The organism is Hymenobacter persicinus (assembly GCF_004167665.1).
Classification (GTDB): Bacteria; Bacteroidota; Bacteroidia; order Cytophagales; family Hymenobacteraceae; genus Hymenobacter; species Hymenobacter persicinus.
In genome coordinates, this window is record NZ_SEWE01000007.1 from 1 (window position 1) to 57,671 (window position 57,671).

General features: G+C 62.3%; 48 protein-coding genes (1 of these 48 running past the window's edge). 31 read left to right on the plus strand and 17 right to left on the minus strand.

The features are described from left to right. Positions 1–212 precede the first annotated feature (212 nt). Both EWM57_RS04750 and EWM57_RS04755 read right to left on the minus strand, forming a co-directional pair. Positions 213–1,346 carry a PepSY-associated TM helix domain-containing protein gene (locus tag EWM57_RS04750; protein WP_129919993.1) on the minus strand — a complete coding sequence of 378 codons (1,134 nt, stop codon included), beginning with the start codon at positions 1,344–1,346 and terminating at the stop codon, positions 213–215. Positions 1,347–1,427: 81 nt separating this feature from the next. Further along, positions 1,428–3,917, minus strand: a complete 2,490-nt coding sequence (locus EWM57_RS04755) for a TonB-dependent receptor (protein WP_242509981.1) — start codon at positions 3,915–3,917, stop codon at positions 1,428–1,430. Between the two features lie 219 nt (positions 3,918–4,136). Here EWM57_RS04755 and EWM57_RS04760 point away from each other — a divergent pair, with 219 nt between their 5' ends. Beyond that, positions 4,137–4,463, plus strand: coding sequence for a hypothetical protein (locus EWM57_RS04760; RefSeq protein ID WP_129919994.1), 327 nt, complete (start codon positions 4,137–4,139; stop codon positions 4,461–4,463). Between the two features lie 78 nt (positions 4,464–4,541). On the opposite strand, the gene sppA is transcribed toward EWM57_RS04760, so the two are convergent. Further along, complete coding sequence (gene sppA, locus EWM57_RS04765; protein ID WP_129919995.1) at positions 4,542–6,302, minus strand: signal peptide peptidase SppA; 1,761 nt, start codon at positions 6,300–6,302, stop codon at positions 4,542–4,544. 807 nt (positions 6,303–7,109) lie between these two features. Next, positions 7,110–8,447, minus strand: coding sequence for a replication-associated recombination protein A (locus tag EWM57_RS04770; protein ID WP_129919996.1), 1,338 nt, complete (start codon positions 8,445–8,447; stop codon positions 7,110–7,112). A 121-nt stretch (positions 8,448–8,568) separates the two neighbouring features. On the opposite strand from EWM57_RS04770, the gene EWM57_RS04775 reads away from it, so the two are divergent. Continuing rightward, on the plus strand, positions 8,569–9,501 hold the full coding sequence (locus EWM57_RS04775; RefSeq protein ID WP_129919997.1) for a DMT family transporter: 933 nt from the start codon (positions 8,569–8,571) through the stop codon (positions 9,499–9,501). Positions 9,502–9,583: 82 nt separating this feature from the next. After that, the gene (locus EWM57_RS04780) at positions 9,584–10,270 is read left to right on the plus strand and encodes a hypothetical protein (protein ID WP_129919998.1); all 687 of its coding nucleotides are present in this window, start codon (positions 9,584–9,586) and stop codon (positions 10,268–10,270) included. Between the two features lie 64 nt (positions 10,271–10,334). Here EWM57_RS04780 and lpdA read toward each other — a convergent pair whose 3' ends face one another. Further along, positions 10,335–11,729, minus strand: coding sequence for a dihydrolipoyl dehydrogenase (gene lpdA / locus EWM57_RS04785; protein WP_129919999.1), 1,395 nt, complete (start codon positions 11,727–11,729; stop codon positions 10,335–10,337). Between the two features lie 237 nt (positions 11,730–11,966). Here lpdA and EWM57_RS04790 point away from each other — a divergent pair, with 237 nt between their 5' ends. Both EWM57_RS04790 and EWM57_RS04795 read left to right on the plus strand, forming a co-directional pair. Then, positions 11,967–12,626 (plus strand): tetratricopeptide repeat protein, encoded by a 660-nt coding sequence (locus EWM57_RS04790; RefSeq protein ID WP_129920000.1) that lies wholly within the window; start codon positions 11,967–11,969, stop codon positions 12,624–12,626. 157 nt (positions 12,627–12,783) lie between these two features. Further along, entirely contained in the window at positions 12,784–13,545 is a 762-nt protein-coding gene (locus EWM57_RS04795) for a tetratricopeptide repeat protein (RefSeq protein ID WP_129920001.1), read from the plus strand. A 113-nt stretch (positions 13,546–13,658) separates the two neighbouring features. Here EWM57_RS04795 and EWM57_RS04800 read toward each other — a convergent pair whose 3' ends face one another. Then, positions 13,659–14,903: an NAD(P)/FAD-dependent oxidoreductase gene (locus tag EWM57_RS04800; protein WP_129920002.1), complete on the minus strand. Its 1,245-nt coding sequence runs from the start codon at positions 14,901–14,903 to the stop codon at positions 13,659–13,661. Positions 14,904–15,155: 252 nt separating this feature from the next. On the opposite strand from EWM57_RS04800, the gene fabG reads away from it, so the two are divergent. The 16 genes from fabG to EWM57_RS04880 all read left to right on the plus strand — a co-directional run bounded on the left by fabG (position 15,156) and on the right by EWM57_RS04880 (position 35,530). After that, the gene (gene fabG / locus EWM57_RS04805; protein ID WP_129920003.1) at positions 15,156–15,905 is read left to right on the plus strand and encodes a 3-oxoacyl-[acyl-carrier-protein] reductase; all 750 of its coding nucleotides are present in this window, start codon (positions 15,156–15,158) and stop codon (positions 15,903–15,905) included. 361 nt (positions 15,906–16,266) lie between these two features. Next, complete coding sequence (locus EWM57_RS04810) at positions 16,267–16,920, plus strand: HlyD family efflux transporter periplasmic adaptor subunit (protein ID WP_129920004.1); 654 nt, start codon at positions 16,267–16,269, stop codon at positions 16,918–16,920. Between the two features lie 193 nt (positions 16,921–17,113). Beyond that, positions 17,114–19,162: a VWA domain-containing protein gene (locus tag EWM57_RS04815; RefSeq protein ID WP_242509982.1), complete on the plus strand. Its 2,049-nt coding sequence runs from the start codon at positions 17,114–17,116 to the stop codon at positions 19,160–19,162. 104 nt (positions 19,163–19,266) lie between these two features. Then, entirely contained in the window at positions 19,267–19,647 is a 381-nt protein-coding gene (locus tag EWM57_RS04820) for a hypothetical protein (protein ID WP_129920005.1), read from the plus strand. 90 nt (positions 19,648–19,737) lie between these two features. Then, positions 19,738–20,646, plus strand: a complete 909-nt coding sequence (locus EWM57_RS21755) for a pseudouridine synthase (RefSeq protein ID WP_129920006.1) — start codon at positions 19,738–19,740, stop codon at positions 20,644–20,646. Further along, positions 20,643–21,593 carry an alpha/beta hydrolase gene (locus EWM57_RS04830; RefSeq protein ID WP_129920007.1) on the plus strand — a complete coding sequence of 317 codons (951 nt, stop codon included), beginning with the start codon at positions 20,643–20,645 and terminating at the stop codon, positions 21,591–21,593. Before EWM57_RS21755 ends, EWM57_RS04830 begins: the two co-directional genes overlap by 4 nt. Before the next feature lie 395 nt (positions 21,594–21,988). Beyond that, the gene (locus EWM57_RS04835; protein WP_129920008.1) at positions 21,989–23,461 is read left to right on the plus strand and encodes a CoA-acylating methylmalonate-semialdehyde dehydrogenase; all 1,473 of its coding nucleotides are present in this window, start codon (positions 21,989–21,991) and stop codon (positions 23,459–23,461) included. Positions 23,462–23,622: 161 nt separating this feature from the next. Continuing rightward, positions 23,623–24,975: an aminotransferase class III-fold pyridoxal phosphate-dependent enzyme gene (locus tag EWM57_RS04840; RefSeq protein WP_129920009.1), complete on the plus strand. Its 1,353-nt coding sequence runs from the start codon at positions 23,623–23,625 to the stop codon at positions 24,973–24,975. A 275-nt stretch (positions 24,976–25,250) separates the two neighbouring features. Then, on the plus strand, positions 25,251–26,627 hold the full coding sequence (hydA, locus tag EWM57_RS04845; protein WP_129920010.1) for a dihydropyrimidinase: 1,377 nt from the start codon (positions 25,251–25,253) through the stop codon (positions 26,625–26,627). A 213-nt stretch (positions 26,628–26,840) separates the two neighbouring features. Beyond that, positions 26,841–27,698, plus strand: coding sequence for a nitrilase-related carbon-nitrogen hydrolase (locus tag EWM57_RS04850; protein ID WP_242509984.1), 858 nt, complete (start codon positions 26,841–26,843; stop codon positions 27,696–27,698). Positions 27,699–27,864: 166 nt separating this feature from the next. After that, positions 27,865–29,193, plus strand: a complete 1,329-nt coding sequence (locus tag EWM57_RS04855) for an FAD-dependent oxidoreductase (RefSeq protein WP_165370415.1) — start codon at positions 27,865–27,867, stop codon at positions 29,191–29,193. 3 nt (positions 29,194–29,196) lie between these two features. Next, positions 29,197–30,588: an NAD-dependent dihydropyrimidine dehydrogenase subunit PreA gene (gene preA / locus EWM57_RS04860; protein WP_129920012.1), complete on the plus strand. Its 1,392-nt coding sequence runs from the start codon at positions 29,197–29,199 to the stop codon at positions 30,586–30,588. A 581-nt stretch (positions 30,589–31,169) separates the two neighbouring features. After that, positions 31,170–31,532, plus strand: a complete 363-nt coding sequence (locus tag EWM57_RS04865) for a hypothetical protein (protein ID WP_129920013.1) — start codon at positions 31,170–31,172, stop codon at positions 31,530–31,532. Positions 31,533–31,779: 247 nt separating this feature from the next. Next, the gene (dnaK, locus tag EWM57_RS04870; protein ID WP_129920014.1) at positions 31,780–33,720 is read left to right on the plus strand and encodes a molecular chaperone DnaK; all 1,941 of its coding nucleotides are present in this window, start codon (positions 31,780–31,782) and stop codon (positions 33,718–33,720) included. Between the two features lie 91 nt (positions 33,721–33,811). Beyond that, on the plus strand, positions 33,812–34,321 hold the full coding sequence (locus tag EWM57_RS04875) for a hypothetical protein (RefSeq protein ID WP_129920015.1): 510 nt from the start codon (positions 33,812–33,814) through the stop codon (positions 34,319–34,321). Positions 34,322–34,387: 66 nt separating this feature from the next. Then, positions 34,388–35,530 (plus strand): FAD-dependent monooxygenase, encoded by a 1,143-nt coding sequence (locus EWM57_RS04880; RefSeq protein ID WP_129920016.1) that lies wholly within the window; start codon positions 34,388–34,390, stop codon positions 35,528–35,530. A gap of 89 nt (positions 35,531–35,619) precedes the next feature. On the opposite strand, the gene EWM57_RS04885 is transcribed toward EWM57_RS04880, so the two are convergent. Both EWM57_RS04885 and purE read right to left on the minus strand, forming a co-directional pair. Continuing rightward, positions 35,620–36,783 carry an endonuclease/exonuclease/phosphatase family protein gene (locus EWM57_RS04885; protein WP_207218268.1) on the minus strand — a complete coding sequence of 388 codons (1,164 nt, stop codon included), beginning with the start codon at positions 36,781–36,783 and terminating at the stop codon, positions 35,620–35,622. Positions 36,784–36,898: 115 nt separating this feature from the next. Next, complete coding sequence (purE, locus tag EWM57_RS04890; RefSeq protein ID WP_129920017.1) at positions 36,899–37,453, minus strand: 5-(carboxyamino)imidazole ribonucleotide mutase; 555 nt, start codon at positions 37,451–37,453, stop codon at positions 36,899–36,901. A 153-nt stretch (positions 37,454–37,606) separates the two neighbouring features. Between purE and EWM57_RS04895 the strand changes: the two genes are divergently transcribed. Both EWM57_RS04895 and hemE read left to right on the plus strand, forming a co-directional pair. After that, positions 37,607–38,224 carry a MarC family protein gene (locus EWM57_RS04895; RefSeq protein ID WP_129920018.1) on the plus strand — a complete coding sequence of 206 codons (618 nt, stop codon included), beginning with the start codon at positions 37,607–37,609 and terminating at the stop codon, positions 38,222–38,224. Positions 38,225–38,344: 120 nt separating this feature from the next. Further along, positions 38,345–39,391: a uroporphyrinogen decarboxylase gene (hemE, locus tag EWM57_RS04900; RefSeq protein WP_129920019.1), complete on the plus strand. Its 1,047-nt coding sequence runs from the start codon at positions 38,345–38,347 to the stop codon at positions 39,389–39,391. Between the two features lie 104 nt (positions 39,392–39,495). On the opposite strand, the gene EWM57_RS04905 is transcribed toward hemE, so the two are convergent. The 6 genes from EWM57_RS04905 to EWM57_RS04930 form a co-directional block, all read right to left on the minus strand. Further along, the gene (locus EWM57_RS04905; RefSeq protein WP_129920020.1) at positions 39,496–40,515 is read right to left on the minus strand and encodes a bifunctional heptose 7-phosphate kinase/heptose 1-phosphate adenyltransferase; all 1,020 of its coding nucleotides are present in this window, start codon (positions 40,513–40,515) and stop codon (positions 39,496–39,498) included. A gap of 195 nt (positions 40,516–40,710) precedes the next feature. Then, positions 40,711–41,934: a pyridoxal phosphate-dependent aminotransferase gene (locus tag EWM57_RS04910; RefSeq protein WP_129920021.1), complete on the minus strand. Its 1,224-nt coding sequence runs from the start codon at positions 41,932–41,934 to the stop codon at positions 40,711–40,713. Positions 41,935–42,072: 138 nt separating this feature from the next. Continuing rightward, positions 42,073–44,043 (minus strand): glycosyltransferase family 2 protein, encoded by a 1,971-nt coding sequence (locus EWM57_RS04915; RefSeq protein WP_129920022.1) that lies wholly within the window; start codon positions 44,041–44,043, stop codon positions 42,073–42,075. Positions 44,044–44,104: 61 nt separating this feature from the next. After that, a complete protein-coding gene (locus tag EWM57_RS04920) occupies positions 44,105–44,422 on the minus strand; it encodes a hypothetical protein (RefSeq protein ID WP_129920023.1) in 318 nt (105 codons plus the stop codon). Between the two features lie 77 nt (positions 44,423–44,499). Continuing rightward, positions 44,500–45,108, minus strand: coding sequence for a recombination mediator RecR (recR, locus tag EWM57_RS04925; protein WP_129920024.1), 609 nt, complete (start codon positions 45,106–45,108; stop codon positions 44,500–44,502). 90 nt (positions 45,109–45,198) lie between these two features. Further along, positions 45,199–45,480, minus strand: a complete 282-nt coding sequence (locus EWM57_RS04930) for an ATP-dependent Clp protease adaptor ClpS (RefSeq protein WP_129920025.1) — start codon at positions 45,478–45,480, stop codon at positions 45,199–45,201. 219 nt (positions 45,481–45,699) lie between these two features. Between EWM57_RS04930 and EWM57_RS04935 the strand changes: the two genes are divergently transcribed. Both EWM57_RS04935 and EWM57_RS04940 read left to right on the plus strand, forming a co-directional pair. Then, positions 45,700–47,865, plus strand: coding sequence for a S9 family peptidase (locus tag EWM57_RS04935; protein WP_129920026.1), 2,166 nt, complete (start codon positions 45,700–45,702; stop codon positions 47,863–47,865). Positions 47,866–47,961: 96 nt separating this feature from the next. Continuing rightward, on the plus strand, positions 47,962–48,519 hold the full coding sequence (locus EWM57_RS04940) for a hypothetical protein (protein WP_129920027.1): 558 nt from the start codon (positions 47,962–47,964) through the stop codon (positions 48,517–48,519). Positions 48,520–48,630: 111 nt separating this feature from the next. Here EWM57_RS04940 and EWM57_RS04945 read toward each other — a convergent pair whose 3' ends face one another. Together EWM57_RS04945 and EWM57_RS04950 are read right to left on the minus strand one after the other, a co-directional pair. Then, positions 48,631–49,284 carry a YceI family protein gene (locus tag EWM57_RS04945; protein WP_129920028.1) on the minus strand — a complete coding sequence of 218 codons (654 nt, stop codon included), beginning with the start codon at positions 49,282–49,284 and terminating at the stop codon, positions 48,631–48,633. A gap of 49 nt (positions 49,285–49,333) precedes the next feature. Next, positions 49,334–49,789, minus strand: coding sequence for a MarR family winged helix-turn-helix transcriptional regulator (locus tag EWM57_RS04950; protein WP_317128161.1), 456 nt, complete (start codon positions 49,787–49,789; stop codon positions 49,334–49,336). 151 nt (positions 49,790–49,940) lie between these two features. Here EWM57_RS04950 and EWM57_RS04955 point away from each other — a divergent pair, with 151 nt between their 5' ends. Next, the gene (locus tag EWM57_RS04955; protein ID WP_129920029.1) at positions 49,941–50,531 is read left to right on the plus strand and encodes a DUF6799 domain-containing protein; all 591 of its coding nucleotides are present in this window, start codon (positions 49,941–49,943) and stop codon (positions 50,529–50,531) included. A gap of 60 nt (positions 50,532–50,591) precedes the next feature. Here EWM57_RS04955 and EWM57_RS04960 read toward each other — a convergent pair whose 3' ends face one another. Then, entirely contained in the window at positions 50,592–51,632 is a 1,041-nt protein-coding gene (locus tag EWM57_RS04960) for a dipeptide epimerase (protein ID WP_129920030.1), read from the minus strand. Positions 51,633–51,791: 159 nt separating this feature from the next. Here EWM57_RS04960 and EWM57_RS04965 point away from each other — a divergent pair, with 159 nt between their 5' ends. The 5 genes from EWM57_RS04965 to EWM57_RS21760 form a co-directional block, all read left to right on the plus strand. Beyond that, positions 51,792–53,204, plus strand: a complete 1,413-nt coding sequence (locus EWM57_RS04965) for a dicarboxylate/amino acid:cation symporter (protein WP_129920031.1) — start codon at positions 51,792–51,794, stop codon at positions 53,202–53,204. A gap of 140 nt (positions 53,205–53,344) precedes the next feature. Further along, the gene (locus tag EWM57_RS04970; protein ID WP_129920032.1) at positions 53,345–53,968 is read left to right on the plus strand and encodes a hypothetical protein; all 624 of its coding nucleotides are present in this window, start codon (positions 53,345–53,347) and stop codon (positions 53,966–53,968) included. Positions 53,969–54,085: 117 nt separating this feature from the next. Further along, positions 54,086–55,468: a M16 family metallopeptidase gene (locus tag EWM57_RS04975; RefSeq protein WP_129920033.1), complete on the plus strand. Its 1,383-nt coding sequence runs from the start codon at positions 54,086–54,088 to the stop codon at positions 55,466–55,468. Positions 55,469–55,538: 70 nt separating this feature from the next. Continuing rightward, a complete protein-coding gene (locus EWM57_RS04980) occupies positions 55,539–57,095 on the plus strand; it encodes a M16 family metallopeptidase (protein WP_129920034.1) in 1,557 nt (518 codons plus the stop codon). 142 nt (positions 57,096–57,237) lie between these two features. After that, a protein-coding gene (locus tag EWM57_RS21760; protein ID WP_129920035.1) for a T9SS type A sorting domain-containing protein crosses the window boundary here: on the plus strand, positions 57,238–57,671 show its 5' portion. The gene runs 415 nt beyond the window's last position; the window shows 434 of its 849 coding nt (coding positions 1–434); it begins with the start codon at positions 57,238–57,240; its stop codon lies off the right edge, out of view.

Genomic DNA, 57,671 nt, shown 5'->3' on the forward strand with positions numbered 1-57,671 from the left:
TGCCGGCGTAGGGCAGCGTAAACTGCACATCGATATCCTGGACCAGGTCCCCGAGGCCGGTGCCGAGGATGATGCCGAATTCGGGCTGGAAGTCGCCGATCTGCTGGCGGATGTGGGCGGTGGCTTCGTGAAAATCTTGCATAGAAAGCTAGGTTGGGGCGGCAAGGTACGGGTTCGGGCCGGGCAGCGCCAGCCCCAAGCGGCTATCAGCCCTACGCCCCGGCCGGGTACGCCGTCCGCCGCGGCTTTTCGGGTTTGTTGCGCTTGCCCCACCACACCACGAAGCCCGTCAGAGGCAGGCTGGCCGACAGCAGGCTACCCAGAAAAGCCACGATTTTGCCCCCTAGCCCCAGAACCAGGCCCGTGTGCAGGTCGTAGTTCATGTCCACGAGCTTGGCACCGTTGCTTTTGCTGCCGTGGGGCAGGCGGCGGAGCAGCTCCCCCGATACGGGGTGAAAATAGTAGTCGTCGCGGTGGTAGAAGCGCAGGGCGCGCTGGTAGGCGATGCCGAATACGGGTTGCTTCGTGGAAGTTGGCGCGGCCAAAAACAACATGGCGTAGCCCGGTGAGAGACGGCGCATCTGCTCGAAATACCGGTCGATAACCGGCTGCTTCGGTTCCGAAACCACCTGCAGGGTATCGAGAACGGGCGGAGTGGTTTCGGCAGGGTGAGTCTGGCCGCCGTTGCTGACGAACGTGGCCGCCGTACGCAGCCATTCGTAGCTCATCATCAGTCCGGTCAGGGCAATCAGCAAAGCCACGGCGGCCACGTAGAAGCCCAGCACGCTGTGCAGATCGTAGTTGACGCGCCGCCACCGGGCGCCCCACTTAATGGTGAAGCTGCGGTGCCGGTCAGTTTTGCGCTTGGGCCACCACAGCATAAGGCCGGTAGCCAGCATTACCACGAAAATCAGCACCGCGGGGCCCACTACCCACTCCCCCACCGCGGGCGGCAGCAGCAGGTACATGTGCAGGTACTGCACGAGGGTAAAAAAGTCGCGGCGCAGGTCCTGGAAGTGCAGCTCCCGGCCGGTGTAGGGGTCCACGTAGGCCACGAAGCTGCCGCCGGCTTTGTCGGCCAGATACACCGCCGCGGCCCGGCCGGGCCCGAAGTACATCAGGTAGCTGACCGTGTTTGCCGGGTGGTGGCGCAGGGCCGTGGCCTGCAGGCGCGAGGGCGGCAGCTCCGGCCCCTGCCCGTCTACGAGCCGCCAGGGCTCCACGGCGTCGCGCACCTCGTCCTGAAACGTGAACACGGCCCCGCTCAAGCTCACCACGAACACCACCAGGCCCGAGGCCAGCCCCAGCCAGAGGTGCAAGGTCAGAACTGCTTTTTTAAACGTCATCGGCAGTCAATGTTAGTCTTTCGAGCGGGCTTAGCGCCGCCGCGGCCCCACCACACCCGCTCGAAACAGTGCGGCAACCCGTTAAAACTTGTAGGCTACGCTGCCCACCACGCTGCGCAGCTTCTGCGGACTCATGGTGGTGTAGCCAATCCAGTAGCGCTGGTTCGTGAGGTTGTCGACCTTGGCCGACAGCCGGTACCGGGGCTGGTCGAAGAACACCGAAGCGTTGAGGACCATGTAGGCCGGCAGCGTAAACGTGCCCATGCTCACGCTGTTCACGATTTTATTGTCGCTGGCGTAGTTGCCCCCGGCACCGGTGCCCAGGCCCCGCAGCTTGCCCTCGGGCAGGCGGTAGCTCAGCCACAGGTTGGCCAGGTAGGGTGAGGAGGCCGTGCCCGGCCGGCGGTTATTCACGTCGTCGGTGCTGCGGGTCAACGCCGAGCGGTTGTAGCTGAAGCCGCCCACCACGTTCAGGCCCGGCAGCGGGTTAGCAATGACGCTCAGCTCCACGCCCTTGCTGAGTTGGGTGCCGTTCTGGGTTTTGGCCTGGGGGTTGGTCAGCGTGGGCGTGTCGCGCAGGATGTTTTTCACCCGCACGTCGTAGTAGCTCACCGTGGCGCTGACCTTGCCGCTGGCGGCGTCCAGCTTCACGCCGGCTTCCACTTGGTTGGCCTGCTCGGGCTTGGCAATCCGGGGTGCGTCGGTGGGCTGCTGCTCGGTACCCAAATAAGCGCCGCGGTTGATGAAGCTGTTCTGGTAGTTGGCAAACAAGGCCACGCGGTCCAGTACCGGCTGAAATACCGCCCCAAACTTGGGCGACAACGTGGTCTGGGAGTAGGCCTGCACCGGCACGTACAGCAGTCCGCCCTTGTTGTCGTAGTGGTCGAGGCGCAGGGCGGCCAGCACGCTGAGCTGGTCGGTCAGGTTGAGCACATCCGAGGCGAAGGCGCTGTACGTGTTGGCTTTGGTCGTGACTGGATACGTGCTTTTCTGGGTTAGCGTGGCGTAGAAGCTCGTCAGCGCGCCGCCGTTGAAGGTACGGCCGTAGTCGTAGCCCGGCACGCCGAGCGGCACTACGTCGCCGGCCCCGCCGAAGAACTCAATATCGGAATCCACCCGCAGAAAGTCCAGGCCCAGCACCGCGCGGTGGCGCAGACCGCCCAGGCGGAAGTCGCCATTAAACAGCTGCTGCACCTCAAACACCTGGTTGCGGCTGTTGTTGGTCGACTGGTCGGCACGGGCCAGGTGGTGGGTGCCGGGGCCGGCGGTGGAGTCCAGGGCCACGTCGGGCAGGAAGTAGAAGTAGGGCCCGAAGCCGTTGGAGTAGCTGTGGCTGGAGGTCAAGTTGGTCGAGGACGTGAAGCCCGGCGCAATGCGGTAGTTGACCTGCCCGAAGAAGTTGGCACTGCGCGAGGTCTGGGTCAGCCCCCCGCCGGTGTAGGAGTTGCGGTAATCCACGGGCGCCTTATCGGCCCGGTCGAAGCCGAGCTGGGCGGTGGGGTAGTAGAAGAAAATCAGCTGCTTGCCCACGTTGCGGCTCTGATACAGCTCGGCGTCCACGTTGATGGTCAGCCGGTCGGTGGGCCGGTAGGTAAGGCTGGGCGCCACGGCCAGGTTTTTGGCGAAGCCCTGGCTCTGGAAGTTGTCTTCGTAGGTGTAGGCCGTGTTCAGGCGAAAAGCCAGGGCTTTGGGCTGGACAGCGGGCGCGTTGGCGTCCACCAAATTCACGTCGGCACTGACGCGGTGAAAGCCGTAGCTGCCGGCCGCCATACTCACCTCGCCCCCAAATGAGTCGGTGGGGCGCTTGGTCACGCGGTTGATGAGTCCGCCGTAGGAAGTCAGGGCGCTGCCGAAGAGCGTCGCCGAAGGGCCTTTAATCACTTCGAGCTTCTCCAGGTTCACCGCGTCGATGTCACTGGTCACGTTGCCGGCAATGCCGTTGCGCAGCTGGCTCTGCACCACGAAGCCGCGGCTGTTGTAGAAGCTGCCGCCGTCGCCGGCCCGGCCCGTGGCCTCCCACATCTTCTGCACGCCCGGGGCGTTGCGCATGGCCTCATCCACGGAAAAAACCAGTTGTTCGCTGAGCAGTTCCTTGCCGATGGTGCTGTACACCTGCGGGTTTTCCAGGTTCTTGAGCGGCATCTTGGCCACGTATTCCGACTGTTTGCGGGCAAACTTATTGGCCTGTTTGCCTTCCACTACCACTTCGCTGAGCTGCTCGGTGCTTTCACTGAGCATAAAGTTTTGGGCGGCCGTTTCACCCGCGCTTACCCGGACGCGGTGCTCCTGGCTCGTGAACCCCACCAGCCGCGCGCCCAGGGTATAGGTGCCGGGCGTGAGGCCCTCAATGCGGTAGTCGCCTTTCTCGTCGGTGCTGGCCCCCAGCGTGGTGCCTTTCACGCCCACGGCCACACCCGCCAGCGGCTGCCCGCTGCCGGCACTGATGTGGCCCTGGGCACCCGAGGTCGGGGTCTGGACTTGGGCCTGGGCAAAGAAAGAACAGGAAATCAGCAATGCCATCAGCAGCGTGGTGAGCGCAGTTTGCTGCCGGCGGGTAATACTCCCGTGCATGGTACAGTTCAGTTAGGTGTGGGGCAAAAGTAGAACTGTTTAGATTAATTCTAAATATTATTTAAAATCATTCTAAATAGTTCTTGCCAACCTGCGTTGCCCTTCTACCTTTGGGCCGCTGGACTACCCGGCGGTTTTGCGGCCCCAGCGGCTGAAGCCCCAACCGCTCCCGACCGCCTCTTCTTCTTCATTCCACCACAGCTCACGCTTGTACTTCTTATGCGCCAGTACCTGCACCACAACGACTTCGGCTGCATTTCGCGCTGCCCCACGGGCTGCTGCCTGCACCTGTACTTTGGCAACGTGGCCCTGTGCCTGAAGCGGGCCGAAGTCACCGATTGGTCGGCTGTTACGGCCCGGCTCTACGAGCGGCACGCGGCCGTGCTGCCGGATCCGGCTACCCGCTGCATTACGCTGCCGGGGCCGGTGGCGTGCCAGGCGTTTGTGTTCAATCTGGAGGAAATATTCATGCTCCACGACCTGCTCAAGGGCGCCTCCCTCCTGCTCGAAGCCGAAGCCCTGCTGGCCGGCGACGCCATCAGCTAGGTGCTTTTCTGCCGGCCCTACGGCACAAAAAAGGCCCGCGCTGGGTGCGCGGGCCTTTTTATTCCTGGGTAAGGCAACTTACCGAATCGTCATTTCGAAGGGCAGCCGGGCCTGCACACCCTGCATGGTCGAGAGGGTTTTGTACTGCTCGTAGAGCGGGTAGAGCGGCCCCATTTCCTGCTTTACCAGCTGCTGCCGGGCTTCGGCGCTGAAGCCGTTGAATAAGCTTTCCAGCATGCTTTTCTGCCGGGGCAGGCGCTGGATGCGGTAGTCGTCCGGCTTTAGGTTGGCCCGGCGGGCGGCAATGCGCATGGCGTCGTCGAACGAGCCGAGCACGTCGACCAGGCCGCGCTGCTTGGCTTCGGTGCCCGACCACACCCGGCCCGAGGCAAAGCGGCGCAGGCGTTCCACCGGCATGTGCCGGCCCGCGGCGGCCTTGGTGGTGAAGTCGGCGTAGATGCGGTTGACCTCGTTTTGAAACTGCTGCTTCTCAAACGCCGACAGCGGGCGGGTGATGGTCGGGAAGTCCGAGAACTTGCCCGTCGTTACGCGGTCGGTGGTGATGCCGAGCTTGTCGCGCAGCAGGGGCTGAATATTGGGCAGCACGCCAAACACGCCGATGCTGCCGGTGATGGTGCTGGGCTGGGCCACGATGGTGTCGCAGGCCATGGCAATCATGTAGCCGCCCGAGGCCGCCACATCCGACATCGAGCAGATGATGGGCTTCACCTTCTTGGTCAGGGCCACTTCGCGGTAGATGATGTCGGAGGCCAGGGACGAGCCCCCGGGCGAGTTCACGCGCAGCACCACGGCCTTTACCTTGTCGTCGAGGCGGGCCTGGCGGATGGCCTCGGCAAAGCGGGTGCTGCCGATGCTGCTGCTGCCGCCCTTGCCGGTCACGATGTCGCCCTCGGCGTAGATGACGGCAATGCGGTTGCCGCTGGTGCTGCCCTCGTCGTCCTTATCGGCCTTGTCGTAGTCGTCGAGGGTAATCAGGCTGAGCTTTTTGTCCTTGGCCACGCCCACTTTGCCCTTCATGTAGTCGAGGGCCTGGTCGTAGTAGCCCAGGTCCGTGACGAGGCCGTAGCGCTTGGCATCCTGCGCATTATGAACGAGCGTGGAGTCGTTGATAACCTTGAGGCGGGCCGGCGCGATTTTGCGCGACTCGGCCACGTGGGCCAGCATAAAGTCGTTGAGCGAGTTCAGAAACGAGGTGGTCTGCAGCCGGGCCGAGTCCGACATACTGTCGCGGAAAAACGGCTCCACGGCGCTCTTAAACGAGCCCACCCGGAAAATCTGGGCGTCGATGCCGGCCTTCTCGAACAGGCCTTTGTAGTACATCGTCTCGGAGCTGGCCCCGTTGAATTCGAGCGTGCCCTGGGGGTTGAGGTAGATTTTGTCGGCCACCGAGGCCAGGTAGTAGCTGCCCTCCGACTGGGCGTCGGCATAGCTCACGACAAACTTGCCCGACTTCTTGAAGTCGAGCAGGGCCGTGCGGATTTCCTCGAGCGAGGCGCGGCCGGCCTGCACTAGCTCCACGTTCAGGAAGAGCCCCTTGATGTCGGAGTCGGTTTTGGCCCGCTTGATGGTGGCTTTGATGTTTTCCAGCCCGATGTTGTCGGCCTGGCTGCTGAACAGCGCGCCCAGCGACTCCCGGCTTTCCCGCTCGGCCACGGGCTTGTCGAGCTTGATTTCGAGCACTGAGTCCTTGGCGACCGTAGCCGAGTTGTCGGAGCTGACGGCCGCGGCGGCCAGGCCCAGCAAGACGAGCACCGAGAGGAGGCCGAATACCAGCAGGCCCACGATGGTGGCCAGCACGTATTTAAAAAACTGTCTCATAAAAAGGATAAAGTGGAATCAGGAAAGGTGCCGGTAAAGGTAAACGGCTTTGGGCACTCTTACAGAAGCGCAACAGCGGCCGAAGGTTGCCTCTACTCAGGCTGACGAATGAGAAAGCCGCGTATTGCAGGCGAGTCGTTTTTTCCGGCGGGTTCCGCTCCGACTTGCTGAGGCCTATGGAAAAACTTCGAGTGACCTTCGAAAGCTTTCGGAGGTTACTCTAGAAACTTCGGAGCGTATTCTAAACCCTTCGAATGCCCTCGTAGAAAGTTAGACGGGCATTCCACAGCTGTGGAATACCGTCCTAGAAACTTAGGGCGACCTTTGCAAGCTTTCGGAGGTCGGCGTAGAAAGTTAGGTCGACCTTCGCAAGGTTTCGGAAGTCGACGTAGAAAGTTAGGACGGCATTCTACACCCGGGCGAGGCATTCCGGAAAACGTTGGTCAGTCCCGCCCAGATGGGCGAGGCGGTCTGGATAATACCTTACTGAAGCGTAGCCAAAACATTTAGCCTAGCTTTCCTTCCTAGAGTTGACTAAAAAATGTCTGTCATCCTGAGCAGAGCGAAGGACCTACTGCCAGGTGCAAGAGTCGTTGTTACGCTGGTCGTTCTTCTCCCGTAAGGTCCTTCGCTCTGCTCAGGATGACAGATGATAATTCAACGACAGCAGGCTCGATGCTTCGTTTCTGATTCGCTACGCCCCATACGCCGCACGACGTTCCAGCGCCTTTCTAGGCACACCGCCGCCGGCTGCGCGCCCCCGAACAGCTTCGGCCGACCACTCTTACGGAGCTGGTTCCGGCCGGGCTAGTAGCCGTACTTCGCGCCCCACCACTGCTGCAGGCGCTCCTGAATCTTGGCTTCCTGGGGGTTGTGGCCGGGGTCGTAGAAGCGGTGGCCGCTCAGGGCGGCGGGCATAAACTCCTGGGCGGCGAAGTTGCCGGCGTAGTCGTGGGAGTACTGGTACTCGTCGCCGTAGCCGAGCTCCTTCATAAGCTTGGTGGGCGCGTTGCGCAGCGGAATCGGCACGGGCTGCACGCCCTGCTGGCGCACCAGGGCCCGGGCCGTGCGGATGGCCTTGTAGCTGGCGTTGCTCTTGGGTGAGGTAGCCAGGTACACCACCGTCTGGCCCAGGATAATGTCGCCCTCGGGCATACCGATAACCGTGACGGCCTGGAAGCAGCTCTGGGCCAGCATCAGGGCGTTGGGGTTGGCCATGCCCACGTCTTCGGAAGCCAGAATCAGCAGGCGGCGGGCAATAAACTTGGGGTCTTCGCCGCCCTCGAGCATCACGGCCAAGTAGTAGAGTGCCGCGTTGGGGTCGGAGCCGCGGATGCTCTTGATAAAGGCCGAAATGACGTCGTAGTGCATTTCCCCGCCTTTGTCGTAGCGGGCCAGATGCTGCTGGGCCAGCTGTTGCACCACCTCGTCGGTGATGATGATTTCGCCGGTCTGCGGGTCCGGCCGGGCCGACTCGACCACGATTTCGAGCAGGTTGAGCAGCTTGCGGGCGTCGCCGCCCGAGATGGTGAGCAGGGCGTGGTAGTCCTGCATGCGCACCTTTTTCTGCCGGAGAATCTCATCCTCGGCCAGGGCCTTATCGACGATGCCGGTGAGAATGTCCTTGCTCAACGACTCGAGCACGTAGACCTGGGCCCGGCTGAGCACGGCCGGAATCACCTCGAACGAAGGGTTTTCGGTGGTGGCCCCAATCAGCGTGACGATACCCTGCTCCACGGCCCCGAGCAGAGCGTCCTGCTGGCTTTTGCTGAAGCGGTGAATTTCGTCGATGAACAAGACCGTACCCCGTTGCTTCTTGGCCCGCTCAATTACGTCGCGCACGTCCTTGACCCCGGCATTCACGGCGCTCAGGGCCGCAAAGGGCTGCTTGAGCTCATTGGCCAGCAGGTGGGCCAGGGTGGTTTTGCCCACGCCGGGCGGGCCCCACAGAATAAGCGAGGGCAGCCGCCCGGCCTGCAGATAGCGGCGCAGCACGCCCTCGGGACCAATCAGGTGCTGCTGGCCGGCGTACTCGTCGAGGGTACGGGGGCGGCGGCGCTCGGCCAGCGGGGCTCCCGGGCGGGCCGTGAGCAGGGCGCTGGGCGCGGTGGGTTCAGAGTCGTCGAAAAGGGAGCCGGTAGCCATCGGGAAAGGTCGGGGTAGAACGGTAAAGGTACGCCGCCGGCCCGCCGAAAGTGACGCCCCGGCCGCAGAAATCGGTAAGCTCGGCCGCTACCGCCGCGGCGGGGTGCTACCTTTGCGGGCCATGAAGAATTCGCTCAAAGTGCACGCTGCCCTGTTCGTGGTGGCCTTTATCTACGCCGCCAACTACAGTTTGTCGAAAGACGTGATGCCCGACTACATGGGGCCCTTCGGCATCGTGACGCTGCGCATCGTGGGGGCGGCGCTGTTTTTTGCCGTGGCCAGCCGGCTCGCCGCGCCCCAAGACCGCCTCGTGGGCCGGGCCGACAACGTCCGCGCCATTCTGTGCGGCATTATCGGCATCGGGGGCAACCAGTTGTTGTTTTTCTCGGGCCTGAACTACACGACTCCCATCAATGCCTCGCTGTTGCAGACCATTGCGCCCATCGTGGTAGTGCTGGCCTCGGCGGTGCTGCTGGGCGAGAAAATCACCCTGACCCGGGTGCTGGGCATCGGGGTGGGCGCGGCGGGGGCCGCCTCAGTTATTCTGAGCCGGGCCGTGGGTCCTCACGCCGGCCCCAATGCCACGCTGGGCAACTTCTTTATTCTGGCCAACGCCACGGCCTTCGGGGTGTATTTGGTGCTGGTCACGCCGCTGATGCGCAAATACCACCCGTTCACGGTGCTGGCCCGCATTTTTCTGGTCGGCGCCTTCGTGGCCGTGCCCTTCGGCTGGCGCGAGGCCCTCACTACCAACTACTCCAGCTTCCCGCTCTACATCTGGGCCGAAATCCTCTACATGATTATCTGCCTGACCATTCTGGCTTATCTGCTCAACAACTGGGCCTTAAAGTACGCCTCCCCGGCTTTGCTGGGCGTCTACATCTACCTGCAGCCGATTCTGGCCGTCATCATTGCCGTGTCGCTGGGCAAGGACCACTTCACGCTGGCCCGGGCCGGACAGGCCCTGCTGATTTTCACCGGCGTGTGGCTGGTGAGCCGCAAGCCCAAAGTCGCCCCGGCTGACCCGGTGCCGCTGGAGGCGGTGCAGGATTAAAATTCGTACTACCCGCACACCTGAAATTGGCGGCTAAGAAAAGCTTAGGTTGCAGAGCAAAGCTTTTACAAAACTAGCCATTATGAGCGAGCCTATCTACGATTTGAGGAACGTTGACCCCGTGGACCTTGAAGCCCTGTTTGATAAAATAGGGCAATCCTTCGATATTAACTTTGTCGATGGCGAACTAGCGCACCTCACTACTTTCGGAGGCTTTTGCGACTATGTCACCAGCAAAATCTCGCTTGACTATACAAACCATACAAATAGCTGTACCAGCCAGCAGGCGTTTTATAAATTCCGGGCGGCGCTTGGGCAAGCAGTGTCAATTGACAGCCGGACCATTTCGCCCACAACTCAGCTTGCTGACGTACTACCGAGTCGAAGCACCCGACAGGCCATAAAAAAGGCAGAGCACTACCTGGGTTTTGAAATCAACCTAGTGGGACCTCCGGAATGGGTTACAATTTTGCTGGTTTTAAGCATTCCTGTCTCCCTAATAGTATGTTTTGCTGACGCGAAAGTTGGATTACTGGGTGTCCTTTTAGCCATTATCGGTTTGAAAGCCGCAGTGCGCTTTGGAAGCACACTCCAGCTACGGACTGTAGGGCAAGTGGCCGAGAAAATCAGCCAAGAGCATTATATCCACGCCAGACGCGACCCGAAAACATTCAATCGGGAGGAAGTTGTAAAGATGCTGGTTGCCTTATTCAGCCTTGATCTAGGGCTGGATGATTATGACCTTACCAGAGACGCGAAATTCAATTAGCTACAAATAAAAAGGCCCGCTGCACAATGCAGCGGGCCTTTTTGTTGGCTTCTACGCCTGAAGCTTACAGGTGAATAACCTCGCCGTAAGCGGCGGCGGCGGCTTCCATAATGGCTTCCGACATGGTGGGGTGCGGGTGCACGGCCTTGATGATTTCGTGGCCGGTGGTTTCGAGCTTGCGGGCCACGACTACCTCGGCAATCATTTCAGTCACGTTGGCGCCAATCATGTGGGCGCCGAGCCACTCGCCGTACTTCTTGTCGAAGATGACTTTCACGAAGCCGTCCTTGGCGCCGGCGGCCGAGGCTTTGCCCGAGGCCGAGAAGGGGAACTTGCCCACCAGCACGTCGTAGCCCTGCTTTTTGGCTTCGGCTTCGGTGAGGCCCACGGAGGCAATTTCAGGCTGGGCGTAGGTGCAGCCGGGAATGTTCTGGTAGTTGAGCGGCTCGGGGTGGTGGCCGGTAATCTGCTCGACGCAGATGATGCCCTCGGCCGAAGCCACGTGGGCCAGCGCCGGGCCGGGCACGATGTCGCCGATGGCGTAGATGCCGGGCACGTTGGTCTGGTAGAAGTCGTCGACCAGCACGCGGCCCCGGTCGGTTTTGATGCCCAGCTCTTCCAGGCCCAGGTTTTCGAGGTTGGTGCTCACGCCCACGGCGCTCAGCACCACGTCGCACTCAATCTGCTGGTCGCCCTTGGCGGTTTTCACGGTCACCTTGCAGCCGGCCCCGGCGGTATCCACGCTGGTTACCTCGGCGCTGGTCAGGATGTTGATGCCGATTTTCTTGAACGACTTCTCCATCTGCTTCGACACTTCCTCGTCCTCCACCGGCACGATGCGGGGCAGGAATTCCACGATGGTCACCTCCGTGCCCATGGTGCGGTAGAAGTAGGCAAACTCAACGCCGATGGCGCCCGAGCCCACCACCACCATGCGCTTAGGCAGCGCGTCCATGGTCATGGCTTTGCGGTAGCCGATGATTTTCTTATCGTCAATCGGCAGGTTGGGCAGCTGCCGCGAACGGGCGCCGGTAGCCAGGATGATGTGCTTGGCTTCAACGGTTTCCTTGGTGCCATCGGCGCGGGTGACTTCCACCTTGCCGGGCGCCAGCAGCTTGCCGGTGCCCGAAACGGTTTCAATCTTGTTTTTCTTGAACAGGAAGTTGATGCCCTTGCTCATGCCGTCGGCCACGCCGCGGCTGCGCTGCACTACGGCATTGAAGTCGAAGCCAACTCCGTCCGCCTTCAGACCGTAGTCTTGGGCGTGGTGGAGGTATTCGAATACCTGGGCACTTTTCAGCAGGGCTTTGGTAGGGATGCAGCCCCAGTTGAGGCAGATTCCGCCGAGCGACTCCCGCTCCACCACACCCACTTTCAGTCCGAGTTGGGAAGCGCGGATGGCGGCTACGTAGCCCCCGGGGCCGCTGCCAATCACGACCAGGTCGAATTGCAATGCCATATTAATTTGTGTTTTGTGTTGATTTTTTTGTCCTTTGTAAGAGTAGCCCGCCTACTTCTTCTTGCTTAAGCCAAGAAAGTCCGGGAATATTCCGGGCCGTTTGGTGGCATGGCGGGGTAAAGATAAGCACCGAATCCATCTTCCGACGCGAAGCCAAAGTTTCGTTCAGAAGGCCCAATTGGCCTCCTGGCCGCACTCTTTTTATTCTTTCTGCCCTCTTTTTCCCCTCCACCAACCATGAAACACGTTGCCGTCCTATTCGTTTTTGGAGTCTTCGCCACGTCGGCGGTCCGGGCCCAGCAGCAGAGCTTTACCGAGCCCACGGCTTCCGTAGCCACGGCCACCGCCGGGGGCAGCGCCAGCGCCGCCGCCCCGGTCCGGCGCCTCACCCACGGCGAGTACAAAGCCCAGCTGCGCACGGCCGAGGAAGCCCTGAAAACCAACCCGCGCAATGCCGAAGCGTTGCTCAGCCGGGCCCAGGCCAACGTGGAATTAAAGGACTACAAGGCCGCCCTGGCCGATTTTGCCACCCTGATCCGGCTGCAGCCCACCAACGCGGAGCTCTACTACGCCCGCGGCACGGCCCAGCTCCGCGACGACCAGCTGGCCCTCGCCATTGCCGATTTCAGCAAGGCCCTCAAACTCATGCCCACCCACCAGCCCAGCCTGCTCTACCGGGGCGTGGCCAAGATGAAGCTCTCGAACTACAAAGCCGCCATTCCCGACTTCGGGGAGCTTATCAAGCTCGACGCCAACAACGCCGAGGCCTACGAGTACCGGGGCATCTGCTACTCCATGTCGAACCAGGAGAAGCTGGCCCTGCCCGACCTGGAGCGCGCCGCCCAGCTCAATCCCGAAGCCGAGAAGACCCTCAAGCGCTACCGTACGCATAAGTAATTCAGCTGCTTTGTCTTGCTGTGCTCCCGGGCCGCTGGTTCGGGAGCTTTTTTTGCCTAAAGCACAACCTCAACGGCCGCTTCACGTCTTACACGCTGACCGCCGACGCCGGCTAGGCTCCCCGTTTCTGTTGCCCGACCTTCTGATTTTTTGTCCGATGACCAACCTGTTTACCGTTCGTGTACTTGCCGGCGCCGCGCTGGTGCTGCTCACCACCCAATGTGCTACCACCGTGGAAAAGGACAGCCCGGACTCGCGCCGGGTGGTGGCCAGCGCCGTGCCGGCCACCACGCCTGCTGCCCCCGCCGCCGCTACCCCAGCCCCGGCACCCGGCGCTCCGGCCGATGCCGGCGCAGTGGCTTCTGCGGCTCCTGCCGCGCCCGCACCCGTAGAGCCGGCCGCCCGTAAAACCAACGCCGACTACAAAGCCGAAATCCGGACTGCCGACGCCATGCTCAAGTCGGCGCCGCGCAATGCCGATGCGCTGCTGGTGCGGGCCAAGGCCAAAAGCCACCTCAAAGATTACAAAGAGGCCATTGTGGACTACAACACGCTGCTGCGTATCAAGCCCACCAACGCCGAAGCCTACTACAACCGTGGCCTAACCCGGCTTAAGCTCAAGGAGTACACGCCCGCCATCAGCGACTTTTCCAAGGCCCTCAAGTACAACCCCACCGACAAGGAAGCCTTGTTTGGGCGTGGGGCCGCCAAAATGCAGCTCTTTAACTTCGGCAGCGCCATTCCCGACTTCACCAAGGCCATTGCCCTCGACGCCAACTACGCCGACGCCTACGAGTACCGCGGTATCTGCTACTCGTCCATCAACAAGCCCAAGGAAGCCAAACTGGACCTGGAAAAAGCCACTACCCTGAACCCCGAAGCCGCCAAAAGCCTGCGCCGCTACACCGGCAACGAGTAACTGCGCGGCCCGGACAATGAGCCGGCTCCGTTTACAAGAAAAGCCCCGTCGTAGCAATACGGCGGGGCTTTTTAGTTCTGTAGCACCCGTTGCGGGCCTTACAGGATGAGCCGCTACTTTTTGCCGCCAAACAGCAGCTTGACGTAGAAGCTGGGCTGGCGCAGTCTTTCGCGCAGGTCCAGGTCCATGAACATGCTCGACAGGGTTTCGGCCAGGGTCGGGTTGCTGGCGGCGCGGTTGGCAATGAAGTTGAACAGCGTCGGGAAGTTGAGCAGGCGCTGCATGGCCCGGCTCAGGCGTAGCTCCTGCCCCAGCCGCCGGTACACGGCCGCGTCGTACTGCCGCAGAAATGACGGGGAAAAATCCTGGGCCTGCACGGCCCGCCCGGCCCAGTCGGCGGCGTGCCTACCCGATACCATGGCGTGGCTGATGCCTTCCCCGCTGAATGGGTCGATGAGGGAGCCTGCGTCGCCGAGCAGCAGGTAGGCCGCCCCCGACAACGCGCGGCGCTTCGAGCCCAGCGGCAGCCCGAAGCCGCGCACCGGCCCGAGGCGGGTGGCGCCGGCAAACCGCTCCTTGAGCGCCGGATGCGTATCGAGCATTTCGGCCAGCCGCTCCCGCAGGTTCACCTTCTTCGCCGATACGGCCTTGGTGAGCATGCCCACGCCCACGTTGGCCTGGCCGTTGGGCAGCGGAAACACCCACAGGTAGCCGGGCAGAAAGTCTTTGATGAAGTGCAGCTCAATGAAGTTGTTGGGACTCAGGCCCGTCACGCCGTCGTAGTAGGCCCGCAGGCCGGCGCAGTGGTGGTCGGGCTCCAGGGCGTGGCCGGCAATCTGGCGGGCAAAGCTGGACTGGGCCCCGTTGGCTACCAGCAGCAGCTTGGCCGTGGCTACCTCCTTGCCGTCGGCGGTGCTCAGGCGCCAGCGGCCGTCGGGCAGCTGCTCGTGCCGGGCCACGTCCACGTTTTCGCGGAAGTCGATTTCGGGGCGGCGACGCACTTCTTCCACCAGAAAGTTGTCGAAGTCGATGCGCTTGGCGATGTGGCCGGCAGCCGGGTCGCGGGCTTTGTCGAAGCCGGGCCGGAAGGGAATGCCGAGGCGGCGGCCGTTGGGCGCGAAAAAGTCGATGCCCCAGCTCGGCACCTGCAGGGGTGCGGCGCCGAAGCGGGCGGGCAGCGCCTGGTCGATACGGCGCAGCTCGTTGATAACTTTGCCGCTGAGCGCATCACCGCAGACTTTGTCGCGGGGAAAGGCGGCGCGGTCGAGCAGCAGGCAGCGCTGGCCGGCGTTGGCCAGGTGCAGGGCCGCGGTGGCCCCGCCCGGTCCGGCCCCCAGAATACAGATATCGACTTCCACTGACTGGTTTTTGGTTATTCGTTTTTGGTTTCGGGCTTGTTTGGGGCCGCGTCCCGGCTACGAAGATGGGGACTTGTCGGCGGCATTGCGGCGGGCGGCGGGCTTTTCGGGGTAAAAAGCCCGGATGGCCCATCAAAAGCCCGCCGTCATTTCCCGCCCAGAATGCGGAAGCTTGCGCGGAGGACGCAGTGGGCGGCGGGGGCCAAAAACCAAAAACCAACACCCAAAAACCAAAAAAACTATCTTCGCCCCATGACAAAACTGCTCGACGGAAAAGTGGCCCTGATTACGGGGGCTTCCAAAGGAATTGGCCGCGCCATTGCGGTGTATTTTGCCCAGCTGGGCGCCCACGTGGCTTTCACCTACCTTTCCAGCGTGGAAAAGGGCGAGGCGCTGGCCACGGAGCTGGCCGCCCACGGCACTAAAGTGAAGGGCTTCCGCTCCGACGCCTCCGACTACGCCCAGGCCGAAAAGCTGGTGGAAGACGTGGTGGCCGAGTTCGGTAAGCTCGATATTCTGGTCAACAACGCCGGCATCACCCAGGACGGGCTGCTGATGCGCATGAGTGAAAGCCAGTGGGACCAGGTGCTGGCCGTGAACCTGAAGTCGGTGTTTAACCTGACCAAGGCCGCTACCAAGCCCATGATGCGGGCCAAGGCCGGCTCTATTATTAATATGAGCTCGGTGGTGGGCGTGAAAGGCAACGCCGGCCAAAGCAACTACGCCGCCTCCAAGGCCGGCATCATCGGCTTCACCAAGTCGGTGGCCCTGGAGCTGGGCTCGCGCAACATCCGCTGCAACGCCATTGCCCCCGGCTTCATCGAAACCGAAATGACCGACGCCCTCGACCCCAAGCAGGTGGATGAGTGGCGCAAGGCCATTCCGCTGCGCCGCGGCGGCACTCCCGAAGACGTGGCCAAAGCCACCGCCTTTTTGGCCTCCGACGACTCGGCTTACATCACCGGCCAGGTGTTGCAGGTCGATGGCGGCATGCTGACGTAAAAACAACCAGAGGGCGCTCTGCTCCCGCTTTATTGGTAAAAGCCCGGTCTCCCGACCGGGCTTTTTGTTTTGTAGTCCCCCGGCTGGGGCCGGGCGCTTTTGTTGGCCAGCGCGCCAACAATCTGCTGACGGGCCGGTTGTACACCGTCGCCGCGCCCGGTCAGCGTGGCGGGCGAACTTTTTTTGTTTCGGCCCCGACCAGCCAAAAAAAATCCGGGCGCCGTAAAGTAAAAGCGGCCGCCGTTCGTCATTCTTAGCGTGGGCACCCGGCCCATGCGCACCTCCCAACGTCCTAACGCCTCCCGCTCCCGGAAGCCCCCAGCTTTCCAGCCGCCCGGCCGTGCGTTGCCCCTTGTCACCCATGAAATTTCTGTTACCCATTGCGCTGCTGGCGGTAGTCACCGTTGGCTCGGCGTTGCCCATCTGGCTGCCTCTGCCCCAACAACCCTCCACGCCAGTCGTGCCCACGGCCCTGACCCTGACGCCGGTCAGCACCAACCCGGCCGCGCCGGAAGCCAGCCAGCTCGTGCGTTTCGTGACCAGCCCCGTGGCCGTGCCCACGCCCAGCATCCTGACCGATTTATATTTCTACGAAGGCCAGTACGTGCGCCGGGGCCAGGTGTTAGCCAAGCTTAAGGTCCGCGCCACCAAGGCCGTGGCCTACCTCAACGCGGCCCACGACGGCGTTTTGTCGCGCCCCCAGCTGTCCGTGGGCGAGCTGCTGACGCCTGACGCGCCCCTGACCACGCTCACCGACCAGACCCGCCTGCTCGTGCGCCTGCACCCGGCCGTGGCTTCCCGCCTGCACCCCGGCGACAGTGTGCAGGTGAGCCTGGCCAGCGCCCCGGGCGCGCCGGTCCGCGGCAAAATTACCAGCTGGACTTCCGCCGGCCCCGCCGCCCCGCTCGTGGCCGTGCAGCTGCGCAAGTCGGTGGCGGGCGCCAGCGCCGGGGCTTCCCTGTTGCTGGCGGGGACCATCGGCCGCCCCGAGGTGGCCCTGCTGCTGACCCGTTAGCGGCTGAGCCCTGGCCCGAAGAGCTGACCGGCAACATTGTAACGGCTGCCAGCGCGCAACTTCCTACCTTCGCCGGGCCGGCTGCCGACTAACGGCAGCCGCCGCGGACAAGCAACTATGCCGCTTGTTTCGGGGTTCTTGGTGCTCCATCTGTTCTTAGCCGTCTTTGATTTCCGTAGCTGCTTCTCCCTGGTTGATTTTGCTGTGCCTGGCCGTCGGGGCGGGCTATGCGGCCCTGCTTTACTCGGCCAAGGCGCCCTGGAGCAAGCCGCTGAATTACGCGCTGGCCGCGTTGCGCTTCGTGGTGGTGAGCTTTCTGTGCTTTCTGCTGCTCTCGCCGTTTCTGAAAACGACCACCAGCACCACCGAGCAGCCCACGGTGGTGCTGGCCGTCGACAACTCGCAGTCGGTGGGCCTGTTTACCCCGGGTCCGGTGCTGGCCCAGGCCACGGCCGGGCTCCAGCAGCTGGCCGCCACCCTGCGCGGGCGCGGCTTTACGGTTGAAACCCGCACCCTAAGCAACGCCAGCCGCCCGGCCCGGCCTGATTCGCTGCGCTTCCAGGCTCCCGCTACCGACCTCGACGGCCTGCTCTCGGGCATCCGCGACGGGTACGACAGGCGCAATCTGGCTGGCGTAGTCCTGCTCTCCGACGGTATCGTGAACCAGGGCCGCTCCCCGGTGTATTCCGAGTTCAGCTTTCCTATCTACAGCGTGGCCGTGGGCGACACGGTGCCCAAGAAAGACCTGGGCCTGCCGGCGCTGACCTACAACCGCGTGGCCTTTAGCGGCAACAAATTCCCGATTGAGGCCGAAGTCAGCTACGATGGCTTTGCCGGGGGCACCGCCGTGGTGCAGCTGCGCGAAAATGGCCGGGTGCTCCAAACCCAGCGCCTGAAGCTGCCCGTGGGCCGGCGCCGCCAGAAAACCACCTTCCTCGTGACGGCCCCCGCCCCGGGTAAGCGCCGCTACGAGGTGGTGGTGGAAGAGCAGCCCGGCGAGTTCACGGCGCTCAACAACAACAAATTTGCCTACCTCGAAATTGTGAAGGGCAAGCTGCGGGTGCTGCTGGCCGGCGCCGCCCCCCACCCCGACCTGAAGGCTTTGCGGGCTGCTATTCTGCAAAACGACAACTTTGATCTGATTACCTACCTGCCCGGAATTGCCCCGCTGAAAAGCCAGGATTTCGACGTGGCCATCCTGCACCAGCTGCCCACCCGCGGCGGCGTGGGCGCCGAAGTGCTGGCCCAGGTGCGCGCCCGCCGCATTCCAGCCCTCTACATTATCGGGGCGCAGTCTGATTTCAACGCCTACAACAGCCTGGGCACGGGCCTGACTATCACGCCACGCGGCGCCCAGACCGACGAGGTAACGCCGGTGCTGAACCCGGCGTTTTCGCGCTTCACGTTCGAGGAAGAAGCCCTGCGGCGCTTCGCGGCCTACCCGCCCGCCCCCGTGCCCTTCGGCGACCTGCGCCTGGCGGGCGGGGCCGAGGCGGCGCTGTTTCAGCAGGTGGGCCGGCTCAAAACCCGCAAGCCTCTGCTGGTGCTGGGCGGCACGCCGGCCCAGCGCCAGGCCACGTTGCTCACCGACGGCAGCTGGCAGTGGCGCCTGCAGGAAGCCGCCGACCACGACGACCGGCCCGAAGCTTACGACCGGCTCATTGTGCGCACGCTCCAGCTGCTCACGGCCAACGCCAACAAGAAGCGCCTTGACGTGTACCCGACCCAGGACGCCTTTACTACCCAGGACGACGTGACCTTCGGGGCTGAAACCTACAACGCCATCTTTGAGCGCATCTTCAACCAGTCGATTACGCTCACCCTCACCGACGAAAAGCAGCAAACCCGCCGCTTCAGCTTCACCAATGGCGAGGACGGCGCCCCGCTTCACCTCGGGGCCCTGCCCGGCGGCCTTTACCGCTACGCGGCCCGCGCCACGCTCGGCGGCCAGGCGCAGCAGGACGCCGGCGAGCTGCTGGTGCAGGAGCAGCAGCTCGAAACCCTCGACGCCCGCGCCGACCACAACCTGCTCTACCAGCTCAGCCGCCGCAGCAACTCCCGCCTGTACTACCCCAGCCAGTTTGCCCGACTCACCCAGGATATTACCGCCGCCAATGCCAAGCCGGTTATCTACAGCCAGGAAGATCTGAAAGACCTGATCAACCTGAAATGGCTGTTTTTTGTGGTGCTGGCGCTGGCCACGGCCGAGTGGGCAGCCCGCAAGTATTCGGGCGGCATCTGACGCCCAGGTATTGAGGCACGCGGGGCAAGGTGACTGATGCTGCTTCTATCTGCGGCGCGGCGTACCTTTGCGGCTTCACCCGCCGCTTCTCCGCTTTGCTTCGCATGAAATTTTCCGCGCTTTTCGTTCTAACCCTGCTCTGCGCCGGCTGTCAGCCGGGGCTGGAAAAGCAGGCTAAATCGGCCGTATCGGAGTTTGTCAGCTTCCGCCTCGACGAGCCCCGGGACTACCGCGCCGGCCGCTTCGTGCTGCGCCCCTACACCCGCCGCGACTCCGTCGCCTACGCCGCCACGCTCATCGGCGCGGCCGACTCGTCGTCGGTGACGCGGCCGGTGAAGCAGCCCGATTCGGTTCGCGTCGGCACCTTTGTCCACCACGCTTTCGAGGAATCCACCAAAACCGGCCGCGTCACCCGTGACAGCGGCGACTTTGTGGTGTATCCCAACCGGGAAGTGGTGCAGCTGGTGATGAAGCCCGCTAAGTAACCCGGCAACTTTTCCCGCGCCGCCCGGTCCCGACTACTCCATTCAACGATTTCGCGAAGTCACATTTCGCGCCCCCTTTTTCCTTCCGCCATGCGCTACGTTCTCGTCCATAAGCCCTACGAAGTTCTCACCCAGTTTACCGACGAAAACGGCCGCGCCACGCTCAAGGATTTTGTGAACGTGCCCAACGTGTACCCCGTCGGCCGCCTCGACTACGACAGCGAGGGCCTCGTGCTGCTCACCGACGACAAGCCCCTCCAGCACCGCCTGTCGGAGCCGCGCTTCAAGATTCCCAAAACGTACTGGGTGCAGGTGGAAGGCGTGCCGACCGAAGAAGCCCTGGATCAGCTGCGCCGCGGCGTCGATATCAAAACTGGCTTTACGGCGCCCGCGGACGCAGAAATTCTACCCGAGCCCGTCAACGTAGCCGAGCGCAGCAAGCCGGTGCGCTTTCGGGCCAACATCCCGACCACCTGGCTGCGCATCACCATCTCCCAGGGCATGAACCGGCAGGTACGCAAGATGACGGCCGCCGTGGGCTTTCCCACCCTGCGCCTGATCCGGGTCCAGATTGCCGACCTGCGCATTGCCGGCCTGACGCCGGGCAAGTGGCGCGACCTGACGGCCGACGAGGTAAAAGACCTCAAGGAGCTCACCGCCGGGCAGGTGCTGGGTCCCAACGACTTCAAATCGGGTGCCCGCACGCCCGGTGCGGCCAAGCAGGGCGGTTTCTGGCCCGGCGGTATCCGCCCCTCCGGCGACTCCCGCAAGCCCGCCGCGGGCGGCAAGACCACCGGGGGCAAATCCGGCTTCGGCAAACCCGACGGCAACCGCAGCACCGGACCAAAAGCCGGGCCGGGCAGCAAGTCGGCTGGCAGCCGCCCGGCCGGTGGTAAGCCGACCGGCGGTAAGCCCGGGGCGGGCAAAGCTGGACCCAGCGGCAAGTCGGGCGGGCCAGGGGGCAAATCCGGCGCCGGCCGGCCTTCCCGCCCCCGGTGAAACGGCGAATTGGGCTGATTCTGCTCGGCCTGTTCCTGCTTCTCAACATTGTAGCGTTTAATCACGCCTGGCACTTCACGCACTTCCGCGGCGAAGCCGGCCCGCGCACGTCCAGTCCCGAAAAGCTTTCCGTAGCGGCCAAGCTCGGCTTGCTGCTGACCGGCGTTGCCAACCCCAAGCCCACCGGTGCGGCCGTTCCCGCTTTTCCCTACCAGACCCTGGCCCTGGATGGCCCGAACGGCCGGCTGGAAATGTGGTACAGCCCCGTCGAAGCTCCTAAAGGCAGCGTGGCTCTGTTTCACGGCTACACCAGCGACAAATCCCGGCTGCTGACGGAGGCTGCATTTTTCCGCTCCCTCGGCTATTCTACCCTGCTCGTTGATATGAGTGGGGCGGGCAACTCGGCCGGCTACCGCTGCACCGTGGGCTACTACGAGGCGGCAGACGTGGCCACTGCCTTTCAGTTTTTGCAACAGCAACGTCCGGCTACGCCCATCGTGCTGTACGGCGTGAGCATGGGCGCCATGGCCATTCTGCGGGCTGAAGGGGAGCTGGGCATCCGTCCTGCGGCGGCCATCATGGAGTGTCCGTACGGCAGCCTGCTCGAAACGGCGCAAAACCGCTTTCGGGCCATGGGTGTGCCCGCTTTTCCGCTGGCCAACCTACTCGTGTTCTGGGGTGGCGCCCAAAACGGTTTCTGGGCCTTTGGCCACGATGCGCGCCGCTACGCCCGCCGCATCCCGACGCCCACGCTGCTGCTCTACGGCTTGGCCGACCAGCGCGTCACGCGGCGGGAAACCGACGACATCTTCGCCGCTCTAGCCGGATTCAAGCAACGTCATTACTTCCCCGGTGCCGGCCACGAGCCCTATTGGCTCCGCTCCTCCACCGTCTGGCAGCAGCAAATCCAAACTTTTCTGAACCGCGCGCTTTCGGGGCAGCAGTAACCCGCTCTTTCGCGGCCGGCATAGCAGTTGCGGCCCCGCAGATGAAGGCCGCCGCTCCCGGCGCCCTTCATCTGCGCTTCACCTTATAAGCATGTAGTTAGCTTCGGCTACCTGGGCTTCTACCGGGCCGAAAGCAAATAGTACTTTTTATTGCCCCCGGCCGCACCACGGCTTTGCCCGTTGCCCATGGCCTGGGCCCGCACAAATTATTCAGTGCCCTTTGCCCGCTCATAATTAGCAGCTAATTGCGCTACAACCGCGTGGACGCTCCTTTTTAGCTATCAATGGCTTGCCTGGGGTGGGTAACCACTCACTTGCCCCGGAATAAAAAATATAGCCATAGTTGGGTTGTTTTCCGGAAACCTGTTACTTGCAAAGCTTAACACAAACGTAACATGGAAGTCCAAACAGTAAAATACCCTGTTGTTCGCAACTACGTCGCTGGTCAATTTGAAGCCGAACCGACGAGCCGGACAATGGACGTAGAGAGCCCCCTGACCGGCCAAGTCATTTCTACCCTGCCCCTGTCGGGCACTGCTGAGCTGGACCGCGCCGTGCAGGCCGCCCAGGCCGCCTACCCCGCTTGGTCAAGCACCCCGATCAAGGAGCGGGTGCAGATTTTCTACCGCTACAAAACCCTGCTGGAGCGCGACATGAAGGCCTTGGCCGACCTGGTGCGCGAAGAAAATGGCAAAACCTACGACGAGGCCCGCGCCGAAGTCGAGAAGGCCATTGAGCTGACCGAGTTTGCCTGCTCCATGCCCCAGCTGATCCAGGGCGAGTTTCTGGAAGTGAGCAAGGGCGTGGAAGCCCGCGTGGAGCGCAAGCCCCTGGGCGTGGTGGCCAGCATTGCTCCCTTCAACTTCCCCAACATGGTGCCGCACTGGACGATTCCGAACGCCATTGTGCTGGGCAACACCATGATTCTGAAGCCCTCGGAGATGGTACCGCTGAGCGCGGGCAAAATTGCCGAGCTGCTCAAGGAAGCCGGCCTGCCCGACGGCGTGCTCAACATCGTGCACGGCGACCGGGAAATCGTGGAGGCCATCTGCGACCATCCGGCTATTCAGGCCGTGTCGTTCGTGGGCTCCACGGCCATTGCCAAGGTGGTTTACATCCGCGCGACGTCGAAGCTGAAGCGCTGCGTGGCGCTGGGCGGGGCCAAAAATCACCTGATGGTATTGCCTGATGCCCACCCCGAAATGACGGCTTCCAACGTGGCCGCCTCCATGTCGGGCTGCGCGGGGCAGCGCTGCATGGCCGGCTCGACGATGGTCGGCGTGGGGGCCGTCGACGACATCGTGGCCAAGATTGTGGAAGAAGCGCGCAAGATTGTGCCCGGCCAGAACCTGGGCTCGGTCATCAGCAAGGCTGCCAAGGAGCGGATTGAAAAGCACATTGCCGAGGCCGAGGCCGCCGGCGCCAAAGTGCTGCTCGACGGCCGCAACGCCACCGTGCCCGACCACGAGGGCGGCTACTACGTCGGCGCCACCGTCATCGACTACGTGACGCCCGACATGCGCAGTGCCCAGGAGGAAGTCTTCGGTCCGGTGCTGGCCATCATGCGCACCAACACCCTCGATGAGGCCCTGAGCATTGAAAACAGTAACCCCTACGGCAACGCCGCCGCCGTCTTTACCAGCAGCGGCAGCTCGGCCCGCTACGTCATGGACCACGCTAACGCGGGCATGATTGGGGTCAACATCGGCGTGCCGGTGCCCCGGGAACCCTTCTCCTTCGGGGGCTGGAACGACTCCAAGTTCGGCGCCTGCGACATCACTGGCAAAAGCTCCATCGAGTTCTGGACCCAGCTCAAGAAAACCACGACCAAGTGGAATCCGGAGTCGCGAGTGAACTGGATGAGCTAGAGTGCCTCACCCCTAGCCCCTCTCCGGAGGGCGAGGGGAACTAGCTTTTAGTTTTTAACTCTAAAATCACCTTGCTCCTATCTGAAACTAGACTTTAGTTTGCTAAAGCTAGTTCCCCCTCTCTTCCGGAGAGGGGGCTAGGGGGTGAGGCCAAACAACCCATGGAAACCTACACCGACACCGATAAAAACCAGATTCTGCAGGACAACCTCGACCACACGCTCTTCTCGTGGTCGAAGCAGAGCGGCCTGAACCCCATCAGCGCCGAGCGCGCCGAGGGCGTGTATGTCTACGACCGGGACGGCAAGCGCTACATCGACTTCAGCTCCCAGCTGATGAACGTGAACATCGGCCACGGCGACCAGCGCGTGACCGAGGCCGTGGCCGCCCAGATGCGCGAGCTGAGCTACGTGTACCCGGGCATGATCACCAAAACCCGCGGCGACCTAGGCAAAAAGCTCGCGGAAATCACGGCCCCCAACCTGACCAAGGCGTTTTTCACGCTGGGCGGGGCTGAGGCCATTGAAAATGCCATCAAGCTAGCGCGCGTGTATACCGGCCGCCACAAGATTGTGTCGCTGTACCAGTCGTTTCACGGCGCTTCTTACGGAGCTATGAGCGTGGGCGGCGACCCACGCAAGTTCGCCGTCGACTCCCAGGCCATGCCTAGCACGGTGCACGTCGAAAACCCGTTTTTCTACCGCTGCCCCTGGCACAGCAGTACGCCCGAGGAGTGCGCCCAGCGCGCCGCCGACGCCATGGAGCGCATCATCGGCTACGAGAATCCGGGCAGCGTGGCGGCCATCGTGCTCGAAGGCGAGTCGGGCACCTCGGGCTGCATCAAGTATCCGCCTGGCTACTGGAAGCGGGTGCGCGAAATCTGCGACAAGCACGGCATCCTGCTCATTGCCGACGAGGTAATGTCGGGCTTCGGCCGCACCGGCAAGTGGTTTGGCTCCGACCACCACGGTGTGAAAGTCGACATCATGGCCATGGCCAAGGGCATCACCGCCGGCTACCTGCCCCTGGGCGCGGTGATGGTTGACGACGCCATTGCCCACCATTTCGACGACAAGCCCCTGCCCCTGGGCCTGACCTACTCGGCTCACCCGGTAAGCTGCGCCGCCGCCGTGGCCGTGCTCGACATCTACGAGGAAGACAACCTGCTCGAAAACACCGTGCAGATGGGCAAGTACCTCGACCAGCGGATGGCTGAGCTGATTGAGAAGCACCCCAGCATCGGCGACTGGCGCAACACGGGTTTGTTCGGCTGCATCGAGCTGGTGAAAAACCGGCAGACCAAGGAGCCGATGGCGCCCTGGAACGCCGCTCCGGCCCAGATGGACATCATGAACAAAGTGATGGCCAAGATCAAAGAGCTGGGCATGTACACCTTCGTGCGTTGGAACTACATCTTCATCGCGCCCCCGCTCAACATTACCAAGGATGAGCTGGACGAAGGCCTCGAAATCATCTCCCAGGCCATCAGCGTCGCTGACCAGTACGTGCACTAGGTTTTGTAGAACGTCATGCGGAGCGCAGCGAAGTCGAAGCATCTCTACCGCTTCGTTGCTCCGGCATTTTTACCACCTCGGTAGAGATGCTTCGGCAGGCTCAGCATGACATTCTACTTGGTGCTATAAGTTTCCCCTCTCTTCCGAAGCTTTCCCCAGCCGATTTTGCGTCGGCTCAGCCCTTGCTGTTGCCAAATTTTGGGCGCTGAGGCTTGCTTTCGGCGGCGAAAACCGCTACTTTTTCCAGCTATAACTTTCTCACTCTCTCGTTTTTAATGGCGTCTTACCTTCTCAAGAATGGCCGCGTGGTGACGGCCGACTCCGACAGCGTGTGCGACGTGCTCATCGAGGGCGAAACCATCGTCTCCCTGGGCCGGAATCTGGCTGCCGACGGGGCGGAAGTCATCGACTGCACGGGCAAGATTATCGTGCCCGGGGGCATCGACCCGCACGTGCACCTGGACATGCCGTTTATGGGCACCTTCAGTTCCGATACTCATGAAACCGGCACCCGCGCCGCCCTGCACGGGGGCACTACTACGGTCATCGACTTCGTGCTCCAGAAGCAGGGCCACAGCCTGCGCCAGGCCCTTACCGAATGGCAGGGCCGCGCCACCGGTACCGCCGTCGGCGACTACTCGTTCCACATGGCCGTGACGGACTTCAACCCCAGCACCAAGGAGGAAATCAAGGACATGGTGGCCGAGGGCATCACCTCGTTCAAGACCTTCATGGCCTACAAGGGCGCGCTCATGATTGACGACGCGCAGATGGTGGGCCTCATGCAGGAAGTGCGCAAGCACGGCGGCCTGGTGACGGCCCACGCCACCAACGGCGACATGATTGACACGCTCATCGCCCAGCACCGCGCCCAGGGCAAAATGACCCCGCTTTACCACTACCTGAGCCAGCCCGAAGTCACGGAATCGGAAGCCTCGGGCCGCTTCGCCGACATTGCCAACTACACCGGCGTGAACGCCTACATCGTGCACCTGACCTGCGAAGGTGCCCTGAACCAGGTGCGCCGGGCCACGGAGCGCAACCAGCGCGTGTTCGTGGAAACCTGCATTCAGTACCTCGTGCTCGACGCCTCGCTCTACCAAGACGAGGCCAACGGGGCCAAGTACGTGATGTCGCCGCCGCTGCGGGAGAAAAAGGACCAGGAAACGCTCTGGGCCGGCATCAACCAGGGTTTGGTGCAGGTCGTGGGCACCGACCACTGCCCGTTTATGTGGGAGCAGAAGCTCATGGGCAAGGACGACTTTTCCAAGATTCCCAACGGCCACCCCGCCATCGAGCACCGCATGGAGCTGCTGTTTTCCGAAGGCGTAGCCAAAGGCCGCATCAGCCTGCAGAAGTTCGTGGAAGTGACCAGCACCAACGCGGCCAAGATCTTCGGCATGTTTCCCCGCAAAGGCACCATCAGCATCGGCGCCGACGCGGACCTGGTCATCATCGACCCGACTAAAAAGCACACGATTTCAGCCGCCACTCATCACATGAACGTCGACCACTCGGCTTACGAAGGCTGGGAGCTGACCGGCAAAATTGACACCGTACTGCTCCGCGGCCAAGTGGCCATCGACGGCGGGCAAGCCAAAGTCGGCCGCGGCTACGGCCAGTTCATCAAGCGCGGCAAAACGGCTTTTTAGGAACCACTTCTCCAGAACGTCATTCCGAGCAGCGCGAGGAACCTCGCGGGCTGACGTTGCAATGCTAACCTTAGTCCTTCTCTTCTGGAAAGGGATTGGGGTGAGGCCAACGAAGCAGTAGAGATGCTTTGGCTTCGCTCAGCATGACGTTCTAACAACTGACATTCAAACTCATTCCCCCCACTCTTTTCCTTTCTCTTACCAATGCCAAGAATGATTAAATCCGGCCTCATCCAGATGAGTTTGCCGATGACCGAAGGTGAAGGCACGATTGCCGAAATCATGGAAGCCATGGTGCAGAAGCACATTCCGCTCATCGAAGAAGCCGGCCGCCAGGGCGTGCAGATTCTGTGTTTGCAGGAAATCTTCAACACGCCCTACTTCTGCCCCGGCCAGGACAAAGCCTGGTACGCTTCGGCCGAATCGGTGCCCGGCCCGACCACGGACCGCATGGCTGAGTACGCCAAGAAGTACAACATGGTCATCATCGTGCCCATCTACGAGCGGGAGTCGGCCGGCTTCCTCTACAACACCGCCGCCGTCATCGATGCCGACGGCACCTACCTCGGGAAGTACCGCAAAAACCACATTCCCCACACCACCGGCTTCTGGGAGAAGTTCTTCTTCCGCCCCGGCAACATGGGCTACCCCGTGTTCCAGACCAAGTACGCTAAAGTGGGCGTCTACATCTGCTACGACCGGCACTTCCCCGACGGGGCCCGCATTCTGGGCTTGAACGGCGCCGAAATCGTCTACAACCCTTCCGCCACCGTGGCCGGCCTCTCGCAGTACCTCTGGAAGCTCGAGCAGCCCGCCCACGCGGCCGCCAACGGCTACTTCATGGGCTGCATCAACCGCGTCGGCGAGGAGAAGCCCTGGAACCTGGGCCGCTTCTACGGCACCTCCTACTTCGTCGACCCGCGCGGGCAGATTATCGCCCAGGCCGACGAGTACAAGGACGAGCTGCTCATTGCCGAATTCGACCTCGACATGATTGACGAAGTGCGCAACACCTGGCAGTTCTTCCGCGACCGTCGTCCCGAGACCTACGAGAAGCTGGTCGAATTGTAGGACTCCATAAAACCAGAACGTCATTCCGAGCTTGTCGAGGAATCTCGCGTGGCGTCGTTGAATTACTAATCTGACGTCAGCACGCGAGATTCCTCAGCTCCGCTTTGCTGCGCTCGGAATGACGTTCTGGTTTATTTTTTCTTTCCACCTCTGCAATTCCCGCCGCATGGCCGAATACTCTACTCCTACTTCCGAGCAGGAATTTCACGCGAACTTTGCCCAGCTCAAGCCCCGGATGAACGCCTCCGAGGCGCTGTTCGAAAGCTCGCGCTGCCTGTTCTGCTTCGACGCCCCCTGCATCCAGGCTTGCCCCTCGGGCATCGACATTCCCCAGTTCATTCGTCAGATCAACTCCGGCAACGACACTGGCGCCGCCCGCACTATCTACGAGGCCAACTACTTCGGCAACGCCTGCGGCAAGGTTTGCCCCACGGAAGTGCTCTGCGAGGGCGCCTGCGTGTACAACCTCCAGGACGTGAAGCCCATCGAAATCGGGCGCCTGCAAAGCTTTGCCACCCGCAAGGCCATTGAGGAAGAAAAGCCGCTGATGCAGGCCGGCATTCCCAACGGCCGTAAGGTCGCCATCGTCGGCGCGGGTCCGGCCGGCATTTCGGCGGCCTGCGAACTGCGCGCCCTCGGCTACGAGGTCGACGTATTCGAGGCCAAAGACCAGCCCTCGGGCCTGACCGTGTACGGCGTGGCCCCCTACAAAATCACCAACGAGGAAGTCCTGGCCGAAATGGCCTACCTGCAAAAGCAGTTTGGCTACTCGGTGCAGTACAACTCGCCCATCACCTCCCAGGCCGATTTGCAGGCCCTGGAAGAAGGCTACGACGCTATTTTCCTGGGCATCGGCCTGGGCCGCACCAACGCTTTGCTGCTGCCCGGCGAGGAGCGCGAAAACTGCGTGGGCGCCGTCGAGTTTATCGAGCAGCTGCGCATGAACCACCACGCTACCACCGTGGGCCGCAAGGTCATCGTGCTCGGCGGCGGCAACACGGCCATGGACGCCGCCTCCGAGTCGTCTCGCCTAGGTGCTGATTCCGTCATTCTGGCTTACCGCCGCGGCAAAGAGGACATGGGCGCCTACGAGTTCGAGTACGACCTGGCCAAAGGCGTGGGCGTGAAAGGCCTGTTCAACGTGGCTCCGGTCGAAATCGTGGGCAACGGCAAGGTGGAGGGCGTCAAGTTCATCCGCACCGCCCTGCACGAGGGCCAGGTGCAGACCGTACCCGGCTCCGAGTTCGTCGAGCCCTGCGACATGGTGATTAAAGCCACCGGCCAAGCCAAGCAGACCCACTTCCTGAGCTTGATTGGCGGCCTGAAAACCGACGGCAAGGGCCGCATTGTGGCCGATGAGCGCACGGGGCAGACCACCAACCCGCAGTACTTCACTTCCGGCGACGCCCGCAACGGCGGCGCGGAAGTCGTCAACGCCGCCGCCGAAGCCAAAGCTGCCGCCCGCGGCATCCACGAATACCTTTCCCGCAAGTAAGCCATGCCCGATCTGTCCATAAATTTTGCCGGCATCAAGTCCCCGAACCCCTTCTGGCTGGCGTCGGCGCCGCCGACCAACTCCGGCTACCAGGTGATGAAAGCCTTCGACGCCGGCTGGGGCGGTGCGGTGTGGAAAACCCTGGGCGTGCCCGTCGTGAACGTGTCGAGCCGCTACGGCAGCGTCAACTACCGCGACAAGCGCATGATGGGCTTCAACAACATCGAGCTGATTTCGGACCGCCCCCTCTCCGACAACCTGCGCGAAATCGAGGAAGTCAAGAAGCGCTTCCCGAATCACGCCGTCATTGCCTCCCTGATGGTGCAGAGCCGGCAGGAGTGGCACGACATCGTGCGCCAGAGCCAAGAAGCCGGCGCCGACGGCATCGAGCTGAACTTCGGCTGCCCCCACGGTATGTGCGAGCGGGGCATGGGCTCGGCCGTGGGCCAGGAGCCCGAGGTGCTCCAGACCATCGTGGAGTGGGTGATGGAAGTGGCCAAAATCCCGGTTATCGTCAAGCTCACGCCCAACATCTCCGACATCACCGAGCCCGCCATGGCCGCCCGCCGCGGCGGGGCCGACGCCATTTCGCTGATCAACACCATCCAGAGCATCGTCGGCGTCGACCTCGACCTGTTCGCCCCCTACCCCATCGTCGACGGTAAGGGCTCCAACGGCGGCTACTGCGGCCCGGCCGTGAAGCCCATTGCCCTGAACATGCTCAAGAACTGCGCCCAGCACCCCGACGTGCGCCTGCCCATCTCCGGCATCGGCGGCATCGAAACCTGGCGCGACGCGGTGGAGCACATCCTGCTCGGGGCCTCCTCGGTGCAGGTCTGCACCGCCGCCATGCACTACGGCTTCGGCATCATCCGCGAAATGACCAGCGGCCTGGAGCAGTACATGGTCGATAAGGGCTTCAACACCATCTACGACTTCGTCGGCAAGGCCCTGCCCAACGTGCTGCACTGGGAAGACCTGAATATGAAGTACAAGGTGACGGCCAACATCCACGAGGAGAAGTGCATCGGCTGCCAGCTCTGCTACACCGCCTGCGAAGACGGCGCCCACCAGGCCATCAAGCTCAACGCCGGCACCCGCGTCCCCGAAATCATCGAGGCCAACTGCGTGGGCTGCAACCTCTGCTCCCTGGTCTGCCCCGTCGAGGACTGCATCACCATGGACCGTAAGGACGACGGCACGGCCCACGTAACCTGGAAGGAGCGCACCGAGGCCAACGACATCCCCACCGAGTTCAACGATGAAAAAGCCGGCGGCCGCCACCACTGGGTCCCCGAGCCCGCTGCCGCCCTGGGCAAGGAGAAGCACAAAACCCTGCCCGGCAAAGCCCGCCAGTTCGAGAAGGTAACCGTGACGCAGGAAGTAACCGAGTAAAGCCCTGAATCCCGACTACACTTAAGGCAACGGCCCCCGAATCCACGTTGGAATCGGGGGCCGTTTGGCGTACACATTTTATTCAATAATTGAATTACATTCTTTTCCTGCTCCCTACCTTTGACGCAAGCGTACGGTAACCACCCCGCCAACACGGTAGCCTGTAAAAGGCGAAACCCCGGCTGTTGGCGCAGTCGGGGTTTCAAGAAGCGGGTGCAGTGACACCCAATCTTCTTTCTCGATGAAAAAGGTGCGTACGAAGGCGAAGCAAACCGGCAAGGCTGGTTGGTTTCGCATCTCCCTAGAGCTAGTTAAGGCGGCACTAGGGGGAGCAGTTCGAGCTGTGGTAAGCCACTGGCTCGGGCATCCGTAGGATGGCGGCGGTCAGGGTTTCGGCTCCGGCCGCCGTTTGTTCTTTGGGAGCGTAGCAAATATACGAGATTGGGATAATTTGTTGCGCATGCCCGCGCTTAACGTAAAGTAGCTAGGCACCTTTTTACCCCATTCTTACAATGCTTTCCCCTTACTCTACTCAAAGGTTAGCCGCTCTGCTCGCAGCATTTCCTGACTTTCAGTAGTTCTTGATGGCAATGGGCGGGTATTTTAATATTGAGCTAACCTCTCCTTTCGGTCTACATTTCATCGTTTCCTCTGAAAACGACGAACTGACCGTTTATTTCGATGAGCATCATCGCCACTTTACCAGCTTAGATGGGGAGGGTAATACGGGAGGTTATCCAATGGACGATGCGGAAGAGGCTATTGACTATATCCAAAAGCTAATTTCCGGCATATCGGCCTTAGCCGTTTGGACCAAAGACGGCAAATTTCCCATGTCTTCAACTTATCAAGTTCAGGATGGGCCGTGGCCCGCTAAATCAAACTGGTTTACTTTCTGGCTCTGGCAGCGCTGGATACGCAAACGGAAGTTGGAAATAAAGTAGTGGGCGACCTAAGCGCATAACCTTTCACAAAACCACTTCCTGCCCACCTGGCAGAGAATCCCAACCCGAATTTTCCCGTAGAAGTCAGTCCGTCGCGAAAACCGGAACTGAAACATTGCAAAATGACAATCTGTCACGGAAAAGCGGCTAAAACCGGTCTGGTACGCGTCTTGTAATCAGTCCGGCGCGAGTGATTCGCATCGTTTGAACTGACATCTCACACATTCTATAAACACCAACCATCCACATGGGAAAGATAATCGGTATTGACCTCGGCACCACCAACTCGTGCGTCGCCGTCATGGAAGGCAATGAGCCGGTGGTGATTCCAAACAGCGAAGGCCGCCGCACGACTCCCTCGATTGTGGCGTTCCTCGACAATGGCAAAGGCGAGCGGAAAGTCGGTGACCCTGCGAAGCGTCAGGCCATTACCAATCCGCAGAACACGATTCAGTCGATTAAGCGCTTCATGGGCCGCGGCTTCGGTGAAGTAACCGAGGAAGCCAAGCACGTCTCCTACAAGCTGGTGAGCGGCTCCAACAACACGGTAGCCGTGCAGATCGGTGACCGGCAGTACACGCCCCAGGAAATTTCGGCCATGGTGCTCCAGAAGATGAAGCAGACCGCGGAAGACTATCTGGGTCAGTCGGTGACGGAAGCCGTTATTACGGTGCCCGCCTACTTCAACGACGCCCAGCGCCAGGCCACCAAGGAAGCCGGCGCCATTGCCGGCCTCGACGTGAAGCGCATCATCAACGAGCCCACCGCAGCTGCCCTGGCCTACGGCCTCGACAAGAAGCACAAGGACCAGAAGATTGCCGTCTATGACCTCGGCGGCGGTACCTTCGACATCTCCATCCTGGAGCTGGGCGACGGCGTGTTTGAAGTACTGAGCACCAACGGTGACACCCACCTCGGCGGCGACGACTTCGACCAGGTCATCATCAACTTCCTGGCCGACCAGTTCAAGAGCGAGAACGAAGGCCTCGACCTGCGCCAGGACCCCATGGCCCTGCAGCGTCTGAAAGAAGCCGCCGAAAAGGCCAAAGTGGAGCTGTCCAGCTCGACCGAAACCGAAATCAACCTGCCTTACATCACCGCTACGGCTTCGGGCCCCAAGCACTTGGTGGTGAAGCTGAGCCGCGCCAAGTTTGAGCAGCTCGCTGATGCCTTGGTTCGTCGTTCGATGGACCCCTGCAAAAAAGCCCTGCAGGACGCCGGCCTGAGCACTTCCGACATCGACGAAGTGATTCTGGTAGGTGGCTCGACCCGGATTCCCCGCATCCAGGAGGAAGTGGAGAAGTTCTTCGGCAAGAAGCCTTCGAAAGGTGTGAACCCCGACGAAGTGGTAGCCATCGGCGCCGCTATTCAGGGTGGCGTACTGACCGGCGAAGTGAAGGATGTGCTCCTGCTCGACGTGACCCCGCTGAGCCTGGGCATCGAGACTATGGGCGGCGTGATGACCAAGCTCATTGAAGCCAACACCACGATTCCGACCAAGAAATCGGAGACCTTCTCCACGGCTTCGGACTCCCAGCCCTCGGTTGAGATTCACGTGCTGCAGGGGGAGCGTCCGTTGGCTTCGCAGAACCGCACCATCGGCCGCTTCCACCTCGACTCGATTCCGCCAGCACCCCGCGGCGTTCCGCAAATCGAAGTAACCTTCGACATCGACGCCAACGGTATCCTGCACGTTTCGGCCAAGGACAAGGGCACCGGCAAGGAGCAGAAAATCCGCATCGAAGCCTCCTCGGGCCTGACCGACGCTGACATTGAGCGCATGCGCAACGAAGCCGCCGCCAACGCCGAAGCCGACAAGGCCGAGACCGAGCGCATTGGCAAAGTAAACGCCGCCGACTCGATGATCTTCCAGACCGAGAAGCAGCTCAAGGAGTACGGCGACAAGCTGAGCGCTGGCAACAAGACGGCCGTGGAAAATGCCCTGGCCGACCTCAAGAAGGCCCACGAGAGCAAGGATATCAGCCAGATTGACACCGCCATGGCGGCCATCAACTCGGCCTGGGAAGCGGCCTCGACCGAAATGTACAACGCCACGCAGGGCGGCGAAGGGCAGCCTCAGGGTTACCCCGGCGGCGACGCCGGCCAGGCCCAGGGTGGCAACGGCCAGGCCGCCGGCCACGACAACGTGACCGACGTGGACTACGAAGAAGTAGACGGCCAGAAGTAATTCTCTAGCTTGTCCAATGAAAAAGGCCCGGAGCAAGTTGCTCCGGGCCTTTTTGCGTTCTTGCGCGGAGAAATACGCCACCCGCCCCGCTATGCTGCAGCCTTATTGCTCCTATGCCTCCAGCGCCGCCGCCCAGCCGCTGCTGGCCGTACTGGACCAGCACGGTATTGCCTACCAAACCCATATCGACTCCAGCCAGCCCGGATTCGATCCGACTTTTGCCTACAATGCCCCGCAGGCCCAGCTGGTTTTGCTCGTTGATCCGGCCGACCGCGCCAGGGTAGCCCGGCTGGAGCAGGAGCTGAATCAGGCCCTGCTGGCCCAGGTTTCGCCGGACCACTACCTGTTCACTTTCTCGCCGGATGAGCTGCTGGAGCTAGTGTTGCACGCTGGGGAGTGGACGAGCTTCGACGTGCTGCTGGCGCATCAGCTGCTGCAACAGCAGGGCTACGACACCTCCCCCGCCGCGTTGAGCGCCCGGGTTCCGCATTCCCCGCCGCCGCCGGCGCGGAGTCATATGCAAGTGTGGGGTGTGGTGGGGCGAATTCTGGTAGCTCTGATTGGTCTGGCGGCTTTGTATCGGTTGCTGGCCGGCCGCTGACAGCGGCGCCTTGCTGTGGCGGAGGCGTTAGTACCTTTGGGCCTCTTCGCTTAACCGAGCTTGCGTATGCAGTTTCTTATCATTGGCGGCGGCATTGCCGGACTGGCCACGGCCCACGCCCTGCTGAAGCTAGGCCATCAGGTACAGGTGCTGGAAGCGGCGGCCGAGTTGGGGGAAATCGGGGCCGGGGTGGTGCTGGGGGCCAATGCCATGCGCGCCCTCGACGCTATGAGCCTGCACGCGGCCGTGCACGCGCGCGGCTTCGCCCTGACCGGCATTGGCCTGCTGGACGAGACGGGGCGGCCGCTAAACGAAATTGACACCCGCTCTTTCACCGACCGGCTGGGCTACGACAACCTGGCCATTCACCGCGCCGACCTGCAACGGGAGCTGCTGGCCGCGCTGCCGCCCGGCACCGTGCACCTGGGCAAGCGCCTGGTCCGCTTCGAGCAGACGCCAACCCAGGTCACGGCCTGGTTTGAGGATGGCACCCAGGTCAGTGCCGATGCCCTGCTGGCCGCCGACGGCATTCGTTCCCGGGTGCGCCTGCAATTGCGGCCGCAAAGCCAGCCGCGCTACGCCGGTTATACCTGCTGGCGGAGCGTGGTCGACGTTTCGAGTCTGCACCTGCCGGCGGGCCGCACCACCGAAAGTTGGGGCCGCACGGGCCGCTTTGGCCTGGTGCCGCTCGGCAACGGGCAGGCGTACTGGTTTGCCTGCGTGGTCAGCAAAACCGCCCGCAACCCGCAGTTTCAGGCTTTCACCATAGCTGATTTGCAGCGCCACTTTGCCCATTTCCACGCGCCCATTCCGCAGGTGCTGGCCCTGACCCCACCCGACCGCCTGCTCTGGGGCGACATTCTGGATCTGAAGCCGCTGCCGACGTTTCACTACGGACGGGTGTTGCTGCTCGGCGACGCGGCCCACGCCACCACGCCCAACATGGGACAGGGTGCGGGCATGGCCGTGGAAGATGCCGCTATGTTGGCCCGCTGCCTGCGCGAAACCCCGGACCTGACCGACGCTTTTGCCCAATTCGACCAACGCCGCCGCCCGCGTACTACGCGCATCGTGGAGCAGTCGTGGCAGCTGGGCCGGGCTGCGCAGCTGACCAATCCGCTGCTGGTAACGCTGCGCAATGCCGTGATGCGCAGCCTGCCCGCTCGAATCAACGAGCAGCAGATGGCTTTTCTCTACGAAGGCGACTAAGCTCCCGACGCACAACTGCGGCTTCGACGGACAAGGAAGTAGCTCAGGGCGCCGGTTTGTTTTATTGTACCGCCCGGCGGCAGCCTGGGCTAGTGGCTGAGCTTTAGGGCCGCCTCGGCCGGGGTGCGCTGCTCCTCGGCCTCCTGCTGCTCTTCCTCCTCAAAGCCTTTCTCGATTTTTTCCTGGGCCTCCTGCTCGTCCTCGGCATCGGCCTGCTCGGCGTTCTGCTCCTGCTCGGCCTTGGCGTGGGGCTCGTAGCTGACCTTGATGCAGATCGGAAAGTGGTCGGAGCCCACGTAGGGTAGCCGCTCAATGTTGGCCACCTTGAAGTCGGGCGAGATAAAGACGTGGTCGAGGGGCCAGCGCAGCAGGCGGTATTCGGCGTGGAAGGTGGGCAGCATGCCCCGGCCCACGCGCGGGTCGAGCAGGCCGCTCACGCGCCGGAACAGCTCCGAAGTGTGGGACCAGGCCACGTCGTTCATGTCGCCGAACACGATGGTAGGCTCATCCTTTTCCTCAATAGCTTTACCTACCAGCAGCAGCTCCGCGTCGCGCTTGGTGCTGGTCTTGGACTCGGCCGGCGCCGGCGGCTTCGGGTGCAGGCCGTAGAGGCGCACCCAGGTGTCGGTGCCAGGAATCTGCACGTGGGCGTGCACGGAGGGAATATCGTCGTCGAGCAGGTACTCAATGCGGGCGTCGCGCAGGGGCAGACGGGAGAAAAACAGCAGGCCGTAGGTGTTTTCCAGCGGCTCGTGGCAGGTGTAGGGGTGGGTTTTCTCCAGGGGCCGGAGCTGATCCAGCCACCACTGGTCCGTCTCGACGGCCATAATAACGTCGGGGTCGCAGGCCTGAATCACGCCTAGGGCGCGCTGAGCCTGCTTGTTGTACTGCAGCACGTTCATTACGGCCAGGCTCAGGTGCTTGTCGGGGCCCAGCAAAGTGGCATCGGCGGCCTGCTTGCGCACGAACGGCGTGTAGGGAATGACCCGGTAGAGTTGGTAGGCGCCTACGGCGGCCATGGCCCCCATGGCCACCCAGCCCCCGGGCCAGGACTCCAGGTGCACCAGTGCCGCGGCCAGGGCGCTGAGCAGGGCCACGCCGATAATCTGCAGGCGGGGAAAGTCAAACACCCGAATCCACCACGCCTCCTCTTTCAGAAGTGGCAGCAGCGTGGCCAGGATGGCCGCAGCGCCCAGCACCAGGACGACGCAGCGCCCCAGCAGTAACCAAAAAGAAGCGTCGAAATCGGGCACAGAAGGTGAAATGGTGGGTTAGTGAAATGGTGAGTTGGAGTTGCTGGTGGCACAAGCGGCGCCGTCCTGCGCCAGCGGAACGGCAACTCACTAGCGCACCAGTTTACCATCTCGCTTAGTCGTCGTTGAAGCCGCCTTTGCGCAGCTCCTCAATGGTGCGCATGACTTTGTCCTTGAGCGAGGTGCGGTACTTTTCCAGCACGTCGGCCAGGCGGGCATTGCTCAAGGCCAGCATCTGGGTGGCCAGCACGGCGGCATTGGCGGCCCCGTCGATGGCTACGGTAGCCACGGGCACCCCGGCCGGCATTTGCAGCATCGACAGCACCGAGTCGAGCCCGCGGATGGAAGTGGTCGAGTTGATGGGCACGCCGATGACGGGCAAGGTGGTGAAGGCGGCCAGCATCCCGGGCAGGTGGGCCGCTCCGCCCCCGCCGGCAATAAGTACGCGCAGGCCGCGCTTACGGGCCGTTTCGCCGTATTCCACGAGGCGGTGAGGCGTACGGTGGGGCGAGACGAGCGTGATTTCGTAGCTCACGCCGAACTGCCGGAGCACTTCCGCCGCGGCCGACATAATTTTCAGATCCGACTGGCTGCCCATGACGATGCCCACCAGGGGCGTATCGACTGAGTCGTGGACCGCGAGCGACGCGGGAGGAGGAGTGGTGGTCATGCAATGCGCGAAGAAAAAGGCTACCGTACCTTCCGGCCGCTTGTACGCAGGCGGCGGCGGGTGGTTGGCTCACCAAACATACCATTTTAACCGGTTTGCCGATTCCTAATCCCTCGTACCTTTACCCGGCTAGCCGCCGCCATTCCCGGGTTTATGGAAATTCTACTCGCCACCTTCACCACGCTGTTTTCGGTCGTGAACCCTTTCGGGGCCATGCCCGTGTTTCTGACCCTGACCGAAGACGACACGCCCAGCCACCGCGCCCAAATCGCGCTGCGAGCCTGCCTGTACATGATTGGCGTGCTGTCGGTGTCGTTTTTTGCCGGGCAGTACGTGCTCAACTTCTTCGGCATCAACATTCACCACCTGCGCATTGCGGGTGGCATTCTGCTCATGCGCTCCGCCTTCGACCTGCTCACCCCGGGCGGCAACCGCGCCAAGGTGTCGGACGCCACGCTCGAGGAAAGTATGCACAAAGAAGACATCAGCTTCACGCCCTTGGCCATGCCCATGCTGTCGGGCCCGGGCTCGATGGCCGTGTGCATCGGCTTGTTCACCAAAAAGCTCACCTTCCTCGACATGGGCCTGATTTTTTTCGGCTTCGTGCTCGTGGCCTTCGCCGCCTACATCATTCTGATGTCGTCGCTCAGGCTGACGCGCTTTCTGGGCCGCCCGGGCATGGCGGCCCTGGCCCGCATCATGGGCTTTTTAACCCTGGCCATTGGCGTCAACTTTCTGGCCACGGCCATTAAGGCACTGTTTCAGGAGTAGCGGCGCGGGCTTTTACGAGGGCCTTCGGAGTCAAAGAATTGCGGGAAGGTGGCGCTTTCGCTGCAATCCTGCCCGGCAGGCCGTAACTTGCGCCCCATTTCCGGCTCCTGCCCTGCTCCTATGCTCAAGAACGACCTCCTGCTCCGTGCCGCCCGCGGCGAAGAAACCGAACGTACTCCCGTCTGGCTCATGCGCCAGGCCGGCCGCATTTTGCCCGAATACCGGGCCCTACGCGCCCGTTTAAGCGGTTTCAAGGAGCTGGTCGAAACCCCGGACCTGGCGGCGGAAGTCACCATTCAGCCCGTGGATGCCCTCGACGTGGATGCGGCCATCATCTTCTCCGACATTCTGGTGGTGCCCGAGGCCATGGGCCTGACCTACGAAATGATTGAGGCCCGCGGGCCGCTGTTTCCCGAAACCATCAAAAGTGCCCAGGACGTGGCCCGCATGCGCGTGGCTGACCCCGAAGAGCACCTGGGCTACGTGCTCGAAGCCATCCGCGTGACCAAGCGCGCCCTCAACGGCCGGGTGCCGCTGATTGGCTTTGCCGGCGCCCCCTGGACGATTCTGGCCTACATGGTGGAAGGGCACGGCTCCAAAACGTTTAGCAAGGCCCGCCGTCTGCTCTACACCGACCCGGCCCTGGCCCACGAGCTGCTGCGCAAAATCACGGCCACGACCATTGCCTATTTGCAGGCCCAGGTAGCGGCCGGCGCCAATCTGATTCAGGTGTTCGACTCCTGGGCCGGCATTCTGCCCCCCGACCACTACCGCGAGTTTTCGTCGCGCTACATTGCCGAAATCTGCAATGCCCTGCCCGACGTGCCCGTAACCGTGTTTGCCAAGGGGGCCTACTTCGCCGTGCCGGAGTTTGCCACCTTCAACTGCCGCACCATCGGCCTCGACTGGAACGAGGACCCGCGGGCCGTGCGCGCCGCCATCGGCAACGAGAAAACCCTGCAGGGCAACCTTGACCCCTGCGCCCTCTACGGCTCGCGCGAGCAGGTCCAGCAGGCCACCATCGATATGCTGCGCCGCTTCGGCCCGCACCGCCACATTGCCAACCTCGGCCACGGCGTCTACCCCGATACCGACGCCGACAACGTGCGCGTATTCATCGATACGGTCAAGGAATTTAGCCCCATGGCGCGTCAGGGCAATTTGTAATTCAGGACTTTCGCCAACAAAAAGCCCCGCCGTTCATCCGGCGGGGCTTTTTGTTGTACAAGGGTTGCGCGGAATGAATTGCAACGACTTCGCCTGCTGAGGGGCTAGACCAGCTGCAAGCCGGTTTGCTGGGCTTCTTCCAGCAGGCGCTGCTTTTCGATGGGCACCACCCCGACCTGCTCGCAGACCAAGCCGCCGCCCAGGTTGGCCAGCGCGGCCGTGACGGGCGCGGGCAGCCCCAGCGCCACGCAGAGGGCCGCAATGCTAATCACAGTGTCACCAGCCCCGGAAACGTCGGAAATCATGCGCAGGTGGGCCGGGATGTAGCTGCGCCCGGTGGCCGCCGACTCACTGAACACGCCCCGCTCCGACAGGGTCACGAGCACAATTTCGGGCGTGAGCAGCTCGCGCAGGCGGTCCACGGCGGCTTCGAACTGAGGCCGGTCAGCGTCGGTGTCGCCGAATTCGAGCTTGAGGCCCTCGCGCAGCTCCTTGAGGTTGGGCTTAAACAGCGTGCAGTACTGGTAAGCCAGGAAGTTCTTTTTCTTGGGGTCCACGACCGTCGGAATGCCGCGCTGCCGGGCCAGGTCGATGAAGTGGGCAATGCTGCCTGCGTTGAGCACGCCCTTGTCGTAATCCTCGAAAATCACCACGTCGGCCCGGGCCAGTAGGGCCTCGTAACGCTGCTGCAGGGCCGCGGATTCGGCCGGATTCAGGTCGTGCTCCACTTCCGAGTCGATGCGGATTAGCTGCTGCCCGGCAGCTAGGATGCGCTGCTTGACGGTGGTAGGCCGGTGGGCGCTGCGCACGATGCCCTCGGCCGAGAGGTCTTTGTCGAGCAGCAGGCCGATGAGCTGGTCGCCGCCGGTGTCTTCGCCTACCACGGCGCAGAGCAGAGGCGTCGCGCCCAGGGCCTGCACGTTTAGAGCCACGTTGGCGGCCCCGCCCAGGCGCTGCTCCGTGCGGCCCACGTTGACCACCGGTACCGGGGCCTCGGGCGAAATCCGGCCGACTTTGCCCCACACGTAGGCATCCATCATCACGTCGCCCACGATGAGGACGGTCAGGCGGTTGAAGGCGGCAAACAACTCGGGCAGCGAAGCAGGAAGGGAAGAAGCGGACATTGCAGCAATTCTGAAGGAAGCGGCAAAGGTAAACAGGCGCGGCGGCATCGGCACAGTCTGACCTGCCGGTTACTGGCTGGTTCCTACCCGGCCGCTTCGCTGCCAACAAACCAGCCCTTCACCGCACGAACGGCAAAGGGCTGGATGGGTAGCCGGCAGCTGGTTTGTTGACGGCGCCGGCTCATCGTTGGTTGCTTAGCTCAGCTTGTCGAGGCTGGCCTTGATGCGGCCGAAGGCCTCACGCAGCTTCTCGTCGGCGGCGGCGGTGCTGAAGCGGATGCAGTTCGGAGCCCCGAAAGCGGCGCCGTCGACGGCGGCCACGTGGGCATCGTTGAGCATGAACAGCGCCAGGTCGCCGGCCGTGCGGATAACCTCACCGCCGGGCGTGGTCTGGCCGAAGTAGGCGCTAACGTCGGGGAAGATGTAGAAGGCCCCGCTGGGCGTGGGCGTTTTAAAGCCTTTGATGTCTTTCACCTGGTCCAGCACTAGGTCGCGGCGGCGGCGGTAGGCTTCCACCATCTCGTCGGCGGAGGTGCGCCCGCCCTGCAGCGCAGCCAATGCGGCGCGCTGGGCTACCGAGCAGGTGCCGGAGGTAATCTGGCTTTGCATTTTCTCGCAGGCCGCCGCAATTTCTTTGCGGGCCGCCAGGTAGCCCACCCGCCAGCCCGTCATGGCGTAGCCCTTCGAGAAGCCGTTGACGGTAATCACCTGGTCCTTGATGTCGGCGAACTGGGCTAGGCTCACGTGCTCCCCCACGAAGTTGATGTACTCGTAAATCTCGTCGGCAATGACGTGAATCTGGGGGTTGCGGGCCAGCACGGCGGCAATTTCACCCAACTCTTCCCGCGAGAACACCGAGCCGGTCGGGTTGCAGGGCGAGGAGTACATGACCAGCTTGGTACGCGGCGTGATGGCCGCCTCAAATTCGGCGGCCGTCACCTTATAGTCGTTTTCTAGGGCGCCCATCAAGGTCACGGTCTTGCCCTCGGCCAGCTTCACCATCTCCTCGTAGCTCACCCAGTACGGAGCAAACACGATGACCTCGTCGCCGGCGTTGATCAGGCTCATCACCGCGTTGGCCAGGGCCTGCTTGGCCCCGGTGCTCACCACAATGTTTTCGGGCTTATAGGCCAGCTGGTTTTCGCGCAGCAGCTTGTCGGCAATGGCCTGGCGCAGGTCGAGGTAGCCGGGCACGGGCGTGTACTTGGTGTAGCCCTCGTCCATGGCCACCTTGGCCGCGTCGCGGATATACTGCGGGGTCTGAAAGTCGGGCTCCCCGAAGCTCAGGTTGATAACATCAATACCCTGGGCCATCAGCTCCCGGGCTTTTTTGGCCATGGCAATGGTCTGGGACTCCTGCATGGCATTGATGCGGTCAGACAGGAAGGAAGGCGTAAGCGTAGCGGAAGAAGCCGACATAGAATCAGAGGGGTGGGATGGGAAGGGCAAAAGTAGTGAAATGGTAAGATGGTGAGGTGGTGAGGTGCTGTTCGGTTTGCGCCAGCGGCGCAGAAACGCGCCAAAGGGCCGAAACTTACTGTTTCACCATCTTACCACTTACTCCCTACCTAAGTGACGGAAGCAGCGCAGCAGCAGGCTCAGGTCGGTGCCGGGCTCGTAGTCCTTGGCGTAGAGCAGCTCCAGGCGGCGGCGGGTGGCCTCGGTGAGCAGCGTGCCGGCCTGGGCGGCATCGGCTGGGGAAAGAACAGCCCGGCGGGTGTTGCGGGGGCCAGCCATGTAGCGCAACCCCACCCAGGTGCGGGAGCCGCCCAGCACCCGCAGGCAGTTGCGCAGAAAGCCCGCTTTGTGTTTCTGGAGCCAGATAAAGAGAGGCGCGCCCAGCAGCAGCCCCAGGCTGGTCAGCACGTCGAGCACGCGCTTGTTGCGCACCTGCTGGGGCCGAAACAGGTTCAGGGCAATGTCGAGGGCGTAGTAGTCGCCGGGCGCATCCTTGCTGGAGCTGCCGATGATGTACTCGCTGTCTTCGGGCAAGATCTTATAAGCCACCGGCGGGTGTTGGGGCAAGCCCACCATCAGGGTAATAATCTGACTGGCCGACAAGTCGCGGCCGCAAAAAATCAGCTCGTCGAGGGCGTAGATGCGGATAATGTCTTCCAGCTGCCGCACCTCGCCGAGCAGGTCGTCCGGGGAAGTGGAGGAATCTACCGCGGCTTCGGGGGCCACGTAGCCGATGATGCGGGCCTGCACGGCGGCGGTTTCGAGCAGGTGGCGCACCCGGCGGCTTTCCTGGGCCGAGCCCACGATGGCCACGTTTTTCTGGCGCCTTTCGCTCAGGCGCAGGTCGCGGTAGCGCAGAAAGTGGCTGCCCAGGCGGCGGCCCACCAGCGCGGCCACCGCCCACACGCCGCCCAGGATGATGAGGGCCTTGGAAAAGCGGTAGGCGTCGAAGAAGTTGGACACGGCCGAAATCACCACCGTCCCCACGAAGATGCCCCGCACGATGCGGGAGGTTTTGACGGGCTGGTCGTAGGCCCCGCTGAAGTAGGCCGAGGTCAGCCAGACCAGGATGTAGGCCGGCACCGCCACGAGCATAAACTCGGGTGGGTAGTCGGTGCGCACGTACTTGTGGTTTTCCTCCCAGTACGATTTCAGAAAGTACATGCCCGCGTAAATCAGCGCGGCGTCGAGCAGCACCGGGGCAGCCTGGGTGAGCAGGCGCTGGAGCACGGCCACGCCCGCCCGCAGCCAGATGGCCGAGTTGATGAGCAACGAAAACAGCCCGGCCCGCTGGGGCGCGAAGTGCTTGCGGGCAAAAATCACCATGGCCCGGTAAAACACGAACACGTAGTTGACGCTCGTGCGCTTGGTGCTTTCGCCCTTGTAGTGAATGATGCGGGTGCCGGCGAAGTAGTAGTTTTTCCAGCCGCCCCGGGTAAGCCGGTACGAGAGGTCAATGTCCTCGCCATACATGAAGTAGTCCTCGTCGAGCAGCCCCACCTGGTCGAGGGCCGCCTTGCGCATGAGCATAAAGGCCCCGCTGAGCACCTCGATTTCGTGGTTCTGGTCTTTGGGCAGAAAGCCCAGGTGGTAGCGCCCGAAGGTGCGCGACTTCGGAAACAGGCTGGCTAGCCCGAAAATCTTGTAAAAGGCCACCAGCGGCGTGGGCAGGCCGCGCTTGCTTTCGGGCAAGAACTTGCCCTGCCCGTCGAGCATGGTCACGCCCAGGCCGCCGCCGTCGGGGTGGGCGTCCATAAAGTCGCAGCAGGCGCGGAAGGTGTCTTCCTCCACCACCGTGTCGGGATTGAGCAGCAGAATATACTCGCCCCGGGCCACGCGCATGGCCTGGTTGTTGGCGCGGCTGAAGCCGGGGTTGTCCTTGTTTTCAATCAGGATGACTTCCGGAAAGCGGGCCTTCACCATGGCCACGGAGCCGTCCACGGAGTTGTTGTCGACCACGAACACCTCAGCCGGGGCGCCGAGCTTGGCCACCGCTTTCTGCACCGACAGCAAGGCCTGCTCCAGAAAATAGCAGACGTTGTAGTTGACGATGACGACGGAAAGCTTCACGGAAGGCAATGGCGGCGGAGTTCGGGCGGGGCGAAAGTACGCAGAGTTAGGAAAGCGCCTTTTACTGGTCGGCCAGAACTAGCTCCCAAACCAGTTCTTCAGGAGCTTTAGCCAGAAAGTCGAGAGCCTTCTGCCAGCTTTCCAGCTGAAATTCCGGCCGCGTAAGCTTATACAGACTGGAGAAGTCGGCAGTCCACTCCGTATCCGGTTGACGCTTACCGGTAGTGGTATAAAATCCATCCAGCCCCAACACCCCCAGGCCTACCCGCTGACAGGCTTGCACGGCCAGCTTGGCATTGGAAGTAGTAAATAGGATGGCGTTGCCCCAGACAATGAAGTCAATGCCTTCCTTGCGCGCCAAAGCTTCCTCTAACTCCATAGCTCAACCTTAATATAAAGCAAAAACGACCACCGCTAGAATGCGGGGCCGTTTCTCCTTAGCTATAAACTGCCTGTTTACTTGGCCTGCCGCTGCCGCTCCACGATGCTGCGGCCCAGGGTGATTTCGTCGGCGTATTCCAGCTCCCCACCCATGGGAATGCCGCGGGCAATGGTGCTGATGTGCACGTCGGGAAACTCGCGCAGCTTGCGGGACAGGAAAAACGCGGTGGTGTCGCCTTCCATCGTGGGGCTGATGGCGAGGATGATTTCCTTGATTTCGGAGTCCGGAATGCGGGTCAGCAGCGTGTCGATGTGCAGATCCGAGGGACCGATGCCCTCGATGGGCGAAATCACGCCGCCCAGCACGTGGTACACGCCCTGGTACTGTCCGGTGTTCTCGATGGCAATAACGTCGCGGATGTCAGACACGACGCAGACGGTGCCGTGGTCGCGGAGCTTGTTGGCGCAGATGCTGCACTCCTCCGTGTCGGAAATGTTGTGGCAGGTGCGGCAGTAGGTGATTTCAAAGCGCATCTTGGCCAGCGCCTCGGCCAAAGAGCTGGTGGTTTCGGTGTCGGCCTTGAGCAGGTGCAGCGTCAGGCGCAACGCCGTTTTGCGGCCGATGCCGGGCAGCTTGGAGAGCTCACCAACTGCATTTTCTATCAGTTTGGAGGGAAATTCCATTCAGGTTGAGTTGCCAGTTGCCAGTTGTCAGTTATCAGTTGTTGGGAATTGGGCGAACTAACAACTGACAACCGTCAACTAACAACTGAATTAGATAACGTCCGCCGAGATGCCGCGGTCGTGGATGGCGGTGCACATGCCGGCCAGCTCGTCGAAGGTGCCGTGCTTGACGGTGCACTGCCCCTTGTAGTGGATGAGCAGGGTGCACTGCTCGGCTTGCTCCGGCTCGTGGCCGCACACGTCGATGAGGGTTTTGATGACGTGCTCGAAGGTATTCACGTCGTCGTTGTACACGACAAGGTCGCGCACATCGACGGTTTCCTCCAGCAGCAGGACGTCCTCGTCGTAATCGATTTGCGGTTTGGTTTGCATGGCACAAAAGTACGAAAAAGCGGGCATAAAAGCGTGTTTATACCGGGTTTCGGCCCTCTATAACCCCTTCATGGCCAGAATCGTTTCGTCTCTTTCCGTTTGCGGCCACCCATTTTCAACTCCGGCGCCCCGGCCCGCGGCCCCTGGGTTGCGCAGGCCGGGCAATGATAATTCCGCCGTACTTTTCGGCCTTCATTCTTCTCCCCTACTTCTTGCCTTATGCTTCACTTCACTCCCCGTCTGGCGGTGGTTTTCGGGCTGGCCTTCGCACTGCAGCCCGCGGCCCAGGCTCAGCAGCAGCGGCTGACGATGGAAGACGCGTTCCTGAACCGCAGCCTTCAGCCCCAGAATCTGCGCCAGCTCACCTGGATTCCAGGCTCCAACGACGAGTTCAGCTTTGTGCGCACCACCGGCGGCGTCGATGAACTGGTGCGCGGCACGGCCGCCGGTGCCCCCCCGGTGGCCGTGCCCCTGCCCAAATTCAGCAGTGCCCTGCAAGGGGTAGGTGCCGAAGAAAGCAAAACCTTCCCCACCGTGCAGTGGCAGGACCAGGGCGTGCTGGTAGCGACCCAGAAGAACAAGATTTACCGCTACGACCTCAAATCGGGGCTGGCAACCCGCGGCTTCGGCTACGCCTTCGAGGTGGACAACGTCGACCCGGACGACTCGAAGACGCGCCTGGCCTACACCAAGGCCCAGAACCTGTATATCTCCGCCGCGGGCCGCGAAAATGAGCCCGTGACGAACGAGCTGAACCCGGCCATTGTGAACGGGCAGGCGGCCCACCGCTCGGAGTTTGGCATCACCAAAGGCACGTTCTGGAGCCCCCGGGGCAGCCGCCTAGCCTACTATCGCATGGACCAGACCATGGTCACGGACTACCCCATCGTGGACGTGTCGAGCACGCCGGCCCAGGAAAAGGCCATCAAGTACCCCATGGCCGGCGACGCGAGCCATCAGGTGACGGTGGGCGTGTACGATTTGGGCAGCCGCAAAACCGTGTTTCTGCAGACTGGCGAGCCCAAGGAGCAGTATTTGACCAACCTGAGCTGGAGCCCCGACGAGAAGTTTATCTACCTAGCCGTGCTCAACCGCGGGCAGAACGAAATGAAGCTCAACCAGTACGACGCGGCCACCGGCGCCTTCGTCCGGACGCTGTTTGAGGAAAAGGACGCCAAGTACGTGGAGCCCCAGCACCCGCTGCAGTTCGTGCCCGGTCACCCCGACCAGTTTGTGTGGCGCAGCCAGCGCGACGGGTTCGAGCACCTCTACCTCTACTCCACCCAGGGCAAGCTCCTGCGCCAGCTCACCAAGGGCAACTGGGTGGTAACCGACGTGCTCGGCTTCGACCCCAAGGGCAAGGAAATCGTCTACGCCAGCACCGCCGAAAGCCCGCTGGAGCGCCACCTCTACGCCGTGAGCCTGCAGGGCGGCAAGCCCCGCCGGATTACCCAGGGCCACGGCACCCACGCGGGCACGCTGAGTCCCTCGGGCAAGTACGTGCTGGACTCGTTCAACTCTTCCACCACCCCGCGCACCATCCGCGTTATCGGCGTGGCCGACGGCAAGCCCCTACAGACCCTGCTCGACGCCCCCAACCCGCTGACGGCCTACGTATTGGGCGAAACCAAGCTGTTTCCGATTAAGAGCGCCGACGGGCAAACCGACCTGTACTGCCGCCTGATTACGCCCCCCGGCTTCGACCCGGCCAAGAAATACCCCACGGTGGTGTACCTCTACGGTGGCCCCCACGTGCAGCTCGTAACCGATACCTGGCTGGGCGGCTCCAACTTCTGGATGCAGCTGATGGCCCAGAAAGGCTACGTGGTGTTTACGATGGACTCGCGCGGCTCCGGCAACCGCGGCCGGGCTTTTGAGCAGGCCACCTTCCGCCAGCTGGGCACCGCCGAAATGGCCGACCAGCTCAAGGGCGTGGACTACCTGAAAAACCAGCCCTTCGTCGATGCCAACCGCCTGGGCATTCACGGCTGGAGCTTCGGGGGCTTCATGACCACCACCATGATGACGCGCAGCCCCGGCACGTTCAAAGTGGGCGTGGGCGGCGGCCCGGTTATCGACTGGCGCATGTACGAGGTGATGTACACGGAGCGCTACATGGATACGCCCCAGGAAAACCCCGAGGGCTACAAAGCCGCCAACCTGCTGGGTTACGTGGATAAGCTTCAGGGCAAACTGCTGCTCATCCACGGCACCGTCGACGACGTAGTGGTGTGGCAGCACAGCCTCGACTACCTCAAAAAGGCCGTCGACCAGGGCGTGCAGCTCGATTATTTCGTATACCCGGGCCACCCCCACAACGTAGGCGGCAAGGACCGGGTGCACCTGTATAACAAGATTACCCAGTACTTCGACGAGAAATTGTGAGTTGTGAAGGGTAAGCGTTGAAGGGCTCAAGTGGCTCAGAAAACCGCGCCGGACTATTCAATTCAACAGTCAGAACTCAACATTCAGAATTTCCTCATGCCTGTTCCGTCCGCCGAATTCAAGAAGGCCCTCAAGCGCCTGCCCGACGCCGAGAAGGAGAAGCTGTTGCTGCGGGCCGTGCGCCGCGACGCGGAGCTCTACGAAACCTACGTGTTCGAATTGCTGCCCGACGTGACCACCGAGCAGGTGTATGAGCAGACCGCCGACCGGATTCACGAGCTGTTCAACGTGGCCGTGACGGGCCGTCTGCTCAACCGCAGCCTCAACAAGGCCCTGGGCAAGGCCGTGAAGGAAACCGCCCGGGCCCGGCGCATCACCAAAGACAAGCGCCTGGAAATCGACCTGAACCTGTACGCCCTGCGCCTGATCTTCGACAACTACACCGGCCAGTTCGACTCGCCTTACAACGGCTTCTACGTCAGCACGGCGCGCCTGACGGCCCGCACCGCCCAGTTGGTGCTCACGGCCCTGCACGAAGACCTTTGGCTGGAATACAAACCCGAGCTCGACGACTTTTTGCAGCAACTCCACAACCGCAGCAAAAGCCGCAACCTGCGCTTCGAGCTGCCCCGGGAGCTCGAAGTACCGGAGTAGGCCGTGGCCCCGACCCACTTGCCGGCCAGAAAAAAAGCCCCGTCAGCAGCTGCTGACGGGGCTTTTTTTTTCTGAAAAGCAGGGTTGTATTACCGCGCTTTCCGGCCAGAATTACTTCTTGGCAATAACGTTGAAGCTCATCGTGAAGTCGTTGTCGATGGCCTTATCGGCGGCGGCGCCGAACAGGGTCGAGCCGTACTTCACGTCGTACTTCGTGCGGTCGATGGTAGCCGTGCCGGTGGCGGCAGCCACGCCGTCCTTGTTCACGCCAATTTTAGCGGGGAAGGAAATCGGGCTGGTGATGCCTTTGATGGTGAGGTTGCCGGTGATGGTGGCGTTGTCGGCGTTGGCCGCGGCCCCTTTGATGGGCGCAATGTTGGTGATTTTGAACGTCGCGGTGGGGTTAGCGGCCACGTTGAAGAAATCGGGCGAGTTGAGGTGACCCACCAGTTTGGCGTTGTAGCCGGCGTCGGTCAGGTCGGTGTTTTTGATGGAGGTCATGTCCACCACGAAGGTGCCGCCTACTACCTGGTTGCCGCGCACGAGCACGTCACCGTCTTTGAACTGGATGGTGCCGTTGTGCTGGCCACCCACTTTTTTGCCGAGCCAGCCCAGGGTGCTCAGCTGCGGCTGCAGCTTGTAGACCGAAGCACCGTTCACCTTCTCGGTTTTGGCGGGCTTGGCAGCTTTAGCAGCTTTTTGAGCGAAGGCGGGGCTGCTGATCAGAGCAGCGACGAGGAGAGCGGACAGCGCAATTTTTTTCATGAGTACTGAAAAGTGAAGGGAGAGTCGAAGAAATGATGGCTGAAAACCGTCAGTCACGGATTTTATCAAGAATCTGGTTGAGCTGCTGGGTTTCTTCCAGCGTGAGCATTTGCAGGCCGTGGTGCTCCTTCACGCTCTCGTCGATGCGGTGCAGCAGCTCCAGGCCGGGCTCGGTGATGCGAATGTCCACGGCCCGGCGGTTGCTCGGGCACACGGTGCGCGTCACGAGGCCCTTGGTTTCAAGCTTATCGACGATGCGGGAGGCGTTGCTGGTCTTGTCGAGCATGCGCTCAATGAGCAGGTTGACTGTGGCGGGCTTGGGATGCTGCCCGCGCAGGATGCGCAGCACGTTGAACTGGGGCAGGGTGAGGTCGAACTGGCGGAAGGCGGCGGCCTGCTGCTGCTGCAGCCAGCCAGCGGTGTAGATCAGGTTAATGAGCCCCTTTTGGTACTCATTTTTGAATACCGGCTGCTTAATTTCGTCTTCAATTCTCATGGTCTGCATTCAGCCGGGCTGGATTACGTTGCAAATATATGTACATACATTTAATGTCGCAACATAGTTCGCCGGAATTTGAAAATTATTTGGGAAGTGTCCGGTGGGCAGCCAATTGTCGGCGGCTCCCGTAGAAGCATTTCCAACTCACTGCCTTCCCATGAACCGTCACTTCGTTTCCGCCCTCGTGTGCTTCGCGCTGGCGGCCCCGCTGGGCGCCGCCGCCCAATCCAAAACCGCGCCTAAACCCGCTGGCGCCACCGAAGCCAGCAGCACCGACCAGTTTGTGATGCGCGACGGCGAGGTGGTCATGCGCCAGGGCTCCACCATCAAGCCCCTGAATAAGAACGTGGTGCTCTCGGACGGCACCAAGATCAACTACAAAAGCGGCATCGTGGAATTGCCCGGCGGCAAGAAGACCACACTCAAGGAAGGCGACTACGTGACCATTAAGGGCGAAATCGTATTTGCCACGCCCGGCAGCGCCGCCGCCGCCCGCGGCGACAACTCCGTGCCGGCCGGCGCCCAGTACACCACTTACGTGGACCGCAACATGGCCCCGGCCAGCGCCGCCGACATGGATGCGCGCTTGAGCAGCCTCAACAGCCGCCTCACGCTGATGGCCCGGAAGATTCAGTTGCTCAACGACAAAATCAGCTTGCTGAGCTCCGCCACCCAGCGCCCCGCCGACACCAGCCAGCTCGACCAGCAGATAAAAGCCCTGGATGAACAGCTTCAGCAGGTGAAATAAGCATTGCAAGCCCCGGCTTCAATTGTGCAAGGACGTCATGCCCCGGTATGGCGTCCTTTTTTATTCCCCGATATCGGTCCAGCCGGCCTGGGCGCTGAGCAACCCGTTTTCTTCCCGCACCAGGCCAAAAGGCTCGTCGCGCACAATCAGGAAGCCGTCTAGGTCGCACACGTCGGCCAGCGGGCTCACCTGCAGGGCCGACCAGATACCCAGTGAGGTTTCGACCATGCAGCCCAGCATCGTTTGCAGGCCGTGGGCGCGGGTTTGCTCGAGCAGCCGGATGCCGTTGCGGTAGCCCCCGGCCTTCATGAGCTTCATGTTCACGCCGTGAAACTGCCCGGCAACGTCGGCGAAGTCGGCCGCGTCCGTCACCGACTCGTCGGCAAACAGCGGGTAGGGCGAGCGGGGCCGCAGGTAGCGGTAATCCGGGGCGCAGGCGGCGGGCAGGGGCTGTTCGAGCAGGCGCACGCGCAGCCCGGGCAGCGCCTGCACCTTTTCCAGAAACTGCAGCAGCCTGTCGGCGTCGGTCCAGGCTTCGTTGCCGTCGATAATGAGGGGGCGGCCCGGCAGCTCCCGGGTCAGGGCCGCCAGCAAGTCGTAGCCGCTTTCCTGGTTGACCTTGATTTTGAGCAGCTCGAAGCGGTCCATGCGCTGCTCCCGCACGAAGGCGGCCACGGCTCCCGGCTCCATGATGGGCAGCGAAAACGCCGTGGGCACGTGCGCGGCCGGGGCCGGCACGCCCAGCACCTGCCCCACGCTCTGCCCCCGGCTTCGGGCCAGCCAGTGCACGTAGGCCGACTCCAGCCCAAACCGCAGGGCGTGGGCCGGGGCCTGCTCGTCCAGGAACTCTTCCAGCTCCTCCAACGACCTGACGGCCGGCAGCCCCGCTCTTACCAGCTGGTCGAATTCAGTGAGCAGGCCCGCGGGCGTTTCGCCGTAGCGCACGTTGGGCGCGGCTTCACCCCAGCCCGTAGTAGCCGGAGCGGCCTCGTCGGTCACGGAAGCCAGCAGGTTGGTTTTGCTGGTCGAGGCGTTGCGGGAGATTTTCCAGGTGTAGCGCAGCGGCAGCTCCCGCGCCCGCAGATTCCAGATAAGACTCAAAGTGGTGGGATTGGGGTGAACACGGCCGCCGCAGTACCCGCGCGGCCATAAGAGTTCGAGTTACGAAAAACCAGCCGCGCGAAATGAGAAATCGACCACGAAACCCAAAAACCTATCTTTGCTGACTTTCCCCCGATTTCCCGTCCTGATTTTCCCCGCATGAAGCCTTCCCGCCTCGTTCCGCTGCTCCTGATTCTGCTGCTGGCCGCCCTGGTGCTCACCGTACTGCCCGCCTACACCAGCGTGGCATTGCCCGCCGCCGTGCCCCTGGCAGCCCGGTGGCTGTTTCTGGCCGCGCTGGCCTTTTACGCCGCCCAGCGCCGCTCCCTCACCTTCTGGATTGTGGTCAGCATGTTTGTCGGTGCCGAGGTAGGCCACGACTTCCCTACCCAGGCCCAGAGCCTGAAAGTGCTCAGTGACGTTTTCCTGCGGCTGGTCAAGACCATCATTGCGCCCCTGGTGTTTGCCACGCTGGTCGTGGGCATTGCCGGCCACGCCAACCTCAAGCAGGTGGGCCGGATGGGGGTCAAGGCCCTCGTGTATTTCGAAATAGTCACCACGTTTGCCCTCTTCATCGGCCTGGCGGCCATCAACCTGAGCAAGGCCGGCGTGGGCGTCAACAACGTGGGCATGGAGGCCGAAAAGCTGGACCCCGTCAAGCAGACGACCTCCGACATCATCCTGCACATCTTCCCCGAAAACATTGCCAAGTCCATTGCCGAGGGGCAGGTGCTCCAGGTGGTGGTATTTGCCATCATCTTCGCCATTGGCCTGGCCATGGTGCACGGCAAGCACCGCCGCCCGATGCTGGAATTTGCCGAAAGCCTGTCGGAGGTGATGTTTAAGTTCACCAACGTGGTCATGTTCTTCGCTCCCATCGGCGTGGGCGGGGCCATGGCTTACACGGTGGGCAAAATGGGCTTCGCGCCCCTGCAAAATGCCTTTTACCTGCTCCTGACGCTCTATGTGGCCCTCATTGCCTTCCTGCTGCTGGTGCTGCTGCCCATTGCTTTGCTGGCCCGGATTCCGGTGAAGCGCTTCGTGCAGGCCATTGCCGAGCCCGTCAGCATTGCCTTTGCCACCACTTCCTCCGAGGCGGCCCTGCCCCGGGCCATGGAAGCCATGGAAAGCATCGGCGTGCCCCGCCGCATTGTGGCCTTCGTAATGCCGACCGGCTACTCGTTTAACCTCGACGGTACCACGCTCTACCTGTCGTTGGCGGCCGTGTTTGTGGCCCAGGCGGCCGGTATCGAGCTTTCCTTCGGCCAGCAACTGGTGATGGTCTTCACCCTGATGCTGACCAGCAAGGGCGTGGCCGGGGTGCCCCGCGCCTCCCTCGTTATTCTGCTCGCCACGGTGGCTTCGTTCAACCTGCCCGCCTGGCCGGTATTCATTATTCTCGGCATTGATGCCTTGATGGACATGGCCCGCACGGCCGTCAACGTTATCGGCAACTGCCTGGCTACGGCCGTTATTGCCCGCTGGGAAGGTGAATTCGTTGATAACTACGTGGCCCCGCCCCTCACCGACATGGCCGAAACCGACAGCGCCCTGGTCAACGTGGGCCACTGATCCGCGCTGGTTGGACGTATCTGGCTAACAGTCTATCATCTATGAATAACCACATATATTTTAATGAATATTTACTATAATTAATATCAATTTTTATACTTTGGGCAACTGTTCCGGTTTACTGGTCCTTTCTGCCCTCTATGAAAATACGCTTACTCCTGGTTTACACAGTGCTGGCGGTGGTTGCCGTGGGCTGCAAATCGGCTGAAAAGGCCATCTTCCGGCTGTCGGGCTCCCCGATTTCGGCCCGCCTGCCGCCGCTGGAAGTCTCGGCCGACCTGGGCCCCTGGGTGGAAACCGAGGGCGCCCTGCCCGAAGATGCCCGCCTGCTGTTTCAGCGCGAGCTGCGCCAGAACATTACCGCCCCCGACGACAGCACCCAGTTCGGCTACGCCAAGCTGGTGATTACCAACAGCACCATTTCCCGGGCCGGCAAAGGCTTGCAGGCCGTGCAGATGGCCACGCTGATGCTGCCCACGGTGCTGGGCGTTCCGATGGAATACTACTCCACCAAGCTCGACGCGGTGGTGCAGATTATGGACGCCCGGGGGCAGGTTATTGGTACCTACAACGGCACCGGCACCTCCCGCATCCGGGTGGCCATGTACTACGGCTACAGCCAGACGGCCGCCCCGCGCCTGGCCGACGTGACGGCGCTCAAGCAAGCCCTGAACCAGATTCGCCCCCAGTTGGCCGCCGACGCCAGCCGCTTGCGCAACGAGCTGCTGGTGACGGGCCCCCTGCAGGCTTCCACCGGGGAATAAGCTGGCTAATCCTGGAAGACGTTTTTTAAGCGGCGGCTGCAACTTTGCGGCCGCCGTTTCTACTTTTACCCGCCTGCTCCGCCGGGGCAGCCTGTATTCCCACTCCTTGTTTCGTCGATGAAAAACACCTTACCTGCCCTGCTGCTGGCCGCCGGCCTGCTGGTGGCCCCCGGGGCTGATGCCCAGAAAAAGGCCCCACCGGCGGCTACACCCGCGGCCGCTACGGCGCCCGTCTTCCCCTACCCGATTCAGCAGAAGCAGCTCGCCAACGGCCTGAACGTGGTGACCGTGCCCTTCGACTCGCCGGGTTTGGCCTCGTTCTTTTTGGTGGTGCGCGCCGGCTCCCGCGACGAGGTGGAGCCCGGCCACACCGGCTTCGCCCACTTTTTCGAGCACGTCATGTTCCGGGGCACCGAGAAGTACTCCAAGGAAAAGTACGACGAGGTGCTCAAGAGCATCGGGGCCTCGGCCAACGCCAACACCTCCCTGGACCGCACCGTGTACTACATGACCGGCAACGCGGGCATGCTCGAGAAAATGTTTGAGGTAGAGGCCGACCGGTTTCAGCACCTGAAGTACTCCGAGCACGACTTCAAGGCCGAAGCCGGGGCCGTGAAGGGCGAGTACACCAAGAACTCGGCCTCGCTCTACACCCAGCTCAACGAAAAAGTCGCCGACGCCGCCTTCGACAAGCACACCTACGAGCACACCACGATGGGCTTTTTCAAGGACATCGTGGACATGCCCAACCAGTACCAGTACTCGCTAAGCTTCTTCGACCGGTTTTACCGCCCCGAGTACACGACCCTGCTGGTGGTGGGCGACGTGAAATCCGAGCAGGTCAACAAGCTGGCCGAGCAGTACTTCAGCATGTGGCAGCGCGGCTCCTACCAGCCCAGCATCACGGCCGAGCCCGCGCAGACGGCACCCCGGGCCGTGCACATTCAGAACGCCAACTTCCCGCCCCTGCTGAGCCTCAGCTACCGCGGCCCGGCCTACACCGACCAGAACCGGGAGCTGCCCGCCCTGGACGTGCTGACCACGATGCTGTTTGCCGAAAACTCCCCGCTCTACGAGAAGCTGGTGGTGAAAGAGCACAAGGTGCGCTTCGTGGGCGGCTCGCCCAACTACACCCGCGACCCGTACCTGCTCAGCGTGCGGGCCTCCGTGGTGAAGGCCGAGGACATGCCCTACGTGCGCGACGAAATCACGAAGGCCCTGAACCAGCTCAAAACCACGCCCGTGGACGCCAAGCGCCTGGCCGACACCAAGTCGGCGCTGAAGTACGGCTTTCTGATGGGCCTCGACTCTTCCGACCAGATTGCCAACGCCCTGGCCCAGTACATCTGGCTCACCGGCGACCCGCAGAGCCTGAACCGCCTGTATTCGCTCTACGACCAGGTGACCCCGGCCGACATTCAGGCCGTGGCCCAGAAATACTTCGTGCCCGAGCACCTGACCATCGGCACCATCGGGCCCAACGCCACGAGCGGCCTGTAATCGGTTGCCAGTTGCCCGGCTACGGGACTACTCCCGATGCCGGCTTTCCCCTCCTTCTAAATCTCGTTTTATGAAATCAATATTTTCCCGCCTGCTGCTGACCGCCGCCCTGAGCACGGGGGCCGTGGCTTCCACCCGGGCCGCCGAGGTCGTGGAGCTGCGCCAGCCCAACGCCTCCAAGGTGGTCGTGAAGCTGCAGTTTCGCAACGGCTCAGCCGCCGACCCCGTGGGCAAGGAAGGCCTGACCTTCCTGACCAGCCAGCTCGTGACGGCCGGCGGCACCAAGGCCATGACGGCGGCCCAACTCAAGGATTTTCTCTACCCGATGGCGGTGAGCTACTACGCTACCACCGACAAGGAAGTGACGACCTTCACCTTCGAGTTTCACCGCGACTTTATCGACAAGTTTTACCCCGTGCTCCAGGGGCTGATGCTGACGCCGACCTTCACCCAGGAAGATTTCGACCGGTTAAAAAGCAACCAGCTCAACTACGTCGACCAGGTAATCCGGGCCTCCTCGGATGAGGACTACAGCAAGTTCGCCCTCGAGGACCAGCTGTTTCGCGGCACCCGCTACCAGCACATGACCCGCGGCACCACGGCCGGCGTGCGCAGCCTGACCCTGGCCGACGTGCAGGCCTACTACCCCGCTGCCTTTGGCCGCGACAACCTGACCATCGGCGTGGCCGGCAACTACCCCACCGCCTTCCTGCAAAAGCTGAAGGCCGACCTCGACAAGCTGCCCCAGAGCACGGCCAAACCGGTAATACCCGCGCTGGCGGCTTCGAAAGGCATCAAGGTCGAAATCATCAGCAAGCCCGACGCGCTGGGCTCGGCCGTGTACGCGGGCTTCCCCATCCAGGCTACCCGCGCCTCCAATGACTTCGCGGCTCTGATGGTAGCCAACTCCTGGCTCGGGGAGCACCGCAAAAGCTACGGCAAGCTCTACGACAAAATCCGCACGACCCGCTCGATGAACTACGGCGACTACAGCTACATTGAGTGGTACGAAAACGGCGGCGCCAACATGCTGCCCGTGCCCGGCGTGCCCCGCCACGCCAACTACGCCAGCATCTGGCTGCGCCCGGTGCAGATTGCCGAGGGCCTGCGCAAGCAGTATCCCACTGAGCTGGGCGACCTGAAAGTCGGCCACGGCGCGTTTGCCTTCCGGTTGGCGGTGCGCGAAATGGACAACCTGGTTAAGAACGGCATGAGCCCCGCCGACTTCGAGCTGACCCGCACCTTTCTGCGCTCCTACGTGAAGCTCTACGGCACCACGCCCGCCAAGCAGCTCGGCTTTCTGCTCGACTCCAAGTTCTACGGCCGCAAGGACTGGCTCAAGGAAGTCGATGGGCAGCTGGCCAAGCTCACGCTGGCCGACGTGAACAAGGCCATCCGGCAGAACTGGCAGGTGCAGAACATGTTCGTGACCATCGTCACGGACGACAGCGAGGCCCAGCCCCTGGCCGACGTGCTCAAGCAAAACCTGCCCTCCCCGATGAGCTATGCCAAGGTGGTCAGTGAAGGGCTGCCCAAGGAAGTGGTGGCCGAAGACGCCCAGGTGGCGACCTACAAGCTCAACGTGACGGACGTAAAAATCGTGGACACCAAGGACACGTTCAAGTAGGCTTTTATTGCGTCCCACTTATATAGCAAAACGGCTCTGCAGATACGCAGAGCCGTTTTTTTTGCGTTGGTGGTTAAACGTTGCGGCGCCCGGCGTGTCTACCCAAGGAAGTCCGGCTTCCGTATCTACTTTCCGTTTCCCGATGCAAACAACTCTGCTCAAGCCCCTGGCCCTGCTCCTGCTGGCCCTGTTCACCGCCGCGGCCCCGCTGCGGGCCCAAACCCCGGAAGCCCGCCCGGGCCGCCCGGAAATCCGGGCCTACTACCAGGCTAACGTACTGCCCGTGGTGCGGCAGCAGCGCCAGAAGCTCGACGCCCAGCTCTCGGCCGCCGACCAGACCCAGCTCGCCACCTACCGCGCCCAGCTGCGCGACCTGCGCCAGCGCGGCCAGGCCCTGCGCCTGCACCTGCGCCCGGCCGGCGAAGCCACCCAAGCCCGGCCGGCCCTGACCGACGCCCAGCGCCAGCAAGTGCAGCAGCTGCGCGCCGAGGGGCAGGCCATTCGCCAAAATGTGGCCCAGCTGGCCCGGAAATACGAAGCCGCCATTGCCCAGCTCGCCCAGGAAATTGCGCCCCA

What these genes read in the sequence shown, in the direction of transcription:
- EWM57_RS04850 (WP_242509984.1), top strand. Translation starts at nt 26,841, where the DNA reads ATGATTAAATCCGGCCTCATCCAGATGAGTTTGCCGATGACCGAAGGT.
- EWM57_RS04755 (WP_242509981.1), bottom strand. Translation starts at nt 3,917, where the DNA reads ATGCACGGGAGTATTACCCGCCGGCAGCAAACTGCGCTCACCACGCTG.
- EWM57_RS04955 (WP_129920029.1), top strand. Translation starts at nt 49,941, where the DNA reads ATGAACCGTCACTTCGTTTCCGCCCTCGTGTGCTTCGCGCTGGCGGCC.
- EWM57_RS04810 (WP_129920004.1), top strand. Translation starts at nt 16,267, where the DNA reads ATGAAATTTCTGTTACCCATTGCGCTGCTGGCGGTAGTCACCGTTGGC.
- EWM57_RS04920 (WP_129920023.1), bottom strand. Translation starts at nt 44,422, where the DNA reads ATGGAGTTAGAGGAAGCTTTGGCGCGCAAGGAAGGCATTGACTTCATT.
- EWM57_RS04790 (WP_129920000.1), top strand. Translation starts at nt 11,967, where the DNA reads ATGAAACACGTTGCCGTCCTATTCGTTTTTGGAGTCTTCGCCACGTCG.
- EWM57_RS04940 (WP_129920027.1), top strand. Translation starts at nt 47,962, where the DNA reads ATGCCTGTTCCGTCCGCCGAATTCAAGAAGGCCCTCAAGCGCCTGCCC.
- EWM57_RS04835 (WP_129920008.1), top strand. Translation starts at nt 21,989, where the DNA reads ATGGAAGTCCAAACAGTAAAATACCCTGTTGTTCGCAACTACGTCGCT.
- EWM57_RS04780 (WP_129919998.1), top strand. Translation starts at nt 9,584, where the DNA reads ATGAGCGAGCCTATCTACGATTTGAGGAACGTTGACCCCGTGGACCTT.
- EWM57_RS04945 (WP_129920028.1), bottom strand. Translation starts at nt 49,284, where the DNA reads ATGAAAAAAATTGCGCTGTCCGCTCTCCTCGTCGCTGCTCTGATCAGC.
- EWM57_RS04910 (WP_129920021.1), bottom strand. Translation starts at nt 41,934, where the DNA reads ATGTCGGCTTCTTCCGCTACGCTTACGCCTTCCTTCCTGTCTGACCGC.
- EWM57_RS04965 (WP_129920031.1), top strand. Translation starts at nt 51,792, where the DNA reads ATGAAGCCTTCCCGCCTCGTTCCGCTGCTCCTGATTCTGCTGCTGGCC.
- EWM57_RS04840 (WP_129920009.1), top strand. Translation starts at nt 23,623, where the DNA reads ATGGAAACCTACACCGACACCGATAAAAACCAGATTCTGCAGGACAAC.
- dnaK (WP_129920014.1), top strand. Translation starts at nt 31,780, where the DNA reads ATGGGAAAGATAATCGGTATTGACCTCGGCACCACCAACTCGTGCGTC.
- EWM57_RS04795 (WP_129920001.1), top strand. Translation starts at nt 12,784, where the DNA reads ATGACCAACCTGTTTACCGTTCGTGTACTTGCCGGCGCCGCGCTGGTG.
- EWM57_RS04935 (WP_129920026.1), top strand. Translation starts at nt 45,700, where the DNA reads ATGCTTCACTTCACTCCCCGTCTGGCGGTGGTTTTCGGGCTGGCCTTC.
- preA (WP_129920012.1), top strand. Translation starts at nt 29,197, where the DNA reads ATGCCCGATCTGTCCATAAATTTTGCCGGCATCAAGTCCCCGAACCCC.
- EWM57_RS04970 (WP_129920032.1), top strand. Translation starts at nt 53,345, where the DNA reads ATGAAAATACGCTTACTCCTGGTTTACACAGTGCTGGCGGTGGTTGCC.
- EWM57_RS04760 (WP_129919994.1), top strand. Translation starts at nt 4,137, where the DNA reads ATGCGCCAGTACCTGCACCACAACGACTTCGGCTGCATTTCGCGCTGC.
- EWM57_RS04750 (WP_129919993.1), bottom strand. Translation starts at nt 1,346, where the DNA reads ATGACGTTTAAAAAAGCAGTTCTGACCTTGCACCTCTGGCTGGGGCTG.
- EWM57_RS04775 (WP_129919997.1), top strand. Translation starts at nt 8,569, where the DNA reads ATGAAGAATTCGCTCAAAGTGCACGCTGCCCTGTTCGTGGTGGCCTTT.
- EWM57_RS04930 (WP_129920025.1), bottom strand. Translation starts at nt 45,480, where the DNA reads ATGCAAACCAAACCGCAAATCGATTACGACGAGGACGTCCTGCTGCTG.
- EWM57_RS04975 (WP_129920033.1), top strand. Translation starts at nt 54,086, where the DNA reads ATGAAAAACACCTTACCTGCCCTGCTGCTGGCCGCCGGCCTGCTGGTG.
- sppA (WP_129919995.1), bottom strand. Translation starts at nt 6,302, where the DNA reads ATGAGACAGTTTTTTAAATACGTGCTGGCCACCATCGTGGGCCTGCTG.
- EWM57_RS04895 (WP_129920018.1), top strand. Translation starts at nt 37,607, where the DNA reads ATGGAAATTCTACTCGCCACCTTCACCACGCTGTTTTCGGTCGTGAAC.
- recR (WP_129920024.1), bottom strand. Translation starts at nt 45,108, where the DNA reads ATGGAATTTCCCTCCAAACTGATAGAAAATGCAGTTGGTGAGCTCTCC.
- hemE (WP_129920019.1), top strand. Translation starts at nt 38,345, where the DNA reads ATGCTCAAGAACGACCTCCTGCTCCGTGCCGCCCGCGGCGAAGAAACC.
- lpdA (WP_129919999.1), bottom strand. Translation starts at nt 11,729, where the DNA reads ATGGCATTGCAATTCGACCTGGTCGTGATTGGCAGCGGCCCCGGGGGC.
- EWM57_RS04820 (WP_129920005.1), top strand. Translation starts at nt 19,267, where the DNA reads ATGAAATTTTCCGCGCTTTTCGTTCTAACCCTGCTCTGCGCCGGCTGT.
- purE (WP_129920017.1), bottom strand. Translation starts at nt 37,453, where the DNA reads ATGACCACCACTCCTCCTCCCGCGTCGCTCGCGGTCCACGACTCAGTC.
- EWM57_RS21755 (WP_129920006.1), top strand. Translation starts at nt 19,738, where the DNA reads ATGCGCTACGTTCTCGTCCATAAGCCCTACGAAGTTCTCACCCAGTTT.
- EWM57_RS04855 (WP_165370415.1), top strand. Translation starts at nt 27,865, where the DNA reads ATGGCCGAATACTCTACTCCTACTTCCGAGCAGGAATTTCACGCGAAC.
- EWM57_RS04875 (WP_129920015.1), top strand. Translation starts at nt 33,812, where the DNA reads ATGCTGCAGCCTTATTGCTCCTATGCCTCCAGCGCCGCCGCCCAGCCG.
- EWM57_RS04770 (WP_129919996.1), bottom strand. Translation starts at nt 8,447, where the DNA reads ATGGCTACCGGCTCCCTTTTCGACGACTCTGAACCCACCGCGCCCAGC.
- EWM57_RS04950 (WP_317128161.1), bottom strand. Translation starts at nt 49,789, where the DNA reads ATGCAGACCATGAGAATTGAAGACGAAATTAAGCAGCCGGTATTCAAA.
- EWM57_RS04980 (WP_129920034.1), top strand. Translation starts at nt 55,539, where the DNA reads ATGAAATCAATATTTTCCCGCCTGCTGCTGACCGCCGCCCTGAGCACG.
- fabG (WP_129920003.1), top strand. Translation starts at nt 15,156, where the DNA reads ATGACAAAACTGCTCGACGGAAAAGTGGCCCTGATTACGGGGGCTTCC.
- EWM57_RS04905 (WP_129920020.1), bottom strand. Translation starts at nt 40,515, where the DNA reads ATGTCCGCTTCTTCCCTTCCTGCTTCGCTGCCCGAGTTGTTTGCCGCC.
- EWM57_RS04880 (WP_129920016.1), top strand. Translation starts at nt 34,388, where the DNA reads ATGCAGTTTCTTATCATTGGCGGCGGCATTGCCGGACTGGCCACGGCC.
- hydA (WP_129920010.1), top strand. Translation starts at nt 25,251, where the DNA reads ATGGCGTCTTACCTTCTCAAGAATGGCCGCGTGGTGACGGCCGACTCC.